This window comes from Pseudomonas graminis (assembly GCF_900111735.1).
Classification (GTDB): Bacteria; Pseudomonadota; Gammaproteobacteria; order Pseudomonadales; family Pseudomonadaceae; genus Aquipseudomonas; species Aquipseudomonas graminis.
On the sequence record NZ_FOHW01000002.1, the window covers coordinates 232124 to 289096 of the forward strand.

Below are 56973 nucleotides of genomic sequence, written 5' to 3' on the forward strand. Positions count from 1 at the left end.
TGGCGCTCTGCGCAAAGCTGGCTTCGTCACTCGCGATGCTCGCGAAGTTGAACGTAAGAAAGTCGGTCTGCGTAAAGCGCGTAAGCGTCCGCAGTACTCGAAGCGTTAATTCGCTTCCGTTCAAAAAGAACGCTCAGTTTCTATACGAAGCTGGGCGTTTTTTTATGGCTGTCTTTTATGGCTGTCGTTTATCGATTTCGAGGGCCTGGTCAAGGAGATCTCGGATGCTGACGGGAGAGGGCTCAATGGGCAATGACGGCGTTAACACGGGCCGGCGTCGCTTCCTTGTGACGGCCACGTCTGTGGTAGGCGCAGCTGGAGCGGTCGGCGCCGCCGTGCCGTTCGTGGGCTCATGGTTTCCGAGTGCCAAAGCCAGGGCGGCGGGAGCGCCGGTCAAAGTCAACATCAGCAAGATTGAGCCGGGCCAGCAGATGATTGCTGAATGGCGTGGTCAGCCGGTGTTCATTGTCCGTCGCACGCCTGAGATCCTTTCCAGTCTGGGCACGCTTACCGGCGAGCTCTCCGACCCTCAATCAAAGGATTCCACCCAGCCTGCCTATGTCGATCCGGTGGTCCGGTCGATCCGGCCTGAAATCCTGCTGTTGATCGGCATCTGCACCCATCTCGGCTGCTCCCCCACGTTTCGCCCCGAGGTCGCTCCCGCCGATTTGGGCAAGAACTGGGTCGGCGGATATTTCTGCCCCTGTCATGGCTCAAGGTACGACCTGGCCGGACGCGTCTACAAGTCTCAGCCTGCACCGCTGAATCTTCCAGTGCCGCCGCATTGCTACGAGTCGGACTCAATCATCGTCATCGGTGTCGATCAGGAGCAAGCGTGATGAGCAAGCTCATGGAATGGATCAATGCGCGCTTTCCGGCGACCTCAATGTGGGAAAACCACCTCAGCAAGTACTACGCGCCCAAGAATCTCAATTTCTTCTATATCTTCGGCGCCCTGGCGCTGCTGGTGCTGGTCAACCAGATCCTCACCGGCATCTGGCTGACCATGAGTTACACGCCCACGGCTGAGGGGGCCTTTGCATCGGTCGAGTACATCATGCGTGACGTCGCATACGGCTCGATTCTGCGGCTTTTGCATTCGACCGGCGCGTCGGCATTCTTCATCGTCATCTACCTGCACATGTTTCGCGGGCTGCTGTACGGCTCGTATCAGAAGCCCCGCGAGCTGGTCTGGATCTTCGGGATGCTGATTTATCTGGCGCTGATGGCCGAGGCGTTCACGGGCTACCTGCTGCCGTGGGGGCAGATGTCGTACTGGGGGGCTCAGGTGATCGTTTCGCTGTTCGGCGCGATTCCCATCATCGGCAACGACCTTGCCGAGTGGATTCGCGGGGATTATCTGGTCTCCGGCATCACCCTGAACCGGTTCTTTGCGCTGCACGTCGTGGCCTTGCCGATCATGATCATCGGGCTTGTGGTGCTGCATATTCTGGCGCTGCATGAAGTGGGCTCGAACAACCCCGACGGCGTCGACATCAAGAAATACAAGGACGAGAACGGCAACCCTTTGGACGGCATTCCTTTTCACCCGTACTACACGGTCAAGGATCTGCTCGGCGTCGTGGTGTTTCTGTTCATCTTCTGCTCGGTGGTGTTTTTCTTCCCGGAGATGGGCGGTTACTTCCTCGAAAAATCCAACTTCGAGCAGGCCAACGCTTTGAAGACCCCGGAGCACATTGCGCCGGTCTGGTACTTCACGCCGTTCTACGCGATCTTGCGCGCCATCCCGGACAAGCTTCTCGGCGTCATGGCCATGGGCGCCGCCATCGCCGTACTCTTCGTGCTGCCGTGGCTCGACCGCAGCCCGGTCAAGTCGATGCGCTACAAGGGGCGGCTGAGTCGCCTCTGGCTGCTGTTGTTTTGCCTGTCCTTCGTGACCCTTGGGGTGCTGGGCGTATTGCCGCCGAGCCCCGGGCGCGCACTGCTGTCACAGGTCTGCACGGTCCTGTATTTCGCCTACTTCATCCTGATGCCGTTCTACACACGCATGGAGCGGACGAAGCCGGTGCCGGACAGGGTGACAGGCTGATGAAAGCGCTCCTCGCCGTCTTGCTCATTGCCCTGTTGCCGGCGTTGTCATTCGCCGAAGAGCGGGGCGCTGATCTCGAAAGCGTCGACATTGACGTCTCGAACAAGGCAGCCCTGCAGGATGGCGCGGGGACGTTCGTCAATTACTGCATGGGTTGCCACAGCGCAAGGTTCCAGCGCTACGAGCGTGTGGCGGACGATCTCGGTATCCCCCACGACCTGATGCTGGAGAAGCTGGTGTTCACCGGGGCGAAGATCGGTGATCACATGACCATCGGGATGCAGCCTGCGGATGCGAAAAACTGGTTTGGTGCCGCACCGCCCGATCTGACCCTTGTCGCACGCGTTCGCGGAACTGACTGGCTCTATGGCTACCTGCGTTCGTTCTACGAGGACCCGACGCGGCCCTGGGGCGTGAACAACAGGATTTACCCTAACGTGGGCATGCCCAATGTGCTGGAAGGGCTTCAAGGGCGTCAGAGGCTCGGCTGCAAGGAGGTTCAGCGCGTAGAAGACAAAAAAACACACACCGACGCGATCCTGAGTCACGAAGCCTGCGATCAACTGGTCATCATCCCTGATACCGGCACGCTGACCGAAGCGCAGTTTAACGAGAAGGTGAAAAACCTCGTCACCTTCCTCGCTTACTCGGCCAACCCGAACACACTGCAGCACCGGCGCATCGGCACCTACGTGCTGCTTTACCTCGCCGTGCTGTTCATCCTGGCCTGGCTGCTCAAGCGCGAATTCTGGAAAGACGTCCACTGAGCAGGCGTCTGATTCGCGGGTCTGCGCCGCTTGCCGTTGCGCTGTTTCAGGTAATGAGGGGAGAGCAGGTATAGTGGCGGGCTGAAGATTGCAGAATCTACTTCGAGTAAATGAGCTATCTTGTCGCCCGCGTTGAACACCCGATCATCGTGGACGTCGCCGAAAGCGCCCTCGCGGCGCATCCGTATTTCTGCTTTTTGAATATCTACAAGCGAGGAGGACCGCCATGGGCGTGACCAATCGGTTGGCCTGTTACTCCGACCCCGCCGACCACTATTCCCATCGCGTGCGCATTGTGCTCGCCGAGAAAGGTGTCAGCGCCGAGATCATCGAAGTTGTTGCGGGCCGTCATCCGCCCAAATTGATCGAGGTGAATCCGTACGGCAGCGTTCCAACCCTGGTCGATCGTGACCTGGCGTTGTACGAGTCGACGGTGGTGATGGAATACCTGGACGAACGTTATCCCCATCCGCCGCTGCTCCCGGTCTATCCGGTGGCGCGTGCCAACAGCCGCCTGCTGATCCACCGGATTCAGCGCGATTGGTGCGGGCTGGTGGATCTGATTCTGGACCCGCGCAGCAAAGAAGCCGCACGTGTTCAGGCGCGCAAGGAACTGCGCGAAAGTCTGACCGGCGTGTCGCCGTTGTTCGCGGATAAGCCTTTTTTCCTGAGCGACGAGCAAAGTCTGGTCGACTGCTGTCTATTGCCCATACTCTGGCGCCTGCCGATTCTGGGTATCGAATTGCCGCGGCCCGCCAAGCCGCTGCTTGATTATATGGAGCGCCAATTTGCGCGTGAGGCATTTCAGGCAAGTCTGTCTGGTGTCGAACGCGATATGCGCTAAGGCCTTAGGAGCCGTTTGATGAACTCCAGTCGCCCTTATTTGATCCGCGCGTTGTATGAGTGGATCGTGGATAACGATTGCACACCCCACGTACTCGTCAATGCCGACTACCCGAAGGTTCAAGTCCCGCAAGGGTTTGCCAATGACGGGCAGATCGTCCTGAACATTTCGCCGAGCGCCGTTCGCCATCTGCACATGGACAACGACGCGGTGAGTTTCGAAGGCCGCTTCGGTGGCGTTCCCCACAGCCTGTACGTGCCGATTGCCGCAATCATGGGCATTTATGCTCGCGAGAACGGGCAGGGCATGGTCTTCGACCTGGAGCCTGCTGTGGATGAAGACGAAGATCTGGACGTCGAAGACGACATGCCGCCACCAAACGACGAGCCACCGCGCCCTACGGGCCGGCCAAGTCTGAAAGTGGTCAAGTAAGTCGCTTCTGCCGTAACGAAAAAGGCGATCCGGAGGGATCGCCTTTTTTGTAAGTGCTGATTGGCTCTTGCCACACCGTCAGTCGATGTACTCAAACAGCTTCACGATCTTCTGTACGCCGCCGACGCCTTGCACCAGGTTGGTGGCGCGGGTGGCTTCTGCCTGGGTCAGCAGGCCCAGCAGGTAGACGATGCCGTTTTCAGTCACGACCTTGATCCGCGAGCCCGGGATGGCGCTGTCGGTGAGCATCTCGGTTTTGATCTTGCTCGTCAGCCAGGCGTCATTGCTGCGCGCCAGCATCGAGGACGGACCGGTGACCTGGAGCTCGTTGTTGACCTTCTTGACCTTCTGCACCTGGCTGGCGGTTTGCTCGGCCAGTTGCTTGAGGTCCGCGCGCGGTGTCTGGCCCGCGAGCAGGACGATACCGTTGAAGCTGGTCACGACGATGTGTGAGGCGTTGTCCAGGTCAGGATTGGCTTTGGCGATGTTCACCGAGACCTTGGTCTCGATCAGCGAGTCGTCGATCTTGCTGCCAAAGGTGCGTGTACCGCGATCATCATCGATCGGCGCTTCGCGGCTGGCGTTGATCACCGAGCTGCATCCGCTGATGCCCAGGCAGAGCGTCAGGGCCAGCAGGCTAAGACGTTTGGATATCATTCTTCACTCCCGAACAGTTGGCTGTCGATCAAGTCGCAAAGGCAGTGGATCGCCAGCAGGTGGACTTCCTGGATACGTGCGGTGACTTTTGCCGGGACGCGGATCTCCACGTCCTCCGGCAACAGCAACGACGCAACGTCGCCGCCATCGCGACCGGTCAAGGCTACGACAATCATTTCACGATCATGTGCGGCCTGGATGGCCTGAATAATGTTCGCCGAATTGCCGCTGGTGGAAATCGCCAGCAGCACATCGCCCGGCTGACCCAGCGCACGAATCTGTTTGGAGAAGATTTCGTTGTAGCTGTAGTCGTTGGCGATGGAGGTGATGGTGGAGGTGTCGGTGGTCAGCGCGATAGCGGGCAGGCTAGGTCGCTCGCGTTCGAAACGGTTGAGCAGCTCAGAGGAAAAGTGCTGGGCATCGCCAGCCGAACCGCCGTTACCGCAGGCGAGCATCTTGCCCTCGTTGAGCAGGGCATTGACCATGACTTGGCTGGCTTGCTCGATGTGGGGTGCAACAACATCCATCGCCTGTTGCTTGGTGTCGATGCTGGCCTGGAAAAGCTGGCGAATTCGGGATTGCATGTCCATCTATGAAAACCTTAATAGGGGCGGCTGGTCGAGACGGCGTCCGATAAGTCATCGGCGTCCCGGCACAAAACTGTGCAGCCCGCAAAGCAAAGAGCAAAAGAGCCAGGGTGGTTCGTCGGGTGGTAAGGGATAAAGCGCAACACCAGAAGCTTCCCGGCTAAAGCCGGTCCTACAAAGCTGAAGCCGGTCCTGCAAAGCTAAAGCCGGCCCTGCAAAAGGGAAGGCGGCCGATCTTACGCTGCAATCCGACGGAATCATCGCGTTTTCAGCAATCGAACGCGTTCTTCAGCCAATTCAGCGCGGGTGATGTGCCGGGGTCGCCATTGATCGCGACGACGTCGAAGCGACACGGCGAATCGGCCCAGCGCACCTCGCTTTGCAGAAAGGATTGAGCTGCCAGGGTGAGCTTTTGCTGCTTGCGAAAATCGACGCTTTCCAGCGCGCCACCCCAACCGGCGTGGCGACGATACCGAACTTCGACGAATACTACTGTATCGCCGTCGAGCATGACCAGATCAAGCTCGCCGCGTTTGCATGACCAGTTGCGGGTAATCAGCTGCAATCCATGCTGTTGCAGGTGACGCAGGGCGTAGGCTTCGGCCTCGCGCCCTGCAGTTTGACGGGTGGTGCCTGAGGTCAAGGCGCGGTGTCCGGCAGGCGCTGGACCTTGCCATCCACAAACTCTGCCCATGGCAGCTGACGCTCGATGCGTTGACCCTGACCGATCGCCAGGCTGCCGGACAGGCCATCGATGCGGCTGTCAGGAAGGGTTTTCAGCTGAGTCAATCGTGGCGCCAGACGGTACGCGTCGATGCCCATGGCATACAGGCGGCCCAGGCTGCCGGCAGCTTGTGGCCACTGAGCGGTCACTTGCTGGCGCAGCGGGTCGTTTGCGTTCAGCAGCCAAGGGGTTTCGCAGAAGCGCACGCCGTTCAGGTCGTTGTACATCGCCGGGTCGCCGCTGTTGGTGAACAAGTGCGAAGTGGCGTAAACCGGAACATCGCCAGCGTACTGGAAGACCATGGTCGGCTTGATCTGCTGCGCCTGTTGAGGCGTTGCAGCCAGGAACATGAAGTCTACGTCCTGGCGACGGGAAGGCTGAGCGGCCATCTGCGTGCCAGTGGCGCTTTGCACGCGCTGGGCACGGCCTTCGCTGTTACGCAGCTGGAACAGATCGGCGACCTGCTGAGCGAGTGCGACCGGCTGATCGATGCGTTCAGCACCCAGCAAGGTGCCGCCTTTGGCCTGCCAGCTTTGGCGGAAGGCCTCCAGCACGCGATCACCCCATTCACCCTTCGGCACCATGGCAACGGCACTGCGTTTGCCATCGGCCCAGGCACGGCGCGCCACTTCGCGCGCTTCGTCTTCAGCGGCCAGACCGAACTGGAACAGCTCGGCAGGGCCCTGGGTGCCGGAATCGCTGTAGTTCAGCGCCAGGGTGGTAATTGGCAATTGAGGGCGAGCACTCAGCTGTTTAACCAGTGGTTTCTCCAGCGGACCGACCACCAGTTGTACGCCCGCCGCCTTGGCTTGCGCATAAAAGGCGTCCATAGAGGTCACGCGGGAGCTGTCGAACACTTCGATCGCAGGTGGCTTCTCGCCGGCCTGCTGGGCTTGATAGTTCGCGGCCATGAAGCCGTCACGCAGAGCGCGCGATACCGAGGCGAGCGGACCGTCTTGCGGCAGCAGCAATGCGATCTTGGTCAACGGCTGGCTCTTCAGATCACGCAACTGCGCGAGGGCGGTTGGCAGCTGACGTGCTGCCGGGTGTTGCGGGTTCTGCGCTGTCCAGTTGTCGATGGCCGCCTGTTGCTGTTCCAGCGTGCCGGCGCCCTTGACCGCGCGGGCCAGGCTCAGCCAGCCGCCCATGTCATCGTTTGCCGAGCTTTGCAGCTGCTCGGGTGGCAGCGCGGCAACCAGCGTCCAGATAGCGTCGTTGTTGGCATTCAAGGCATCGCCTTGCAGCAGCGGGCCCATGAACACGCGCTCGCTTGCAGCGGCGAGGGTCTGGCCGTCTGCTTCAAAAGCACGGGCGCGAACAGTGTGAGCACGGGTTTGCAGATCAACCGGCATTTCGCCCAGATGCTGCATGCTCGGGTGGTTGAGAGCGGTCAGCGCGGCTTTCGGCTGGCTGCGACCCAATGCCAGTTCGGCAGACAGGGTGTTGGCGTAGATTTGTTTGTCGGTCTTGAGCTGGTCCATCTGCACCTGCTCAAGGATGCTCGCGGCGCGGCTCGGGTTGTTCTGGCGTGCTGCAAGATCAGCCGCCGTCAGTTTCAGCAGCGCAGCCTGATCAGGCGACTTTGCCGCTGCAGCCTGTTCGAGCAGTTGTTCGATGCTGGCATCGGGGGAGCGAGGCAATTCGCCAAGGCTGGAGGAGGGCGAACCGGCACAGGCAGCCAGAAGGGCAGCGAGGCAGAGGGCAGAGAACAGCCGCAGGCAAGCGATCATGTGTATGTTCCTGATACTCGAGCAAATTAGCGTGGAAGTGTACCCAAGCACTGGCCGGGGCGCGACGTTGAAGGCGTTAAAGCGGCGATATGGGTCGTCTACGGGCGTGTCAGCCGAGCTGAAACGTCTTTCGCGGGGTCGCTGCCCTGATGCTGGCGTTCGAACTGCGTTTTCAGGTCTCACGGGGTGCAGCGTCCTGTTTTGTGCGCCGCAGCCTGTACAATGCAGGCTTTTACACAACATGAGGTGTGCGCTTTGACTGCTCCGGGTGTTTCGAATTCCACTACAGGTGCGCTTTATGTGGTGGCCACGCCGATCGGCAACCTGGATGACATCAGCGCCCGTGCCTTGAAGGTGCTGCGCGATGTTTCGCTGATTGCCGCCGAGGATACCCGCCACTCATTGCGGCTGATGCAGCACTTTGGCATTCCGACGCCGTTGGCCGCCTGCCACGAGCATAACGAACGCGAGGAGGGCAGCCGCTTCATTACACGGCTGCTGGCGGGCGATAACGTTGCGCTGATTTCCGATGCCGGCACGCCGCTCATTTCCGACCCTGGCTACCACTTGGTGCGCCAGGCTCGGGCAGCAGGTATTCAAGTGATCCCGGTTCCGGGCGCCTGCGCATTGATCGCGGCGCTCTCTGCGGCGGGGTTGCCGTCGGACCGCTTTATCTTCGAAGGCTTCTTGCCGGCCAAGTCGGTGGGCCGAAAGGCGCGTCTGGAACTTGTCAAAGAAGAACCGCGCACGCTTATCTTCTATGAGGCGCCCCACCGCATTCTCGAATGCCTTCAGGACATGGAAGACATCTTCGGCCCGGACCGTCCCGCCGTGCTCGGGCGCGAATTGACGAAAACCTTCGAAACCCTCAAGGGACTGCCGCTGTCCGAGTTGCGCGCTTTCGTTGAAGGCGACAGTAACCAGCAGCGCGGCGAATGCGTTGTGCTGGTGGCGGGCTGGAGTGAGCCCGAAGGCGAAGATGTGATTGGCGCCGAGGCGCGGCGTGTGCTGGATCTGCTGCTGGAAGAAATGCCCCTCAAGCGTGCCGCTGCACTGGCAGCAGAGATCACCGGCGTACGCAAGAACCTGCTTTATCAGGTGGCGCTGGATAAACAGAAAGGCGTGTGACGGGATGTCGCGGGCAGCTCTGCAAATGGCGGGAGAGCCGATTAAAGCTTGTTCTTGAGCCGTCCTCCCATTAACCTTGGCGGCGGAGAGTCGATTGGACAGTCGCTGCCTTTCATTGTTCTGCAATGAAGGGGGGAGGAAAGTCCGGGCTCCATAGGGCGGAGTGCCAGGTAACGCCTGGGGGGCGTGAGCCTACGGAAAGTGCCACAGAAAATAACCGCCTAAGCACTTCGGTGCCGGTAAGGGTGAAAAGGTGCGGTAAGAGCGCACCGCACGTCTGGCAACAGTTCGTGGCTAGGTAAACCCCACTCGGAGCAAGACCAAATAGGGTTCCAAGGCGTGGCCCGCGCTGGAACCGGGTAGGTTGCTAAAGATGTCCAGTGATGGCCATCGTAGAGGAATGACTGTCCTCGACAGAACCCGGCTTACAGATCGACTCTCCACCTCCTTTTATCCCCCTCGTTTGTACGATTTATCCCCTCCTGTAATACCAAAAAAATCTTAAACCTCACAAATCACTTTAACTTCGAACGCCATCCGTTTGTTCGTCCTGGGAAATATCCGTAGGACCGATCCGAAATCCGCCACATCTCCTTCGTAAGTGCTCCTAAATATCCGTCCTATAAGGGTTTTCCTCGTGAAGTCGCCTTGACGGTGTGGTGGGCGCATTCCTATAGTGTGCGCAAGTGGCGGAAAGTGGCGTGAAGTGGGTTTTTTGACCGCAAAAAGATAATATTTGGAGATCGCGCCTGTGTTCCGTGGTGCAAACGCAATCAATCTCGATGCAAAGGGCCGTCTCGCTATGCCGAGCCGGTACCGTGACGAGTTGGATTCGCGTAGCGCCGGCCAGATGATCGTCACCATTGATACCGTCGACCCGTGCTTGTGCATCTATCCGCTTCCCGAGTGGGAGCTGATTGAGGCCAAGTTGCGTGAGCTCGCCACATTCCGTGAAGAAAACCGTCGCCTGCAGCGGCTGTTGATCGGTAACGCAGTGGATCTGGAGCTGGACGGCAGCGGGCGTTTCCTGGTGCCGCCACGTTTGCGTGAATACGCCAACCTCGATAAGCGAGTGATGCTGGTAGGCCAGCTCAACAAGTTTCAACTGTGGGATGAGGACGCCTGGAACGCACTTGCTGATGCGGACCTGGCGGCCATTCAAAAACCGGGTGCGATGCCCGATGAACTGCGTGATTTGATCCTGTGACTACGAATAGCGGCTTTACCCACATCACCGTACTGCTCGAAGAAGCCGTCGAGGCTCTCGCGGTGCGCGCCGATGGCTGCTATCTGGATGGCACATTTGGTCGTGGCGGACATAGCCGCCTTATATTGCAGAACCTGGGTCCGGAGGGTCGGCTGCTCGGATTCGATAAAGATCCCCAAGCGATTGCCACCGGGCAAACGCTGGCGGCCGAAGACGGCCGCTTTGTCATTGTGCAGCGCAGCTTTGCTGAACTGGGCGCAGAGGCTCAAGAGCGTGGGTTGGCGGGCAAGGTCAGCGGCATTCTTCTGGATCTCGGTGTGTCGTCGCCACAACTGGACGACCCCGAGCGCGGTTTCAGCTTCATGAACGATGGCCCCCTCGACATGCGCATGGACCCGTTCCGCGGCGTCAGCGCAGCCGAGTTCGTCAATACCGCGCCCGCCGAAGAAATCGCCCGCGTTTTCAAAGAATACGGCGAAGAGCGTTTCTCCCGCCGGATGGCAGGTGCCGTCGTGGCCCGTCGCGAGACTCAACCGTTCGAGCGCACCGGTGATCTGGCCGAAGTGCTGAAAGTCGCCAACCCGGCGTGGGAGAAGGGCAAGAACCCTGCGACCCGCGCGTTCCAGGGCCTGCGCATTCACGTCAACAACGAACTGGGCGATCTGGAAGCGGGCCTCGACGCTGCACTGGAAGCGCTTGAAGTGGGCGGCCGTCTGGTGGTCATCAGCTTCCACTCCCTGGAAGACCGCATCGTCAAATTGTTCATGCGCAAGCTGGTCAAGGGCGAAGCCGATAACCTGCCGCGCAACCTGCCGATCCGTCATCAGGCGTTCGAGCCGCGTATCAAGCTGATCGGCAAGGCACAGTTCGCCTCCGATGATGAAACCCGCGCCAATCCCCGTTCGCGCAGCGCCGTCATGCGCGTTGCGGAGAAACTCCGATGAGCCGCGGTTTCTTCAAGCCCCTGCCGGGCGGCAGCTTCTTCATGCTGATGCTATTCATCGCCGTGCTGGTTTCGGCGATCGGTGTGGCGTACAGCGCGCACTGGAACCGTCAGTTGCTCAACTCCCTTTACGGTGAGCTCAGCGTGCGCGACAAGGCGCAGGCCGAGTGGGGTCGTCTGATTCTTGAGCAAAGCACCTGGACCGCCCACAGCCGTATCGAAGCTCTGGCCACCGATCAACTGAAAATGCGCATCCCGAACGCCGCCGATATCCGGATGGTGTCGCCATGATGAAGCTCGAAGGGGCACTCTACCCGTGGCGGTTCCGCGTCGTGGTCGGCCTGCTGTCGGTCATGGTCATCGCGATCTGCTACCGCATCGTCGACCTGCAAGTCATCGACCATCGGTTCCTGATCGAACAGGGCGATGCGCGCAGCCTGCGTACGGTTTCGATTCCCGCACACCGTGGTCTGATCACCGACCGCAACGGCGAGCCCCTTGCCGTCAGTACCCCGGTCACCACCATCTGGGCGAACCCGTCCGAAATGCAGGCCGACAAGACCAAGTGGGTCCAGCTGGCGCAGGCACTGGGACAGGATCCCAAGGCACTGACGGATCGCCTCAATGAACAGGCAAGCAAAGAATTCATCTATCTGGTCCGTGGCCTGACCCCGGAACAGGGTCAGTCAGTGCTCGATCTGAAAGTCCCGGGCGTTTACGGCAAGGAAGAATTCCGCCGTTTCTACCCGGCGGGTGACGTCACCGCGCACATGGTCGGCTTTACCGACCTGGATGACCACGGCCGTGAAGGCGTAGAGCTGGCCTATGAAGACTGGCTCGCCGGTGTGCCCGGCAAGCGGCAGGTCATCAAGGACCGGCGCGGCAGGATGATCAAAGACCTGCAAGTGAAGAAAAACGCCAAGGCCGGCAAGACCTTGGCTTTGTCTATTGATCTGCGCCTGCAATACCTGGCGACCCGCGAGCTGCGCAACGCCATTCAGGAAAACGACGCCAAGGCTGGCAGCCTGGTGATCATGGACGTGAAAACCGGCGAAGTATTGGCGATGGTCAACCAGCCGACTTACAACCCGAACAACCGCCGCACCATGGTGCCCGCTGCGATGCGTAACCGCGCGATCATCGACGTGTTCGAGCCGGGTTCGACCATGAAGCCGATTTCCATGACTGCTGCGCTGGAAAGCGGCCGCTGGAAACCGAGCGACAAGGTCGAGGTGTATCCGGGTACGTTGCAGATCGGTAAATACACCATCCGTGACGTAACCAAAACCGAAGGCCCGATCCTCGACCTGACCGGCATCCTGATCAACTCCAGTAACGTCGGCATGAGTAAAGTCGCGTTCGACGTTGGTGGTGAAGCAATTTTCCACGCCATGCAGCGTGTGGGCCTGGGCCAGTACACCGGCCTCGGCTTCCCGGGCGAGCGCGTTGGGAACCTGCCGAACTACCGCGAGTGGCGCAAGGCGGAAACCGCAACGCTGTCATACGGCTACGGCCTGTCGGTAACAGCGCTGCAGTTGGTGCACGCCTATGCGGCACTGGCCAACAACGGCAAGATCGTGCCGCTGACCATTCTCAAGACCGATAATCCAGCCGAGTCGGTTCAGGCCATTCCCGAGGCCACGGCCAAAACCGTGCAGGGCATGTTGCAGCAAGTGATCGAAGATCCGCGCGGCGTTTACCGTGCGCGCGTTCCGTCGTATCACGTGGCGGGCAAGTCCGGTACCGCGCGGAAGACTTCCGTGGGCACCAAGGGCTACGCGGAAAACTCCTACCGTTCTCTGTTCGCCGGTTTCGGCCCGATGAGCAACCCGCGTTACGCGGTCGTTGTGGTCATTGATGAGCCGAGCAAAGGCGGTTACTTCGGTGGTCTGGTTTCCGCTCCAGTATTCAGCAAGGTGATGTCGGGCACGCTGCGCTTGATGAACGTGCGCCCGGACAACCTCGCGCCGGTTCCGCCTGAACAACAAGCCAATGCCGTGCCCGCCGCCGCCCCAGTCAAGGGAGGACGTGGCTGATGTCTTTGAATTTGAGCAAGCTGTTTGCACAGTGCAATCGCGACCTGCTGATTCGCGAACTGACCCTGGACAGCCGCAAGGTGCGTCCGGGCGATCTGTTTCTGGCGATTCCGGGCCTCAAGGTCGATGGCCGTGAGCACATCACCGACGCCATCGCACACGGCGCGGCGGCCATTGCTTATGAAGCCGAAGGCGCCAAAGTACTGCCGATCACCGACATCCCGATGATGCCGGTCAAGGGTCTTGCAGCGCAGCTGTCCGACCTCGCCGGTCGCTTTTATGGCGACCCGAGCCGCAACCTGAATCTGATCGGCGTGACCGGCACCAACGGCAAAACCAGCGTGACTCAGTTGGTGGCGCAGGCGCTGGACAAGCTCGGTCAGCACTGCGGCATCATCGGCACGCTGGGCACCGGCTTCTATAGCGAGCTGAAGAGTGGCATTCACACCACGCCGGATCCGATCTCTGTGCAATCCACCCTGTATGACCTGAAAAGGGCCGGGGCCAAAGCGGTTGCCATGGAAGTCTCGTCCCACGGGCTGGATCAGAGCCGGGTTACCGCACTGGCCTTCGACGTGGCGGTGATGACCAATCTGTCCCGCGATCATCTCGATTACCACGGCACCATGGAGGCTTACGCTGCCGCCAAGGCCAAGCTGTTCGCCTGGAATGACCTGCGCTGCCGTGTGGTCAATCTTGACGACGCGTTTGGTCGCCAGCTGGCGGCTGCGCCCCACGCTTCGCGTCTGATTACCTACAGCCAGGAAGACAGCAGCGCTTATCTGTTCTGCCGCGATGCGCATTTCGATGACGACGGCGTACGCGCGACCCTGGTAACGCCCCAGGGCAGTCATGTGTTGCGCAGCAGCCTGTTGGGTCGTTTCAACTTGAGCAATGTGCTGGCTGCGGTCGGCGCTCTGCTGGGGCTCGACTACCCGCTGGACGACATTTTGAAAGTGCTGCCGTCGCTGGAAGGCCCTGCTGGCCGGATGCAGCGTCTGGGCGGTGGTTCGCGTCCGCTGGTGGTGGTCGATTACGCACACACCCCTGACGCCCTGGAAAAAGTGCTCGCGGCATTGCGCCCACATGCGAAAGGTCAGTTGTCCTGCCTGTTCGGCTGCGGCGGCGATCGCGATCGCGGCAAGCGTCCATTGATGGCCGAAGTGGTTGAGCGTTTGGCGGACAAGGTGCTGGTCACCGACGACAACCCGCGCAGCGAAGACCCGGCTCGTATTTTTGATGACATCCGTGGCGGGTTTAAAGCCGCAGGCGTGGTCGACTTCGTTGCCGGTCGCGGTCAGGCCATCGCCCGGATCATTTCTCAGGCGTCCGCTGCCGATGTGATCGTGCTGGCGGGGAAGGGCCACGAGGATTACCAGGAAATAAACGGACAGCGTCAGCCGTTTTCCGATCTCGAAGAAGCCACCAAAGCGCTCGACGCCTGGGAGGCCGCACATGCTTAAGCCGCTCTCGTTCAGCGAATTGCTCGTGCCGCTCGACGCGCGTCGTGTGGGCGATGACTGCAGTTTCTCCGGCGTCAGCATCGACAGCCGCGGGATCACTTCAGGCCAGTTGTTCGTGGCGCTGACCGGCCCGCGTTTTGACGGTCACGACTACCTTGAGCAGGTGGCCGCAATAGGCGCAGTCGGCGCGTTGGTTGAGCGCGAGATCCCGGGCAGTTCACTGCCGCAGTTGATCGTCACCGACACCCGGAAAGCCCTGGCGCAACTGGGCGCGTTGAACCGCAATGCGTTTATGGACAAGCCGGTCGCTGCAATCACCGGTTCCAGCGGCAAGACCACCGTGAAGGAAATGCTCGCGAGCATCCTGCGCACGCGCGGCCCTGTGTTGGCGACGCGCGGCAATCTGAACAATGAACTGGGTGTTCCGTTGACCCTGCTTGAGCTGGCACCGGAATTCGATGCTGCTGTCATCGAGCTGGGCGCGTCCCGTGTGGGCGAGATCGCTTTCACGGTCAGCCTGGCCAAGCCCCATGTCTGTGTCCTGACCAACGCCGGGACGGCCCACGTGGGCGAGTTCGGCGGTCCGGAAAAGATCGTCGAAGCCAAGGGCGAGATCATCGAAGGCCTGGACGGCCGCGGCGTGGCGGTATTGAACCTCGACGACAAAGCGTTCGATATCTGGGTGGCCCGCGCCGGCTCGCGCAAAGTCATGAGTTTTGCGCTCAAAAACAGCCGTGCTGACTTCTACGCCAGCGACCTGGGCATTGACGCGCGTGGCTGCCCGGCGTTCACGCTGAACACCCCGAACGGTTCCGCGCCGGTGCAATTGAACCTGCTGGGCATGCACAACGTCGCCAACGCCTTGGCCGCCGCTGCTGCTGCCCATGCGCTGGACGTGTCGCTGGCCGGCATCGTCACCGGGCTCAACGATGTCCAGCCGGTCAAAGGCCGCACCGTCGCGCAACTGGCGCCGAACGGCATGCGCGTCATTGATGACACCTACAACGCCAACCCCACTTCCGTGGCTGCCGCGACCGACATCCTCACCGGTTTCCCGGGCCGCAAGGTTCTGGTGCTGGGCGATATCGGCGAACTGGGTGACTGGGCGGAGCAGGGCCATCGCGACGTCGGCGCATACGCAGTCGGCAAGGTCGACGCGCTGTATGCCGTCGGTCCGTTGATGGCCCATGCGGTCAAGGCTTTCGGGCAGGATGCCCGCCATTTTGAAACTCAGGCCGAGCTGATCGAAGCGCTCGGCGCCGAGCACGATAAAAACACCACCATTTTGATTAAAGGTTCACGCAGCGCTGCGATGGAAAACGTCGTGGCGGCCTTATGCGGAACACGCCTGGAGAAACATTAATGCTGCTGCTGCTGGCCGAGTATCTGCAACAGTTCTACAAAGGCTTCGCGGTCTTTCAGTACCTGACCCTGCGCGGGATCCTTGGCGTGCTCACTGCACTGTCACTTTCCCTGTGTCTGGGCCCGTGGATGATCCGCGCCCTGCAGAGCAAGCAGATCGGTCAATCCGTGCGCAACGACGGACCCCAATCGCACCTGTCCAAGTCCGGCACGCCGACCATGGGTGGCGCACTGATTCTTTCTGCAATCGGCATCGCCACCTTGTTGTGGGCTGACCTGAGCAACCGTTATGTGTGGGTCGTGCTGATCGTCACGCTGCTGTTCGGCGCTATCGGTTGGGTCGACGACTACCGCAAGGTGATCGAGAAGAATTCGCGCGGGCTGCCGAGCCGCTGGAAGTACTTCTGGCAATCGGTGTTCGGCCTGGGCGCGGCGATCTTCCTTTATATGACTGCGCAATCGCCGGTGGAAACCACGCTGCTGATTCCGATGCTCAAGGACTTCAGCATCCCCCTGGGTATTGGCTTCGTGGTGCTGACCTACTTCGTGATCGTCGGCTCCAGCAATGCTGTGAACCTCACCGATGGCCTCGACGGCCTGGCGATCATGCCAACGGTAATGGTCGGCGGCGCGCTGGGGATCTTCTGCTACCTGTCGGGTAACGTGAAATTCGCAGAATACCTGCTGATTCCCTACGTGCCTGGCGCGGGCGAATTGATCGTGTTCTGCGGCGCGCTGATCGGGGCAGGCCTGGGCTTTCTCTGGTTCAACACCTATCCGGCTCAGGTCTTCATGGGCGACGTCGGTGCGCTGGCACTGGGCGCGGCATTGGGCACCATCGCTGTCATCGTCCGTCAGGAAATCGTCCTGTTCATCATGGGCGGCGTCTTCGTAATGGAGACCCTGTCAGTCGTCATTCAGGTCGCATCCTTTAAATTAACCGGCCGCCGCGTTTTCCGGATGGCGCCCATCCACCACCACTTTGAACTCAAGGGCTGGCCCGAGCCGCGCGTGATCGTCCGTTTCTGGATCATCACCGTGATCCTGGTGTTGGTCGGCCTTGCCACGTTGAAACTGAGGTAGAACGAGTGTCACTGATCGCTTCTGACCACTTCCGCATCGTTGTCGGCCTCGGCAAGAGCGGCATGTCCCTGGTTCGCTTTCTTGCGAACCGGGGTGTGTCGTTTGCTGTCGCCGATACGCGGGAGAATCCGCCAGAACTCGCGACCTTGCGCCGTGACTACCCGCAGGTCGACGTGCGCTGTGGTGAGCTGGACGTTGAATTCCTGTGCCGCGCCGATGAGTTGTATGTCAGCCCCGGTCTGGCCTTGGCGACCCCGGCTTTGCAGGAAGCGGCCATGCGCGGCGTGAAGCTGTCCGGCGATATCGAGCTGTTCGCTCGCAATGCCAAGGCGCCCATCGTTGCCATCAGCGGATCGAATGCGAAAAGCACGGTCACCACGCTGGTGGGTGAGATGGCTGCGGCAGCGGGCAAACGTGTCGCCGTCGGCGGCAATCTCGGCACGCCGGCGCTGGATCTGCTCAGCGATGACGTCGAGCTGTATGTCATGGAGCTGTCGAGCTTCCAGCTGGAAACCACCGATCAGCTCGGCGCTGAAGTGGCAACCGTGCTGAACATCAGTGAAGACCACATGGACCGCTACACAGGCCTGCCGGCTTATCACTTGGCCAAGCACCGGATCTTCCGCGGCGCGCGGCAGGTGGTGGTCAATCGTCAAGACACGCTGACCCGCCCGTTGATCGGCGAAGGCGTGCCGTGCTGGACCTTCGGTCTGAACAAGCCCGACAGGAACGGCTTCGGCTTGCGCGAAGAGAACGGCGAGAAATATCTGGCCTTCCAGTTCGACAACCTGATGCCGGTCCGCGAGCTGAAAATCCGTGGCGGCCACAATCAGGCCAACGCCCTGGCTGCGCTGGCACTGGGTCATGCGGCCGGTCTGCCGTTCGACGCCATGCTTGCCAGCCTCAAGACATTTGCCGGTCTGGTTCATCGCTGCCAATGGCTGCGTGAGCTCAACGGCGTGAACTACTACGACGACTCCAAAGCGACCAACGTCGGTGCCGCGCTGGCAGCGATTGAAGGCCTTGGCGCCGACATCGACGGCAAGCTGGTGCTGATTGCCGGCGGCGATGGCAAGGGCGCGGATTTCACCCCGCTCAAAGCCCCGGTTGCCGCCCATTGCCGCGCCGTCGTCCTGCTGGGCCGCGATGCGGATCTGCTTGCTGCGACCTTCGGCGATTCGGTGCCTCTGGTACGCGTCACTACATTGGAAGAAGCCGTGCAACGTGCTGCTGATATCGCACAGGAAGGGGACGCCGTTTTGCTGTCGCCCGCCTGCGCAAGCCTGGACATGTTCAAGAATTTCGAAGAGCGCGGACAACTGTTCGCCCGGGCCGTGGGGGACTTGTCATGATTTTTGGCGTGATCAAGCCGTACCCGTCGCCGATCATCAGCGGCCGTGGCGTTGACGTCGATTTCCCGATGCTCGCCGGCTGCCTCGCGTTGCTGGGCCTGGGCCTGGTGATGATCACGTCCGCGTCGTCGGAAGTGGCCGCCGTTCAGTCGGGCAATGCGCTGTACATGATGACCCGTCACCTGATCTATCTGGTGCTCGGCCTGATCGCCTGCGTCGCCACCATGATGGTGCCGGTCGCCACCTGGCAGCGTCTGGGCTGGCTGATGCTGATCGGCGCGTTCGGCCTGCTGATCGCGGTGATCGTGCCCGGTATCGGGCGTGAGGTGAACGGTTCGATGCGCTGGATCGGCTTCGGCATGTTCAACGTGCAGCCCTCGGAAATCGCCAAAGTCTTCGTGGTGATCTTCCTGGCCGGTTACCTGATTCGTCGCCAGCAGGAGGTGCGTGAGAGCTGGATGGGCTTCTTCAAGCCGTTCATCGTCTTGCTGCCCATGGCTGGCTTGCTGCTGATGGAGCCGGACTTTGGCGCCACCGTCGTGATGATGGGCGCGGCGGCTGCGATGCTGTTTCTCGGCGGCGTCGGTCTGTTTCGTTTCAGCTTGATGGTGGCCTTGGCCGTTGGCGCTGTGTTCGTGCTGGTCCAGGCGCAGCCGTACCGGATGGCGCGTCTGATTACCTTCACCGACCCGTGGTCCGATCAATTCGGTTCCGGCTACCAGCTGACCCAGGCGCTGATTGCCTTCGGTCGTGGCGAATGGTTCGGCGTCGGCCTCGGCAACAGCGTGCAGAAGCAGTTCTACCTGCCGGAAGCCCACACCGACTTCGTGTTCTCGGTACTGGCCGAAGAGCTGGGCGTGGTGGGTTCGCTCGCCACGGTCGGGCTGTTCGTCTTCGTCAGTATCCGTGCGATGTACATCGGCATGTGGGCCGAGCGCGCCAAGCAGTTCTTCGCTGCGTACACCGCGTACGGCCTGGCCTTCCTCTGGATTGGTCAATTCCTGATCAACATCGGCGTGAACGTGGGTTTGCTGCCGACCAAGGGTCTGACCCTGCCGTTCCTCAGCTACGGCGGCAGCTCGTTGATCATTTGCTGCGCCAGCCTGGGCCTGTTGCTGCGCATCGAGTGGGAATCGCGCAACAACATGGGCAGTGAAGAAGCCGAGTTTCAGGAAAGCGACTTTGCCGAGGAGCCGACCCATGGCCGCCGGTAACGTTTTGATCATGGCGGGCGGCACCGGCGGACACGTGTTCCCGGCGCTGGCGTGCGCCCGTGAGTTCCAGGCCCGCGGTTACACCGTGCATTGGCTGGGGACGCCCCGTGGGATTGAAAACGAGCTGGTGCCCGCGGCAGGTTTGAAGCTGCACCTGATCAACGTCACCGGTTTGCGTGGCAAGGGTCGGCTGTCGCTGCTGAAGGCGCCGTTCATGTTGATCAAGGCATTGTTGCAGGCGCGCAAGGTCGTGCGTGAGTTGAAGCCGGTCTGCGTTGTTGGCTTCGGCGGCTACGTGACAGGCCCTGGCGGTCTGGCGGCGAAACTCGCTGGCGTGCCGCTGATCATCCACGAACAAAACGCCGTCGCGGGCACGGCCAATCGCAGCCTGGCGTCGTTCGCTGCGCGGGTCTGCGAAGCGTTCCCGCAGACCTTCGCCGCATCGGCCAAGCGCCGTACCACCGGTAACCCGGTACGCGCCGAGCTGTTTTTCGAGACGCCGCGCCAGACGCTGATCGGTCGCCGGCCTCGTTTGCTGGTGCTGGGCGGAAGCCTGGGCGCCGAGCCGCTGAACAAATTGCTGCCGGAAGCCCTGGCGCAAGTGCCTGCCGACATTCGCCCTGAAGTCTTTCATCAGGCCGGCAAGCATCACGATGAAGTGACCGCCGAGCGTTATCGCGTCGCCGGTGTCGAGGCGCAGGTCGCCCCGTTCATCAAAGACATGGCCCAAGCCTATGGCTGGGCGGATCTGGTGGTCTGCCGCGCAGGTGCGTTGACCGTCAGTGAACTGGCTGCCGCCGGGCTGCCGTCGTTGCTGGTGCCTTTGCCCCACGCGATCGACGATCACCAGTCGCGCAACGCCGAATATCTGGCTCGCGAGGGCGCTGCCTTCGTCATGCCGCAAGCGACAACTGGCGCCGCCGAGATGGCCGCTCGCCTGAAAGAGGTTTTGATGCAACCCGAACAATTGAACCGCATGGCCGTCACGGCTCGCCAACTGGCCAAGCCTGATGCCACCAACACCGTCGTCGATATCTGCCTGGAGGTGGCCCATGGTTGAGAATCAACGCGCCATGCCCCAGCCGGAAATGCGCCGCATCCGTCGTATCCACTTCGTGGGCATCGGCGGCGTGGGGATGTGCGGTATTGCCGAAGTATTGCTGAACCTGGGCTATGACGTGTCCGGTTCAGACCTCAAGACCTCGGCAGTGACCGAGCGTCTGGAGTCCTTCGGTGCGCAGATTTTCATCGGCCATCGCGCAGAAAACGCGGCTGCCGCTGATGTGCTGGTCGTGTCCAGCGCCGTTAACACCTCTAACCCGGAAGTGGCGACTGCCCTTGAGCGTCGTATTCCAGTCGTGCCACGGGCTGAAATGCTGGCCGAGTTGATGCGCTATCGCCACGGCATCGCTGTCGCCGGTACTCACGGCAAAACCACGACCACCAGCCTGATCGCTTCGGTATTCGCGGCCGGCGGCCTTGATCCGACGTTCGTCATTGGCGGTCGTCTGAATGCAGCTGGCACCAATGCGCAGCTGGGCACCAGCCGTTACCTGATCGCCGAAGCCGATGAGAGTGACGCGAGCTTCCTGCACCTTCAGCCCATGGTGGCGGTCGTCACCAACATCGACGCCGACCATATGGCGACCTACGAAGGTGACTTCAACAAGTTGAAGAAAACCTTCGTGGAATTCCTGCACAACCTGCCGTTCTACGGGCTTGCAGTGGTGTGCATCGATGATCCGGTGGTGCGCGACATTCTGCCGTCGGTCAAGCGTCCGACCATGACTTATGGTTTCAACGAAGCTGCCGACGTGCGCGCGATTAACGTCCGTCAGGAAGGCATGCAAACGTACTTCACCGTGCTGCGTCGTGACCGCGAGCCGCTCGATGTGTCGGTGAACATGCCGGGCAACCACAACGTGCTCAATTCGCTGGCGACCATCGCTATCGCCACCGACGAAGGCATTACGGATGAGGCCATCGTGCAGGGGCTTTCGGGCTTCCAGGGCGTGGGTCGACGTTTCCAGGTCTACGGTGAACTGCCGGTTGAAGGCGGCACGGTGATGCTGGTCGACGATTACGGCCACCACCCGACCGAAGTCGCTGCCGTCATCAAAGCTGTGCGCGGCGGCTGGCCGCATCGCCGCCTGGTCATGGTTTACCAGCCGCACCGCTACAGCCGTACCCGCGATCTGTACGACGATTTCGTGCAGGTCTTGAACGACGCCAACGTGCTGCTGCTGATGGAAGTCTATCCGGCCGGTGAAGAACCGATTCCGGGCGCGGACAGCCGTCAGCTGGCCCACAGCATTCGTCAGCGCGGTCAGCTTGATCCGATCTACATCGAGCGTGGCGTCGAACTGGCCCCGCTGGTCAAACCGCTGCTGCGCGCCGGCGACATTCTGCTGTGCCAGGGCGCCGGCGACATCGGCGGGCTCGCACCGCAATTGCTGAAAAGCCCGCTGTTCACCGGCGCCATCGTGGCCTCAACCGAAGGTAAGCTGAAATGACAGCCGCCCTGCAGTCCGCCCTGTTCTCGACGCTGGAGCCGAAACGCTTCGGTCGCGTCGCCGTGCTGTTCGGCGGCAAGAGCGCGGAGCGGGAGGTTTCCCTGAAATCCGGCAGCGCAGTGCTTGAAGCCCTGCAAAGCGCAGGCGTCGACGCGTTCGGTATCGACGTGGGCGAGGATTTCCTGCAGCGGCTGGTCAGCGAAAAGATCGATCGCGCGTTCATCGTGCTGCACGGTCGCGGTGGCGAAGACGGCACCATGCAGGGTCTGCTGGAGTGCCTGGAAATCCCCTACACCGGCAGCGGCGTGCTCGCGTCGGCGCTGGCGATGGACAAGCTGCGCACCAAGCAGGTCTGGCAGAGTCTCGGCTTGCCGACGCCCCGCCATGCGGTGCTGAGCAGCGAAGCGGATTGTATTTCTGCGGCGACGGAACTGAGCTTTCCTTTGATCGTCAAACCCGCCCATGAAGGTTCCAGCATCGGTATGGCCAAGGTGACTGGCGTCGACGAATTGATCGCCGCCTGGAACGCCGCCCGTACCTACGATTCGCAAGTGTTGGTTGAACAATGGATCGAAGGTCCGGAGTTCACCATCGCCTCTCTGCGTGGGCAGGTATTGCCTCCCATCGGTCTGGGTACTCCCCACAGTTTTTACGACTACGACGCCAAATACCTGGCTTCCGATACTCAGTACCGGATCCCTTGCGGCCTCGATGCAGCCAAAGAAGATGAGCTCAAGGCACTCACGGCGCGGGCGTGTGAAGCGGTCGGCATTGCCGGCTGGGCACGCACCGACGTCATGCAGGACGCCAACGGCAAATTCTGGTTGCTGGAAGTGAACACCGTTCCCGGCATGACCGACCACAGCCTTGTACCGATGGCTGCGCGTGCGGCCGGGCTCGATTTCCAACAGTTGGTGTTAGCGATTCTGGCCGACAGCGTCCAGGTGGAAGGGTAGATCATGCACGGCGCAACGGTTCGTCATCAGCAATCCGCCACCGGCCGCAACAAGCCGGTGCCGCGGGGTGCCAGCCGCATGGTCGCCAAGGAGCCCATGTCGTCGCGCATGTCGCGACCGAACTTTGGTTTCCTGCGCAGCCTGATGTGGCCTGTGCTGTTGGTTGTGTTCGGTTTCGGTACGTATGAAGCCGCCCAGCGCTTGCTGCCTTACGCCGACCGGCCGATCTCGCGGATCAACGTGCAGGGCGACTTGAGTTACATCAGTCAGCAAGCCGTGCAGCAGCGAATCGCGCCGTTCGTGGCGACCAGTTTCTTCAACATTGATCTGGCCGGCATGCGCACCGAGCTTGAGCAAATGCCGTGGATTGCCCACGCCGAGGTCCGCCGCGTCTGGCCGGATCAGGTGGTGATCCGTCTGGAAGAACAATTACCGGTTGCGCGCTGGGGCGATCAATCCCTGCTGAACAACCAGGGTCAGGCATTCACCCCGCGTGAACTGGCCAACTACGAACACCTTCCGCAGTTGTTCGGGCCTCAACGGGCCCAACAGCAGGTGATGCAGCAGTACCAGGTACTGAGCCAGATGTTGCGCCCGTTGGGGTTCTCCATCGCTCGCCTGGAACTGCGTGAGCGAGGCAGCTGGTTTCTGACCACCGGCGCAGGCAATGCAGGCCCAGGCCTGGAGCTGCTGCTGGGACGAGGCAATCTGCTTGAGAAGATGCGCCGCTTTATCGCCATCTACGACAAGACACTGAAAGACCAGATCACGAACATTGCGCGAGTCGACCTTCGTTACAACAACGGCCTGGCCGTTGGTTGGCGCGAACAGGCAGCAGCGCCAACGACGGACAAACCCGCCGTCGCGAAGAATTGATAAGAGGCAGGACCCATGGCAAACGTGCAAAGCGGCAAAATGATCGTCGGATTGGATATCGGCACCTCCAAAGTGGTGGCGCTGGTAGGCGAAGTCGCGGCTGATGGCACGCTGGAAATCGTCGGTATCGGCACTCACCCGTCCCGCGGCCTGAAGAAGGGCGTGGTGGTGAATATCGAATCCACCGTGCAATCGATCCAGCGCGCTGTAGAAGAAGCGCAGCTGATGGCCGGTTGCCGCATTCACTCGGCGTTCGTTGGCGTCGCGGGCAATCACATCCGCAGCCTGAACTCCCACGGCATCGTGGCGATTCGCGACCGCGAAGTCAGCTCGGCCGACCTCGAACGCGTGCTCGACGCTGCCCAGGCTGTGGCGATCCCGGCTGACCAGCGCGTGCTGCACACGTTGCCGCAGGACTACGTCATCGATAACCAGGAAGGCGTTCGCGAGCCACTGGGCATGTCGGGCGTGCGTCTGGAAGCCAAGGTTCACGTGGTGACCTGCGCAGTGAACGCTGCACAGAACATCGAAAAATGCGTGCGCCGCTGTGGCCTCGAAGTCGACGACATCATTCTCGAGCAGCTGGCCTCGGCCTACTCGGTGCTGACCGACGACGAGAAAGAGCTGGGCGTGTGCCTGGTGGACATCGGCGGCGGTACCACCGACATCGCAATCTTCACCGAAGGCGCGATCCGCCACACCGCGGTGATCCCGATTGCCGGCGACCAGGTGACCAACGACATCGCCATGGCGCTGCGTACACCGACCCAGTACGCAGAAGAAATCAAGATCCGCTACGCCTGCGCCCTGGCCAAACTGGCTGGCGCCGGCGAAACCATCAAAGTGCCAAGCGTCGGCGACCGTCCACCCCGTGAGCTGTCCCGTCAGGCCCTCGCTGAAGTTGTCGAGCCGCGCTATGACGAGCTGTTCACCCTGATTCAGGCCGAACTGCGTCGCAGCGGCTACGAAGACTTGATCCCGGCCGGCATCGTGCTGACCGGTGGCACCTCGAAAATGGAAGGCGCGGTCGAACTGGCCGAAGAGATCTTCCACATGCCGGTCCGCCTTGGCGTACCGCACAGCGTCAAAGGGCTCGCGGACGTCGTTCGCAACCCGATTTACTCAACCGGCGTCGGCCTGTTGCTGTACGGACTGCAAAAGCAGTCTGACGGCATCTCGCTGTCCGGCCTTTCCGGCTCCGGTAGCAGTTATAGCGATGAACCGAAGGCTCCAGTGTTAGAGCGTCTCAAACGCTGGGTTCAGGGGAATTTCTAAGATTCAAAAAGTGGTAGGCAGGCAACAGGCGACATAAAACTAGAGAACTGAAGGAGAGGGAACATGTTCGAGCTCGTAGACAACATCCCACAAAGCCCGGTAATTAAAGTTATCGGCGTTGGTGGTGGCGGCGGCAACGCAGTCAATCACATGGTCAAAAGCAACATCGAAGGCGTCGAGTTCATCTGCGCCAACACCGATGCTCAGGCCCTGAAAAACATTGGCGCACGTACCATTCTGCAATTGGGTACCGGCGTGACCAAAGGCCTGGGCGCAGGTGCGAATCCTGAAGTCGGCCGTCAGGCTGCACTGGAAGACCGCGAGCGCATCGCTGAAGTGCTGCAAGGCACCAACATGGTCTTCATCACCACTGGCATGGGCGGCGGTACCGGTACCGGTGCTGCACCGATCATTGCCGAAGTGGCCAAGGAAATGGGCATTCTTACTGTTGCGGTCGTCACCCGTCCGTTCCCGTTCGAAGGCCGCAAGCGTATGCAGATCGCCGATGAAGGCATCCGCGCGCTGTCCGAAAGCGTCGACTCGTTGATCACCATCCCCAACGAGAAGCTGCTGACCATCCTCGGTAAGGACGCCAGCCTGCTGTCGGCTTTCGCCAAGGCTGACGATGTACTGGCCGGTGCCGTTCGCGGTATCTCCGACATCATCAAGCGTCCGGGCATGATCAACGTCGACTTCGCCGACGTACGCACCGTGATGTCCGAAATGGGCATGGCGATGATGGGCACTGGCTGCGCCAGCGGTCCGAACCGTGCGCGTGAAGCCACCGAAGCGGCCATCCGCAACCCGTTGCTCGAAGACGTGAACCTGCAAGGTGCTCGCGGCATTCTGGTCAACATCACCGCCGGTCCTGACCTGTCTCTGGGTGAGTACTCCGACGTGGGTAGCATCATCGAAGCGTTCGCCTCCGAGCACGCCATGGTCAAGGTCGGTACCGTTATCGATCCGGACATGCGCGACGAGCTGCACGTGACTGTGGTTGCCACCGGCCTGGGTGCAAAAATCGAGAAGCCTGTGAAGGTCATCGACAACACCATGCAGACCGCTCAAGCCGCACCTGCGCAGCAACATGCCGCACGCCAGGAGCTGCCTTCGGTCAACTACCGCGATCTGGACCGTCCAACCGTGATGCGTAATCAGGCACACGCAGGCGCAACAGCCGCCGCCAAGATGAATCCGCAAGACGATCTGGATTACCTGGACATTCCAGCGTTCCTGCGTCGTCAGGCTGATTAATGGGTTCTATCAGGGGTATAAGGGTGATTGGTGTTCAGCAAAGGCGGGGTCTGCTATCATCGCCAGCCTTTGTTGATACTAATTCGCGATACGCGCTGAAGCGGCCAATGCCATGATTAAACAACGCACCCTGAAAAATATTATCCGTGCCACAGGTATCGGCCTGCACTCGGGGGAGAAGGTTTACCTGACCCTCAAACCAGCACCTGTGAACGCTGGCATTGTGTTTTTCCGTACCGACCTTGAGCCGGTGGTCCAGATCAACGCTCACGCGTTGAATGTGGGTGACACCACGCTCTCCACGACGCTGTTCAATGGCGACGTGAAGGTCGATACGGTCGAGCACTTGCTGTCGGCCATGGCCGGCCTTGGCATCGATAACGCCTACGTTGAACTTTCTGCCTCCGAAGTTCCAATCATGGACGGCAGCGCAGGTCCCTTCGTATTCCTGATTCAATCGGCTGGCCTGGAAGAACAGGACGCACCGAAGAAATTCATCCGCATACTGAAAGAAGTGTGCGTAGAAGAAGACGGCAAGTCCGCCAAGTTCTTACCGTTTGAGGGTTTCAAGGTAGGGTTCGAGATCGACTTCGATCACCCTTATCTGAAGAACCGTACACAGACGGCTTGCGTGGATTTTTCCAGCACTTCGTTCGTTAAAGAAGTGAGCCGTGCGCGGACATTCGGTTTCATGAAAGACATCGAATACCTGCGTAAACATAACCTTGCTCTGGGCGGCAGCGTTGAAAACGCGATCGTCGTGGACAAGGACGGCGTGCTGAACGAGGACGGTCTTCGTTATGAAGACGAGTTCGTGAAGCACAAGATTCTGGATGCCATCGGTGACCTGTATCTGTTGGGCAACAGTCTGATCGGCGAGTATCAGGGCTTCAAGTCGGGACACGGTCTGAACAATCGTTTGCTTCGTGCGTTGATCGCTCAGGAAGACGCTTGGGAAGTTGTGACCTTCGAAGATGCCAGCACCGCACCGATCTCTTACATGCGCCCTGTTGCGGCGGTGTAGACAGTCTCTTCTTCCTAGTTTTTGATGTTTTCAGGCCACCTTCGGGTGGCCTTTTTTATTGATCGTCGATTGGATAGCGGGCATATCCGTTTTTTGTGTTTGCTGGAATTATGGTTCCGCCCTTACGGCGGGTCACTTTTTCCAACAGCCCGGATTGCCGGCCCAGAAAAAAGTAACCAAAAAGGCCGTGCTCCTGGTTGGGTTCCTCCTTCGTCGGAATACCTTCACTCCGGTCTCGCTCCGTGGGCCCGCGCCGAACGGGCATCCATGCCCTGACGGCGCTCTCGCCGCATCCATGCGGCTCGGCCCACTGCGCGAGACCTGCGTTCAGCCTGCACCCAAGTCGCGATCGGCGGTGTCTGGGCTGCATGTGGTTGAACATCAAGGTCAAAAGCTTCCCGGCTGAAGCCGGTCCTACGAGGGCGACGCCGGTCCCGCAGGTGTACGCGGTGCTTTTTAGTGGGACCGGCTTTAGCCGGGAAGGGGCCAGTAAGAGCGCTGGCATTTTTGGATTTGGTTAAAGAGGGCTGAGACTGATCTTGCCCACGCTCTGCGTGGGTATGCATCCCAGGACGCTCCGCGTCCGGTCTTTAGCCGAATGCTGCGAATCGGCGGGCCGGGGTAGTCAGCATCATGATTCCCCAGTTTCTTTCGTCACGGCATGCGCTGCCAGCCGTTCCAGCGCGGCACGCAGTTTCGGGTCGGTGATGCCTTCGGCCGTTGCGGAGATGGTTTCGGCCGCTGCAACGGAAAGATCGCGCGTATGACCCATCTCACTTCGGTGCGTTCTTGCGGGCTGTACCTTCAGGTGCAGGCGAGTGAGGTTGGCGAATTCCTTGAACGCGACCAGTTGCCGTTGCAGACGCTTCTGTTGATAGCGCAGTCGAGTGGCCCAGTGGCCGTCGGTGACGATGAGCAGCAGTGTGCCCTCGCGCCAGGACGCGACGTGGCAGTGCTCGCGGGCGGCGGGTTGTAGCTGGCTTTCCAGCAGACGCTGCAAATGGGCGAGGCGTTGGGCGTGGTTGAAGATGGCTTTAAGCGGCCGGGATTCGCGCAGAAGAACGGCCGGTACGCGAGCGGGGAGGGGACGAAATGCCATGATGGGGTGCCTTGTGTTGCCAGGGCGTGATCTTAGCAGAATCGGTTGGAGCACCTTTGCATCAGGCATTCCGGGCACAAATGCGCCAAGCGATCATGAAAAAACATTAATAAAACTTCTCGCCCGCATGGGTTGAAGTCACGGGAAATGACCCTATTGTACTTCTGCCCCGTAACATTGCTGTGCCAGCATCGTGGAATAACGCCACTTTCCTCACCACCATTTCCGGGTAGAATGCTCGTTCGCATGCGGCCATGAGGGCTGCTCGGGCGACTCACGGGGCCGCCCTCCATCCCTATGTGTGGAAGATCCTTTCGATATGTTTGCACCTTTGTTAAAAAAACTTTTCGGAAGCAAGAACGAGCGCGAAGTGAAGCGCATGCTCAAGACGGTCCAGGTCGTCAACAGCTTCGAAGAGCAAATGCTCGCCCTCTCGGACGAACAGCTGCGCGCCAAGACCGACGAGTTGAAGGCCCGCATAGCCAAAGGTGAGACCCTCGACCAGCTCTTGCCAGAAGCCTTCGCGGTCTGCCGCGAGGCGGGTAAACGCATCATGGGCATGCGTCACTTCGACGTACAGCTCATCGGTGGCATGACACTGCACGAAGGCATGATCGCCGAGATGCGGACCGGCGAAGGTAAAACCCTCGTCGCGACCCTCGCGGTCTACCTCAATGCACTGTCCGGCAAGGGTGTGCACGTGGTCACGGTGAACGACTACCTGGCCCGTCGTGACGCCAACTGGATGCGCCCGCTGTATGAATTCCTCGGTCTGAGCGTAGGCGTGGTCACGCCTTTCCAGCCGCCGGAAGAGAAGCGCGCCGCCTACGCCTCCGACATCACCTACGGTACCAACAACGAATTCGGTTTCGATTACCTGCGCGACAACATGGCGTTCAGTCTGGAAGATAAATTCCAGCGTGAACTGAATTTCGCCGTGATCGACGAAGTTGACTCTATTCTTATCGACGAAGCCCGTACCCCGCTGATCATCTCCGGCCAGGCCGAAGACAGCTCCAAGCTCTACACCGAAATCAACAAGCTGATTCCCAAGCTCGAGCAGCACATCGAGGAAGTGGAAGGCGTGGTCACCAAGCAGGGTCACTTCTCCATCGACGAGAAGTCCCGTCAGGTAGAGCTGAACGAGTCCGGTCACCAGTTCATCGAAGAGATGCTCACTGAAGTCGGTTTGCTGGCTGAAGGCGAGAGCCTGTATTCCGCGCATAACCTCGGTCTGCTGACCCACGTTTACGCCGGTCTGCGTGCCCACAAGCTGTTCCATCGCAACGTCGAATACATCGTTCAGGACGGCCAGATCCTGCTGGTCGACGAGCACACCGGCCGCACCATGCCGGGTCGTCGTCTGTCCGAAGGCCTGCACCAGGCTATCGAAGCGAAGGAAGTTCTGAACATTCAGGCCGAGAGCCAGACTCTGGCCTCGACCACCTTCCAGAACTACTTCCGTCTCTACAACAAGCTGTCCGGCATGACCGGTACGGCGGACACCGAAGCGTTCGAATTCCACCAGATCTACGCCTTGGCCGTGATGGTCATTCCGCCGAACAAGCCGTTGGCGCGGAAAGATTTCAACGACCTCGTGTACCTGACCGCCGAAGAGAAGTACGCGGCGATCATCACCGACATCAAGGCCTGTCTGGCCGAGCAACGTCCGGTGCTGGTGGGTACAGCGACGATCGAAACCTCTGAGCACATGTCCCGCCTGCTGGTGCAGGAAGGCATCGAGCACAAGGTTCTGAACGCCAAGTTCCACGAAAAAGAAGCTGAAATCATTGCCCAGGCCGGTCGTCCGGGTGCGCTGACCATCGCCACCAACATGGCCGGTCGCGGTACTGACATTCTGCTGGGCGGTAACTGGGAAGTTGAAGTTGCCAGCCTGGAAGACCCGACCCCTGAGCAGATCGCGCAGATCAAGGCCGACTGGCAGAAGCGCCATCAGCAAGTGATTGAAGCGGGTGGTCTGCACGTGATCGCTTCCGAGCGTCACGAATCCCGTCGTATCGACAACCAGCTGCGTGGTCGTGCCGGTCGTCAGGGTGACACCGGTTCGAGCCGTTTCTACCTGTCGCTGGAAGACAGCCTGATGCGCATCTTCGCCTCTGACCGGGTGAAGAACTTCATGAAAGCGCTGGGCATGCAGTCCGGCGAAGCGATCGAGCACCGCATGGTGACCAACGCGATCGAAAAGGCACAGCGCAAGGTCGAAGGCCGCAACTTCGACATCCGCAAGCAACTGCTGGAGTTTGACGACGTTTCCAACGAACAGCGCAAAGTGATCTACCACATGCGTAACAGCCTGCTGGCTGCGACCAACATTGGTGACACCATTGCCGAGTTCCGCGAAGAAGTCCTCGACGCCACCATCACCGCACACATCCCGCCGCAGTCGTTGCCTGAGCAGTGGAACGTCGCGGGTCTGGAAGCTGCGCTGAGCAGCGATTTCGGCGTGAAGCTGCCGGTTCAGCAGTGGCTCGACGAAGACGATCACCTGAACGAAGACACCCTGCGTCCGAAGTTGATGGAAGCCATTCTGGCCGCCTACAACGAGAAAGAAGACCAGGCCAGTGCCGAGGCACTGCGCACGTTCGAGAAGCAGATTCTCCTGCGCGTTCTGGACGACCTGTGGAAAGACCACTTGTCGACCATGGATCACCTGCGTCACGGTATCCACCTGCGCGGCTACGCTCAGAAGAACCCGAAGCAGGAATACAAGCGCGAGTCGTTTGCCCTGTTCCAGGAGCTGCTTGATTCGATCAAGCGCGATGCCATTCGTGTGCTGTCCCACGTTCAGGTTCGCCGTGAAGATCCAGCCGAGGAAGAGGCGCGTCTGCGCCGCGAAGCCGAGGAGTTGGCCCAGCGCATGCAGTTCCAGCACGCCGAAGCGCCGGGCCTGGATCAGCCTGACCTGCTCGCCGAAGAGGGTGAAGACGTCGCGGTAGCCGCCGCCGCCGCGCTGTCGCCGGTTCGCAACGACCAGAAGCTGGGTCGCAACGAATTGTGCTGGTGTGGTTCGGGCAAGAAATTCAAGCACTGTCACGGCCAGATCAACTGATTTGCAAGCTGCGACAAGCTTTGGCTGAACTGTAAAATCACGCCGCGACCGGCTCTGCCGTCGCGGCGTTTTTCAATCAATCGAGCCGTGTCGGCGGGGCCGCATGGCGTGACTGTCTTTCAAGGAGCGCACTTCATGGCTGTTGGTCTTGGTCCTTTGCCGACGCTGCACCCGGTTCCCGGTTTTGAACTTGGCATCGCTTCCGCCGGCATCAAGCGCCCGGGGCGCAAAGATATCGTGGTCATGCGCTGCGCCGAAGGCTCCAGCGTCGCAGGCGTGTTTACGCTGAACGCCTTTTGCGCGGCGCCAGTGATCCTCGCCAGGCAGCGCGTGCAAGGCACGGTGCGTTATTTGCTGACCAACACCGGCAACGCCAATGCCGGCACTGGCGAACCAGGCCTGGCCGCCGCCGAGCGCACCTGCGCGAAGCTGGCCGAGATCACCGGGGTCGATGCCAGCGCCGTGCTGCCGTTTTCCACCGGCGTGATCGGCGAGCCATTGCCCGTCGAGAAGATCGAAGGTGCGCTGCAGGCGGCGCTGGATGATTTGTCCGTAGACAACTGGGCGGCGGCGGCCACCGGGATCATGACCACCGACACATTGCCGAAGGGTGCGAGCCGTCAGTTCGTGCTTGATGGCGTGACCGTCACCGTGACCGGCATCAGCAAAGGTGCGGGCATGATTCGTCCGAACATGGCGACCATGCTGGGCTACATCGCCACCGACGCCAATGTCGCGCCGAACGTGCTGCAGGACCTGATTCGCGACGGCGCCAACAAGTCGTTCAACCGCATCACCATTGATGGCGACACGTCGACCAACGACTGCTGCATGCTGATCGCCACCGGCCAGGCCGACCTGCCCGCTGTCACCGAAGCCAAGGGCCCACTGTTCGAAGCGCTGAAAAAAGCCGTCTTCGAGGTGTGCATGGACGTCGCCCAGGCCATCGTCCGTGACGGCGAGGGCGCCACCAAGTTCGTGACCGTCGAAGTCAACGGCGGCGGCAATCATCAGGAATGCCTGGACGTGGGTTACACCGTTGCCCATTCGCCATTGATCAAAACCGCGCTGTTCGCCTCGGACCCGAACTGGGGCCGGATCCTGGCGGCCGTGGGTCGCGCGGGCGTGCCGAACCTCGATGTCAGCAAGATCGACGTGTTCCTGGGTGACGTGTGCATCGCCAGCAAAGGCGCCCGCGCCAGCACCTACACTGAAGAGCAAGGCTCGCTGGTGATGGCGCAGGAAGAGATCACTATCCGGATCGAGCTGGGCCGTGGCGATTGCAGCGAAACCATCTGGACCACCGACCTGTCGCACGAATACGTGAAAATCAACGCGGAATACCGCACCTGAGTCACGAGCGAGTCCACCGGTTTCAACGGAGCCAAGACATGAGCCTGCACCTGATCATCGGCGACAAACGTTATTCCTCCTGGTCGCTGCGTCCCTGGCTGGCGCTTGCGCTGACCGGCGAAGCGTTCACCGATCAGGTGATTCGCCTGAACCAGGCGGACACCACACGGCTGATTCTGGAGCATTCGCCAACCGGTAAAGTCCCTGCGCTGAAGTGCGAGCACGGCACCATCGTCGACTCACTGGCGATTTGTGAGTATCTGGCGGAGCGCTTTCCGAATGCCGGATTGTGGCCAGCGGACGTTGCAGCCCGCGCTCAGGCCCGGTCGGCGTGCGCGCAGATGCACAGCGGTTTTGTCGGACTGCGCTCGCGTTTGCCGATGGACTTGCGTCAGGACGAGGCGTTGGAAATTATTGCGGTCGAAGCTCAGGCAGATATCGAACGCATGGTTGCGCTGTGGCGTGAATGCCGCGCGGTGTCGGGCGTGAGCGAGGGTTTCCTGTTCGGTACGCCGGGCATCGTCGATGCGTTCTTCGCACCGGTCGCCGTGCGATTTCGTACCTATCACGTCGAGCTGCCGGCAGACGCGGCAGCCTACGTCGAAACGATTTATCAGTGGCCTGAGTTCAAGCGCTGGCAGCAGGCGGGTCTGGAGGAAGGTTGAACGTGAAACGCATCCATGTAGCGGCGGCGGTTATCCGTGGTACCGACGGCAAGATCCTCATCGCACGCCGCGCCGACAAACAGCATCAAGGCGGTTTGTGGGAGTTTCCCGGCGGCAAGGTCGAACCTGATGAGTCGGTCGACGCCGCGCTATCCCGCGAGCTGCAAGAAGAGCTTGGCATCTTGGTGACAGCGGCGCGTCCGCTGATCAAGATCAAGCACGACTACCCGGACAAACAGGTGTTGCTGGACGTCTGGGAGGTCTCGTCGTTCACCGGCGAGCCCCATGGTGCTGAGGGGCAACCCCTGGCCTGGGTATCGCAGCGGGAACTGGCCGAGTATGAATTCCCGGCAGCGAATCGGCCGATCGTGGCCGCTGCACGTCTGCCGGGCGAATACCTGATCACCCCGGACGATCTGGATACCCCGGAGCTGCTGCGCGGCATACGCACGGCAGTGGCTGGCGGCATCAAGCTGGTTCAGCTGCGGGCGCCGAACATGTACGACCCTAAATACCGTGACGTGGCGGTTGACGCGGTCGGGCTGTGTGCGGGCAAGGCGCAGTTGATGCTCAAAGGGCCGCGCGAATGGCTGGGAGACTTTCCGGCGGCGGGCTGGCACCTGACCAGCGAACAGCTGCGCAAATACGCCAGCAAGGGCCGTCCGTTCCCTGAGGACCGCTGGCTGGCGGCCTCATGTCATGACGTCGAAGAGTTGAGTCTGGCCGAGCAGATGGGCGTGGATTTTGTCACGCTCTCGCCCGTGCTGCCGACGCAGAGCCATCCAGATGCCCAGCCGCTGGGTTGGGAAAAGGCCCGCGAGTTGATCGAGGGCTTCAGCAAGCCCGTTTATCTGCTGGGCGGGGTAGGGCCTACGGACCGTCAGCACGCTTGGGAATGTGGCGCGCAGGGTGTGGCCGGAATTCGCGCGTTCTGGCGGCAGGGCTGAAGAGGATCACATGGTAGGAGCGCGCCACCCCGACGGCTCCTACAGAAGCGGCGTCCATCTTCAGTAGTGAATCCGACTGGCACCGTTCTGTGTGATCACTGCGGCTTTTTCGCAGGCTCCCACAAAATCTCTGCAACGCCCTCACGTCGGGCAATGATCCGTGCCGCGACAAACAGCAAATCCGACAGCCTATTGATGTACGCCAGCCCGACACCGGCCAGTGGCTCGACCGCGTTGAGGTGCTGACAACGCCGCTCTGCCGTGCGCGCCAGGCTTCGGCACACGTGGGCCTGTGCAATCAGCGTCGAGCCGCCCGGCAAGATGAAATTCTCCAGCGGCCCCAGCTCTTCATTCCAGTGATCGATGGCCGTTTCCAGGCGCTCGATCTCGGCCGCATTCAACGCCTGGTATTCCGGCATCGCCAGCTCGCCGCCCAGGTCGAATAACCGATGCTGACAGGGCGCCAATACGTCGATGACCTCCTGCAGCGCCGGCTGAGTCGCCACTGCTGCCGTAAGGCCGGCCAGCAACACGCCGACCTGACTGTTCAGCGAATCAACTTCCCCGATGGCCTCAACCCGCGGGTGATCTTTCGGCACCCGACGGCCGTCGCCCAAACCCGTCTCGCCGGTGTCACCCGTGCGCGTGTAAATTTTCGACAAGCGAAATCCCATGGCTCTACTCCCGGTCGTTCTGACCAATGACCTGTGGTGCAGGCATATCTATCGAATTGTCCACCAGCGGCAGACGCAAAGTGAAACAGGTTCCCTGGCCGAGGGTGGAATGCACTTCCATCTGGCCTTTGTGGTTGTTGGTGATGATGAAATACGACACTGACAAACCGAGGCCTGTGCCCTGGCCGATTTCCTTGGTGGTGAAGAACGGCTCGAAGGTGCGCTTGCGTACGCTTTCCGGCATGCCGATGCCGTTGTCCTCGACCTGAATCTCCGCCCATGGCGGGTTCAGGCGCGTGCGCAAAATGATGCGCCCCGGCTCGCTGGCGTTCTCGCGCTGGTGAATGGCCTGAGCGGCGTTCTTCAGCAGGTTGAGAAGCACTTGCTCCAGTTCGTTGGCCGTCGCAGGCACCGGACCCAGGCCAGGATCGAACTGGCGAATGATGTTCTGGCCCTTGAAGTCGAAGCCGATGGTGAGGTCGAAGTCGTTGCTGGCGATCTCCACCGCCTGATCGATCAGTGCCGGCAGATCACAGGGCGCCAACTGACGGTTGCTGCGTCGGCTGAAGCTGAGCATATGGCTGACGATCTTCGCCGCACGCGCTCCGGCTGACTGAATGCCGTCAAGCAACTGTGGCACTTCCCGGGCGATCAGGTATTGATTCACCGCCGCCAGCTGAATGCCTTCCTGCTCGGCCTGTTCCAGATTCTTCGGCAAATCGGGCGACAGCCGACGGCGGATGTTCTGCACGTTGTGCATGATCGCGCCGAGGGGGTTGTTGATCTCATGGGCCATGCCGGCGGCGAGCCCACCCACCGAGAGCATTTTCTCCGACTGGACCATCATTTCCTCCAGCGACAGGCGCTGGGTGATGTCATCGATGCGGATTACCGCGCCACGGCCGGCATCGCCGGTAAGGGGGTAGAAGGTGAGGGCGTAATGACGCGACTCCTCGCCCTTGACCCAGGTCACCCGCTCGATCTTGGTGACGGTATGCCGCTCGACGGTCTGTTTGATCTGCGGCAAAAACGCTCGCATCGGCGGGAACGCCGAGTAGATGGGCTGGTTGAGCGCTTCGTCCAGCGGCGTGCCGGACAGGGCGCCGGCTTCCTGATTCCACTGGGTGACGTACAGCTGCTCATCCAGAGCGATCAGCGCCGACGGCATGGAGTCGATGATGCTGTTGAGGTAGTTCTGAAACCCTGTGAGCTTCTTCTCGATCTTGCTGCGGACCTGGACTTCCAGCTCCAGCTTGCGGTTGGTGTGGCGAGTTTCTTCCGCCAGGCCCTGGGCCTGATCGTAGGCTTCCTGAGAGTCATCGCGGGCGCGTCTGAGTTGCTGCTCACGGGCTTCCATACGCGAGAGCATTGTGTTGAACGCCTCGGCCAGCGAGCCGATTTCGTCTTTGTTGCCGGGCGTCGCCCGCAGCGCGTAGTTCTCCTCGCGGGTGACCCGCCGCGACAGGTCTTCCAACTGATAGATGGGCTCGGTAATAAAACGCCGAATCTGCCGGGCAACACCGGCCCAGAGCAGGATGCTGAAAATCAGGATGCCGAGGCTGGCGGTCAGCGTGCCGGTGTAGAACGCCGTCGGCAATTCGCTGCTCGCCACCAGCAACAGATGCCCCGGCGCTTGCCCGGCTTTGGGAATGGGGATGACCTGAGTGTTGCGAAACTCGGTAATGCGCCAGCTCTCCAGATCCCGGTAGTGGTCAGGCATGCGCAGTTTGTCGCCTTGCTGCATCTGCGCCAGACGCGTACCGCTGCTTTCGTACACCGCCGCCGCTCGCAACGGGCCGTAGTTTTTCAGTTCATTGAGCAGCGCCTGGGCGTTATAGGTCGAGGACAGGGCTTGTTCGGAGAGCCCGGGATTGCTGATCAGCCGACCGATCGTTTGCAATGCCTGGGGCGCCATCGCTTCTTGAGAGATGTAATAGGCGGCGCTGATGAAGGTCAGGTTGGCGACTACCAGCACCGTGGTGAGCAACACGAGCAAGGCGGCCAGGAGTTTTTGACCGACCGGAAGGTTTTCGAGGCGCTGGCGCAATGGCATGGGGCGGGTCACCGGAGTAAGGAGCGGGCAGGTTAGCGCTGTTCCGCCCGTGAGCAAACCCGTCAGTCGCTGGGCAGGCCTCGGGCGTTGAGGTGTTCGATCAGCCGCGAGCGTAGCTGGTTCAGCTTTGGCGCAGCGCAACCGATGGCAGCCGCCGTGGCGCAGACATGCCCGAGCAGGTAGCGGATCTCGGTGCGACGGCCCTGAGCGACGTCCTGATACATCGAGGAATAATTCCCGGCGGTGGCGGCAATCACCTGCTGCACCTGATCCAGCAACCCTTCAGCAGCGCCGGACTGACCGCAGCGTTGCAGCACGTGGGCAAGCTCTGCACACAGCGCCGTCACTTCTTCAGCATGAGACTGCAGCCCTCCGTTGCGGCATTGATGCAACACGGTCAGCGGGTTGATGGCGCAGTTGAGCGCAAGTTTGCGCCAGAGGCGTTCGGCGATGTCAGCGGTCCACTGATGGGGGATGCCCGCCTGTTTGAGCTCATCCAGCCAGGCCGGCGCCGCGTCGTGCTGTGTGTCGCCCAGCCAGTTGGAGCCTTGCCCGGCGAACATCACGCTCCAGTCTTCATCGCGGTAAGCGCCTTCGGTGCTGGAGACAAAGATGCAGCGTGCCTCAGGAATCGTCGCGGCCACGGCGTCCTGGCTGCCGAGACCGTTTTGCAGGAGTAGAACGTCAGCGGTGGCGGTCAGGCGATGGGCGACGGCTGCAACCGCGCGCTCAGCGTCGTAGGCCTTGCACGCCACCAGCAGCCGCTGAATGGGCTCATCTGCGCTGACGGCCTGCGCGGGAATGGCAAACGTCTGGCGCTGACCCTTTTCGTGTAGAGCCAGGCCGGCGTGCGCGTCGTAGGCCGCCAGTCGGGCCTCGTCACGCAAGATCAGCCGCACCGGCAAGCCTGCCCGGGCCAGTCGCGTGGCCCAGAGACTGCCCAGACTGCCCGCGCCCAGAACGTGCCAGCACACGGAATTCAAAAGAAATGACGCCCGATGACGAAGATCTCGGTGCGCAGGGAAAACGAAATCAACATCGCAGGCTCACATGAACGTGGGAAAAGTCTCGTTATAATGATCGGGCTTTCATACCGTCAAGTCAGGCGTGCTCCATCCACATGTTGAGCCGCGCCGTATCAATTGGAGAATCTACATGCCCTCGTTCGACGTAGTGTCCGAACTGGATAAACACGAAGTCACGAATGCCGTCGACAACGCCATCAAAGAGCTGGACCGCCGCTACGACCTCAAAGGCAAAGGCAGCTTCGAGTTCACGGAAAAAGACCTGCTGATCAAGATGACGGCCGAAGAAGGTTTTCAGCTCGAAGCCATGATCGAGATCCTCAAGCTGGCCCTGGTCAAGCGCAAGATCGATGTGCAGTGCCTGGAACTGAAGGATCCCTTCGCGTCCGGCAAGGTCATGAAGCAGGAAGCCACCCTCAAGGAAGGCATCGACAAGGAGTTGGCGAAGAAGATTGTCGCCCACATCAAGGAGGCCAAGCTCAAGGTTCAGGCCGCGATTCAGGGCGAGCAAGTGCGCGTTACCGGCAAGAAGCGTGACGACCTGCAAGAAGCGATTGCTGCGCTGCGTGGTCACGAGTTCGGCATGCCACTGCAATTCAACAACTTCCGCGACTGATTCCCCCGCGATTTGCTCTGCAATTTCATGTCGGCACAGGAACCCGAGGGGTTCCTGTGCGTCCGAATGCAGGTCTCGCTGAAATAACGGGCCCACTCGGCACCGTTGCTTCAGCCTTCCATGTCGCGACCCCGAGGAGAAATAGATGGACTTGGATTTAAACGGCCAGGTAGACCATCTGGTGAAAGCGTCTCAGGCCTGGATCCCGATGGTCATGCAATACGGCAGCAAGGTGCTGCTCGCAGTGATCGTCCTGCTGGTCGGCTGGTGGCTGATCAATAGACTGACTTCCCGGGTGGGTGCGCTGTTGGCGCTGCGCCACGTTGACCTGGCGTTGCAGGGCTTCATCAGCAGCATCACCAACATCATCCTGAAAATCCTGCTGATCGTCAGCGTTGCGTCGATGATCGGGGTGGAAACCACTTCATTCGTTGCCGCGATCGGTGCGGCCGGTCTGGCCATTGGCCTGGCGTTGCAGGGCAGCCTGGCAAACTTTGCCGGCGGCGTGTTGATTCTGCTGTTCCGTCCGTTCCGCATTGGCGACTGGATCGAAGCCCAAGGCGTGTCCGGCACCGTGGACGGGATTCAGATCTTCCACACCGTGCTGCGCACCGGCGACAACAAGACGGTGATCCTGCCCAATGGCAACCTGTCCAACGGCATCATCACCAACACCAATCGCCAGCCGACGCGCAAGATCACCTTCGACGTGGGCATCGATTACGACGCCGACCTCAAGCAGGCGCTGCAAGTGTTGATGGACATGGCGGATGATCCGCGCATCTTGCAGGATCCGGCGCCACAGGCGGTGGTCGCGGCACTGGGTGACAGCTCGATTACCGTGTCGCTGCGTGTGTGGACCAAGACCGGTGACTTCGGTGACGTGTCGAACCGCTTCAACGCTGAAATCCGCGACCGTCTGCGCGCGGCCAACATCGACATCCCGTTCCCGCAGCGGGTGATTCGTGTGGTGCAGGACGAGCAGCCCGCAAAGGCATAACGCTCGATCGCAGAAAGCAAAAAGCCCCGACTCGTGAGAGTGCGGGGCTTTTTTTTGAGTGGGTGTTGGTGCCTTTGCATGATTGAGGCTTGCTTCTGCCCGAAGGGCGTAGGAGCGTGGCTTGTCCCGCGATTTGGCGCGCAGCGGCAGTCAATCCGGTGAGTGCGGTGCGTCAGCAACGAAGGCCGTTGCAAGCTTTACTACTGCTTCGCAGCCGATCGCGGGACAAGCCACGCTCCTACAGAGTCGGGTTCGCCTTACAGAGTTGAATCCGCAGGCTTGGCTGGCTCTTCGCCTTCTGCCGCTTCTTCCCGGGCTTCCCGGCGTGCTTCCTGCGCCCAGTGCAGCGCGATCATGAACAACGTCGGCACGCCCATCAGCGCGGTCGCCAGGAAGAAGTTGTGATACCCCAACTTCTCCACCATGACGCCGGAGTAGCCGCCGATCAGACGCGGCAACAGCAACATGATCGAGCTGAGCAGCGCGTATTGAGTGGCCGAAAACTTGAGGTTGGTCAGGCTCGACAGGTAGGCCACAAACGCCGACGTCGCAAGACCCGAGCTGAAGTTATCCAGCGAGATCGTGACGATCAGCATCTTCAGGTTCGGGCCCATGTCGGCCAGCATCAGGAACAGCAGGTTGGTGGCCGCCGACGTGATACCGCCGATGAACAGGATCGGCAGAATGCCGAAACGCACGATCGCCAGGCCGCCGAACGCCGCGCCGGCCAGCGTCATCACCAGACCGAAAATCTTGCTGACGCTGGCAATCTGATCCTTGGTGAAGCCCTGGTCGATGTAGAACACGTTCGCCATCACACCCATGACCGTGTCGGACATGCGATAGGTGGCAATCAGCCCCAGCAGCAGAAACGCCTGCCAGCGATAACGCAGGATGAAATCGTTGATCGGCGTCAGCACCGGCGCCAGGCCGCGGCGGCCCATGGACGACAGGCAGGCCACGGTCAGCAGCGTGTAGAGGATCGCGCGCAGAAAGGCGCGGTCTTCCATCAGCAGGTCTTTCCAGGTGGTGTCCTGAAACAGCACGCTGGCGAAATCGGTGTTGTACAGCTGAGTGAACATGGCTGGCACCGAGACCAGCAGAATGATCAGCACGAACACCGAGGCCAGTTGATGGGCAAAGCCGTAGCGCACGGCCGACAGCTGGGTGCGGATTGGCACGGACGGTTCGCGCATGATCAGGCTGGTGATCAGCGCGGGCACCATCAGCAGACCGAACAGCACATACGTGCCGGCCCAGGCCGAGTGTTTGTAGGCAAAGCCGGTGGAGCCGAACCCTTCAGCGAAGTACAACGCGCCGGCGGTGGCGAGCAGGGCGGCGACGCGGTAGCCGGCCATGTAGCTGGCCGCGAGGGTCGCTTGCTGGCTGTCGCTGGCGACTTCCAGGCGGTAGGCGTCGATAGCGATGTCCTGGGTCGCCGAAGAGAACGCCACCACCACTGCAATCGCGATCAGCCACGAGAGGTGCTGCTGCGGATCGCAGAACCCCATACCGATCAGGCCAAGGATGACCAGCGACTGCGAGAGCACCAGCCACGAGCGGCGGCGGCCAAGGCGGCCCAGGAACGGAAGGCTCCATTGATCGAGCAGCGGCGACCAGACCCATTTAAAGGCATAGGCCAGACCGATCAGGCTGGCGTAGCCAATGGTTTCACGCGCGACGCCGGCTTCACGCAGCCAGACCGACAGCGTTGAGAACACCAACATGTAAGGCATGCCCGCGGCAAAGCCGAGCAACAGGAGCACAAACGTAGAGGGGCTGGCATATGCGGCGAGCGCGGCGCGCCAGGTTTTGCGGGGCATGGGCTGGAATCTGCCTCAGGTTACGTAAACAAAGCGCGCACTCTAACCGTTGTGCTCTGTCGGGCGCCAGCCATGACGCTGCATATCCACACGATTGTTACGGATGGTCACGCCCTCGGCACGCAACCGTGCGCGTTGCTCCTCGCCCGACACGGTTCCGGGCGCCAGGCTGATGCGCCCGCCGGCGCCAATCACGCGATGCCACGGCAGGCTGCTGCCGTCCGGCAACTGGCTCAACGCCCTGCCCACGAAGCGCGCCGCTCGTCCCAAACCGGCCAGCTCGGCCAGTTGCCCATAACTGACCACTTTGCCTTCCGGTATTTGATGCAGCGTAAGGTATAACGCCGTACGCCGTGCCTCTGCAGGGGAGAGGCCGGCGGGGTCGTCGTGCGCGGCAGATTGTTCGATCACGCATTCGTTCCTGTAAAAGGGATGAACGGGAATTTTCAATAAGGAACTAGGGAAGCTTCCTACGGTCAGTGATACCTGTGTCGGCGGTCTGCCGATTGCCAAGACGTTATCCATCCGGATAATGCCCGATTTTCCGCGAACCAGAGCCTTGCCGTTGCTTATGTTGTCCAGAACCCTGTTGTGCGTTGCTATTGCCAGTGCTTCTACCCCATTGCTCGCCGACACCGTCTGGTTGAAAAACGGTGACAAGATGACGGGTACCATCAAGTTCTTCGACGGCGGCAAGCTGCTGATCAACACCAAATATGCAGGCGACGTCCCGCTCGACTGGAAGGAAATCAAGACGCTGGAAAGTGACCAGCACCTTTTGGTGAAGCAGGACGCCACCACCGGTGAGATCTCCAAATCGCTACAGCCGGCCGAAGACGGCAAGGTCACGCTGGCCAATGGCGACGCGCCGAAGACCGTGGAGCTGGCGAGCATCCAGCAGATCATGAAGCCCAAGCCGGTGGTCACCGATCTGGTCTGGAAAGGCAATATCGATGCAGCACTGGATTTCCAGCGCGCCGAGAACGACACCGACGATTACAACATCGCCTTCAAGACCTCCGCGACCCATGGCCAGTGGCGCCACAACGCCAAGGGCGAATACAACCGCGAGTCGCAGGACAGCCTGACCACCACCAATAACTGGGATGCCGAATACTCGGTCGACCGGTTCCTCACTGAAAAGTGGTTCTGGGACGGGCGCATCACCTACAAGCGCGACACCATTGAAGACCTGTCCCGTCAGCGCACCGTCGGTACCGGTCCGGGTTACCAGTTCTGGGACGATGAATTGGGTGCGTTCAAAGTGGGCGGCTTGCTGAACCGCACTGATTTTGAATATTCCAACGGCGAGAAGGACAACTTCTACTCCGTGTCCGGCACCTGGGACTACAACCGCTACCTGATTGGCAAGAAGGTCGAGTTCTTCACCAATGGTGAACTCGGCAAGCCGCTCAGCGGCGTGGCGGACTACAGCCTGGAGACGGAAGTGGGCCTGCGTTACAAAGTCACTGAATGGGCGTCGCTCAACCTCAAGGCCGAGAAAGACATCATCAGCGGCTCCGACAACGGCGACCTGGACAAGACCCGCTACACCGCCGGTTTCGGTGTTTCCTGGTAACAGCCGCATTATCCATGCCTGAGCGTGCGCAGATCACACCCTGATCTGCGCGCGTCGGCTGGTTTCTTTTTTAAGCGTTTTTTTACGCGAACTCTCCGCCCAATCGTCACCACCGCTCAATCTGGCACCTGCCGGCGATAACGATTATCGTGTGGCATGGGTCGCCGTCTGCTTTTTCGCGTCCCTCGATGCCTTCGTTTTACTGTTCAGGAGCCCCACATGAGCGCCAGCGCCAACCGGCAAGCACGAGCCTTGCTGCTCAAGGAATACCGTGGCGTGTTGTCGACCCATTCCAAGTCGATGCCCGGTTATCCGTTTGGCTCGGTGGTGCCTTATTGCCTGGATGAACAAGGCCGTCCGCTGATTCTCATCAGCCGTATCGCGCAGCACACCCATAACCTGCAGCTTGACGCGAAGTGCTCTTTATTGGTGGGCGAGCGCGGTGCCGAGGATGTGCAAGCGGTGGGGCGCGTGACGCTGATGGCCGAGGCCGAGAAGATCAGTGACGAGGCAGAGATTGAAGCAGCGGCTAAGCGTTACTACCGTTATTTCCCGGAATCCGAGAGTTACCACAGCGCCCACGATTTCGATTTCTGGGTGCTGAAGCCAGTGCGCTATCGCTTTATCGGTGGCTTCGGCGCGATCCACTGGCTGGACGACGCGGCGCTCGCCAATCCATTTGCCGGCGATGCGGAACTCAGCATGGTCGAGCACATGAATGCTGATCACGCCAAAGCCATCGCCCACTACGTTGAACTGGCCGGTTTGCCCAAGACCGAGCCCGCCGCGCTGGTTGGCATCGACAGCGAGGGCATGCATTTGCGCGTGGGGCAAAGTCTGTATTGGTTGGCGTTCCCACAGCCTTGTAATACGCCGACACACGTCCGCCAGGCCTTGGTTCAGCTGGCTCACGCTGAAAAATGGCCCACACTTGAACAGGCCGAGGCTTGAATTAACGACTTTGCGACTTCACGTAAGGTCTACTGGAAGCCTTCTTCCGTCTAGGAACTCACTTTGATGCGCGTTTTTCTTCTGCTTTTATTGCTTTTTCCGGTGCTCGAGCTGTTCGTGCTGGTGAAAGTCGGGATGTCGATCGGCTTTCTGCCGACCTTCCTGCTCGTCGTTGCCGGGTCGATGCTCGGTGTTTTTGTGGTGCGAGTGGCCGGGGTGGCGACCGCGCTGAGTGCCCGGCAAAGTCTGGCCCGTGGCGAACTCCCGGCGCAGCAGATGCTCGACGGTCTGATGATGACCATCGGCGGCGGTTTGCTGGTCCTGCCAGGCTTCATCAGTGACGTGCTGGGCCTGCTGTTCCTGATGCCGTTCTCCCGTCGCCTGATCGTTGGCAAGGTCCGTAACCGCGCCGAAGCCCAGGCCGCGCGCCAGCGTGCGTTTGCCGAGAACATGCACGCGGCAAATTCCGCAGGTCCCATGCACCCCGGCGCTGCCCGTCCTGAAGCACGTCGCCCTGAAGTCATCGAGGGTGAGGTGATCGAAGGCGAATTCGAGCCACTGGATAAAAAGTGATTCAACATCACCACGACAAGGCACCTGCGGGTGCCGTGTCGGTTTTCGCGACCACACTTCCTTCAAAAAATTTCTGGGATCAGCCTTGAATTCGGCTTGCTCGCCCTTATGTATGGGTCACCGCAAGGTTTCTGGCGCGTTTCGTCAGACCGTATTCTGCGGTTCGCTCGCGAACCGTAACCGGCAAGCCCGGATGTTTTAACCCGCCGGTGTCCGCACCGGGCGTTTAAAAACCATAATTAGGAGATCGACAATGAAGCTTCGTCCTCTGCATGACCGCGTCGTAATCCGTCGCAGCGAAGAAGAAACAAAAACTGCTGGCGGTATCGTGCTGCCTGGTTCGGCTGCTGAAAAACCTAACCGTGGCGAAATCCTCGCCGTCGGCAACGGTCGCATCCTGGACAACGGTGAAGTACGCGCGCTGGCCGTGAAAGTGGGTGACAAAGTGGTGTTCGGCCCTTACTCCGGCAGCAACACTGTGAAAGTAGACGGCGAAGACCTGCTGGTGATGAGCGAGAACGAAATTCTCGCGGTCGTCGAAGGCTGAGTTGATACCCCATTTCCCGTTACTACAAAGTATTTAAGGAATAACGATCATGGCTGCTAAAGAAGTTAAATTCGGCGATGCTGGCCGTAAAAAAATGCTGGCTGGTGTCAACGTCCTGGCCGACGCAGTAAAAGCAACGCTGGGCCCTAAAGGCCGTAACGTCATCATCGAAAAAAGCTTCGGCGCTCCGCTGATCACCAAAGACGGTGTGTCCGTAGCCAAAGAAATCGAGCTGAAAGACCGTTTCGAAAACATGGGCGCGCAGCTGGTCAAAGACGTTGCTTCCCGTGCGAACGATGACGCTGGCGACGGTACAACCACCGCCACCGTTCTGGCTCAAGCCATCGTCAACGAAGGCCTGAAAGCCGTCGCTGCCGGCATGAACCCGATGGACCTGAAGCGCGGCATCGACAAGGCGACCATCGCCATTGTTGCCGAGCTGAAGAAGCTGTCCAAGCCTTGCACCGACACCAAGGCAATTGCCCAGGTCGGTACCATCTCGGCCAACTCGGACAATTCCATCGGCGACATCATTGCCGAAGCCATGGAAAAAGTGACCAAAGACGGCGTTATCACCGTTGAAGAAGGTTCGGGTCTGGAAAACGAGCTGTCTGTTGTTGAAGGCATGCAGTTTGACCGTGGCTACCTGTCCCCGTACTTCATCAACAAGCCGGACACCATGGTTGCCGAGCTGGAAAGCCCGCTGCTGCTGCTGGTTGACAAGAAGATCTCCAACATCCGCGAAATGCTGCCAGTTCTGGAAGCCGTTGCGAAAGCTGGCCGTCCTCTGCTGATCGTGGCTGAAGACGTTGAAGGCGAAGCACTGGCGACTCTGGTCGTGAACAACATGCGCGGCATCGTGAAAGTTGCAGCGGTCAAGGCCCCTGGCTTCGGCGACCGTCGCAAGGCCATGCTGCAGGACATCGCTGTTCTGACTGGCGGTACCGTTATCTCGGAAGAGATCGGCCTGAGCCTGGAAACCGCTACCCTGGAACACCTGGGTAATGCCAAGCGCGTTATCTTGAACAAAGAAAACACCACGATCATCGACGGTGCTGGCGTTCGTGCCGACATCGACGGTCGTATCGCGCAGATCCGTCAGCAGATCGGCGACACGTCTTCGGACTACGACAAAGAGAAGCTGCAAGAGCGTCTGGCCAAGCTGTCGGGCGGCGTTGCAGTGATCAAGGTCGGTGCCGGTTCCGAAGTTGAAATGAAAGAGAAGAAAGCCCGCGTTGAAGACGCCCTGCACGCAACCCGTGCAGCCGTTGAAGAAGGCGTGGTGCCTGGCGGTGGTGTTGCACTGGTTCGTTCGCTGCAGGCGATCTCCGAACTGCGTGGCGACAACGCTGATCAGAACGTCGGTATCGCGCTGCTGCGTCGCGCGGTTGAAGCGCCTCTGCGTCAGATCGTGGCGAACTCGGGCGACGAGCCAAGTGTTGTGGTCGACAAGGTCAAGCAGGGTACTGGTAACTACGGTTACAACGCTGCGAGCGGCGAGTACGGCGATATGATCGAGATGGGTATTCTCGATCCGGCCAAGGTGACGCGTTCTGCTCTGCAGGCTGCTTCGTCGATCGCCAGTCTGATGATCACTACTGAGGCGATGATCGCTGATGTCGCTGATGAGAAGGCTGCTGGTGGTGGTATGCCTGATATGGGCGGCATGGGTGGTATGGGCGGCATGATGTAAGCCAGCCGTACCCCGATGTAGAAAAAACCCCGCTTCGGCGGGGTTTTTTTATGGGCGCGGTTTGGGTTTTGTGGACCTTTTCCTATCCATTATTTGTGGCGTGACTTATTCACCTTTCCGCCCTTACGGCGGGTCACTTTTGGCAAAGGCGCCCCAAAAGTAACCAAAAACGCTTTGCTCCTGGTTGGGCCCGACTTCGTCGGGTTCCTTCACTCCGGTCTCGCTCCGTGGGCCCGCGCCGAACGGACATCCATGCCCTGACGGCGCTCTCGCCGCATCCATGCGGCTCGGCCCACTGCGCGAGACCTGCGTTCAGCCTGCACCAAAGTCGCGTTTGGCGGTGACTGGACCTCCTGTGTACGAAGATCAAAAGCAGATCAAAAGCAGATCAAAAGCAGATCAAAAGCAGATCAAAAGCAGATGCAGATCAAAGGCTTCCCGGCTAAAGCCGGTCCCACAGGGTGTACGCGGTGCTTTCAGTGGGACCGGCTTTAGCCGGGAAGGGGCCAGCAGGAGCGCTGGCATTGTTGGACTTGATTGAAGGGGACTGAGCTGATCGTGCCCACGCTCTGCGTGGGCATGCATCCCGTGACGCTCCGCGTCACTCTCGATTTAAAGGGGACTTGCGATTTAAAGGGGACTGATTTATTTACAGCGGATTTCGATTTGATTTAAAGGGGACTGATTTATTTACAGCGCTTTTCCGTAAATTAATCTGTCCCCGGTCGAGCCATCACCCCGAAACCACTTCCCCTCTCAACGCCACATCCTTCTTCTTCGCCGGTCGGTACAGCACGAAGTAATAAGCCCCCAAACACAACAGCCAGCAAAACACAGCTGTCCAGATGTTGTGGGAGAAGAAGTGTGCGCCTTGAAGCATTCGGCCGATGGAGAAGACGGTGCCCAGTCCCGCCGCGAAGATCAGGCCGGCTTTGGCCAGGCGGGGTTTGCGGTCGCGGAAGACGAAGAACAGGGCGAACAAAGTGAAGCCCGTTGCCGCGTGACCGCCGGGCCAGCAGCGGCCGGGTTTGTCGGTTTGCGGGCGCGGGCTGAGGAGTTCGCTGTAGGTTTCCTGGCCGCCGAATTCTTTCAGGCTCCACGGGCACTGCACCGATGTCACGACTTTCACAGGCGTGACGAAGCTGGTGGATAACGCCATCGATAGCACCATGCAGCCCAGTTCACGTTTCCAGGGCTTCAGCGCACTGACGAAGAACGAGGCGATGAAGCTGACGAAGGACAACACGCCGATGGCAATGACGGCCTGTTTGGCGCGGTCATGCAGGATGTCTTCGAGAAAGAAGCTGTGCCGACCGATGAACTCGCCCGCTACCGGGTCGTAGGCCAGTTTGGCGATGTCCATGTCCAGCGAGGTCCATTCCAGCAATATCAGAACGAGGGCGGTCACGGCCGGGATGCCCAGATAAACCCAGAAGTTGATCGGACGTGAAGCGGGCCGTTCAAGTGCGTATGACATGGCAAATCCCGTGTAGTGGGCGAGGGGAGAGCGGTGGGTGCATAGACCCTGAGCGGCGCGTAGTCTGGGCAGGGCGCTGTCGCGGCGCCGTGAACCGCGAGTGAAAAAAACGTTATACACCGCGGTGCTGGCCCTTGAGCGCGCATCGCCGTAAGCTGCCGCCAACTCTGACCTTGTTGAGCGGCATTTCGAGCAGTGCCCCGGGTCTCGCCACGCCGCATAGGGAGAAACACGCCATGAGAATTCTGCTGGTTGAAGACAACCGCGACATTCTGGCAAACCTTGCCGATTACCTCGGTTTGAAGGGTTACACCGTCGATTGCGCGCAAGACGGTCTGTCCGGCCTGCACCTGGCAGCGACCGAGCACTATGACTTGATCGTGCTCGACATCATGCTGCCCGGCATCGACGGTTACACCCTGTGCAAGCGCCTGCGTGAAGACGCGCGTCGCGACACGCCAGTGATCATGCTCACGGCCCGCGACCAGCTTGACGACCGGCTTCAGGGATTTCGCTCCGGTGCGGACGACTACCTGCTCAAGCCCTTCGCGCTGTCGGAACTGGCGGCGCGCATCGAGGCGGTGTTGCGGCGAGCCCAGGGCGGCGGGCGGCGTACCCTGCAGGTCGCCGACCTGATCTACGACCTCGACACCCTTGAAGTGACCCGCGAAGCGCGTCTGCTCAAACTCAACCCGGTGGGCCTGAAATTGCTCGCGGTGTTGATGCAGAAGAGCCCTCACGTGCTGCGTCGCGAAGTCTTGGAAGAAGCCCTGTGGGGCGATGATTGCCCGGACAGCGATAGCCTGCGCAGCCACGTTCATCAGTTGCGTCAGGTGATCGACAAGCCGTTCGCCAAGCCGCTGCTGCAGACCGTACACGGTGTCGGATACCGCCTCGCCGAGGGGCGTGATGGAGTTTAAGCAGAGCCTTGCCCAACGGATCATCATCGCCTTCGCCTTGATGAGTGCGTTGGTCGCCGGGTGCTTCGCGATGGGCATCGTCGCGACGGTGCACCTGGTTGAAGAAAAGCTGATTTCGGCGGGCCTGGGCGGCGACCTGACGCGCCTGCTGCTGATGGACAGCGTTAACGACTGGAACCATCGCCCTGAGCCGGATCAGCTGTTTTACTTCAGCGGCGGCCCGGGGGATTTCGAGTTGCCGAAGGATTTGCGTCATCTGGAGTCCGGCTTTCACGAAGTCTTCCGCGGACCGTTGTCCTACCACGCCATGGTTGAGATCGTCGACGGTCGCCACTATGTCTTGCTACAGGATCAAAGCGATTTCGAAGAGCGTGAGCGGGTGCTGTTCGCCGTCGTGCTGGTGGGCTTTGTGCTGGCGTTGGCGCTGGCGATTTTCCTCGGCTGGATACTGGCGCGTCGGGTGATGGCGCCGGTGGTGCGGCTGGCGCGGCAGGTTCGTCACCGCGATCAGTTGCTCGGCCTTGCGCCGCCGCTGGCCCCTGATTACGCCGCCGACGAAGTGGGTGAGTTGGCAGTGGCCTTCGACGCCACGCTTGGCCGTCTGCGGGATGCGCTGACCCGCGAGCGGATGTTCACCAGTGACGTCAGCCACGAACTGCGCACGCCCTTGATGGTACTGGCGAGCTCCTGTGAGCTGCTGCTGGAAAACCCGGCACTGGACCAGCGCGCACGGGCCCAGGTCGAACGCGTGGCACGGGCGTGTGAGGAGATGCGCGATCTGGTGCAGACCTTCCTGATGCTGGCCCGCACTCAACGCGATGACCTCGCCCTGCATCCACAACTGACCCTGGAAGGTGCCGCCCAGCAACTGATCAGCCTGTGGCGCGAACCGATCGAAAGCAAAGGGCTGGCCCTGGAATACCTGCCGGGCGAGCCTTCCCAGACCGCCTACAACGCCACCTTTCTCTATGCCGTGATGGGCAACTTGCTACGCAACGCGTTGCACTACACCGACACCGGCTTTATCCGCCTCACGCTGCGTGAAAGCGGGTTCATGGTTGAGGATTCCGGTGTAGGCATCCCGGAGGAAAAGCGTGAGGCGATGTTTCAGCCGTTCGTGCGCGGCACCGAGCAGCGCGGGGAAGGTTTGGGCCTGGGACTGTCGTTGGTGCAGCGAATCTGCGAAAACCAGGGGTGGTCGGTAAGCCTGGACACCATGGAGCCTAACGGCTGCAGGTTCAGCGTGGACATGGGTTTGCGCCCTGCGAAAGACCCGATACGTTTGCCTTCGACACATGTAAAGCCGGTGTAAAAGTGCTGAAGGACACTGGCGTATGGCCGTATGCTGGCCCCAAGTCCTTGAATGATCTCGTAACATATCGTCACTTTTTCGGACGTTTTTTTCACATTCATCTGACCTGAACACGACGTAACGCTGCTTAGTTTGGCCCTCTCACTTAAAAGAGAAACGGCCATGAGCAAGCGCATCGAGCTGGATTTTTCACGCAAATACGACGACGAACACGCTAAAAGGTATCTGCGCAAACACAACGATGGACTGGCAAGACGCCTGTCTGATCGCCGCGATAAACAACTGGCGCGCCGTGCCCTTGCATTGGCGGGCGAACCGGGGCTGGTGCTGGACCTGCCCTGTGGCGCCGGACGTTTCTGGCCGGTGCTGGCCGAGAAGGCCAACCGGGTGATTATCGGTGCGGACAACTCGGCGTCGATGGTCAAGATTGCCTGCGAGTCGCAACCCGTTGAGATCGTCAAACGCGTTCAGCCGTTGCAGACATCGGCATTTGCCATCGAGATGCCGGACAACGCCGTCGACAGTATTTTCTGCATGCGCCTGATGCACCACATCGGCAAGGCCGAAGACCGCGCGGTGCTGCTGAAGGAGTTTCACCGGGTGACCCGCGACAGCGTGATTGTGTCGTTGTGGGTGGATGGCAATTTCAAGGCCTGGAAGCGACGCCGCGCCGAAGGGTCGCGGTCGAAACGTGATTACCAGAATCGCTTCGTGCTGCCGGTGGCCACCGTAGAGGCCGAATTTGAAGAGGCAGGGTTTCGGATTCAGGAGCGCCTGGATTTCCTGCCGATGTACGCCATGTGGCGTGTGTATCTATTACGTAAGAGGTAAGAACAGGATGGCCGTGGATTTCGCAACAGAGTTAGCCGTTCCCGCCAAGGACCGCTTCGCCTATTTCTGGAGCACGCGGGGCGAGTGGGTGGAAGAACCCAACGTGCGCCGTGGTGGTGAAAGTGGCGTGCAGCGTGTCGTCTCGGAAAACGGTCGGCTGCTGTATGTGAAGCGCCAGACAGGCCATATCTACCGCAGTTGGTTGCACCCGTTCGGGCGTCCGACCGTGCTGCGCGAGCGCGATGCCCTCGAAGGCCTTCGCCAGCTCGACGTCAACGTACCGCGCATGGTCTTCTGCGGCGCAGAGCGCGATGAGAACAACGAGTGGCGTGCATTGTTGGTTACCGCCTCGCTGGATGGCTTTGACGAATTTGAAAACTGGCTGCGCGCCGGTGGCCGCGAGCAGCACGGCGAAGTGGTGTACGAGCAGATGCTTCAGGAGATCGCCGGCAACCTGGCCCGTATGCACAAGGGGCGCTGGCAGCACAGCTGCATTTACATCAAGCATGTCTTCGTTCGCGTCGTGGGCGAAGGCGCCCACGCCAAGGCGGAAGTCGCGCTGCTGGATCTTGAGAAGTGCCGCCAGCGGCTGACGTCCTATGCCGCCGCTCAGCACGACATGAAACAGTTGCGTCGCCACTCGTCGTTTCAGCCTGCGGACTGGAGCAAGTTGGTCTATTTTTACGAGACCGCGTTTGGCAAGCCCATCAAAGGTTTACAGCGATGAAGTTAGAAATGGCGCGAGGTTTGTTTTTGGTCGGGGCGTTGGGGGTGACTTCCATCGCTTTGGCTGCCTGGGATCAGCCCGGGCCAAAGATCTTGAGCGCAGTGCATGGCGAAGGCTATTGCCCTCTGCCTCGGGTGGCCAAGATGTCTGACACGGCCCGGCCCGATCACGATCTGCTCCTGTTGATGTTCGGCCTGGCCCAAGGGAGCGGACCTCAGGGCTGATTCCTTTCCGTTGCGTTGACCAAAAGGCCCCGAAGACCGGGGCCTTTTTTGTTGCAGACGGGATTGTCAGTGCTAGGCGTGCCTCTTGTACTCAGGGCATCGGCTTGATGGGATCTATCGGCCTGATGTGATCGGTAGGAGCCGGCTTGCTGGCGAACCGGTTACGACAAACGCCGACGATGTATCTGGACGGTCGCGTTCGCCAGCAAGCCGGCTCCTGCAGAATTGCGTCAGGCACCGCTACTCGTATGGGTATCCGCATCGCCAATGGCACTGCTATCGGGCTGCGCATCATCCGGCCGCGCCAGCAGCGTATACACGCACGGCAGCACAAACAGCGTGAACAATGTTCCCACCGACATGCCCGTGGCAATCACCAGGCCGATGTCGAACCTGCTGACCGCTCCCGCGCCGGTCGCGAGGATCAGTGGCACCATGCCGAACACCATGGCTGCGGTGGTCATCAAGACGGGACGCAAGCGTATCGCCGCCGCTTCCTCGACGGCTTCCCGCGCGGTCAGGCCCTTGTCACGGCGCAGCTGGTTGGCGAATTCGACGATCAGAATGCCGTGCTTGCTGATCAGGCCGATCAGCGTGACCAGTCCCACCTGGGTATAGATATTCAGCGACGAGATGCCGAGGAACAGCGGAATCAGCGCGCCGCAGATCGAAAGCGGCACGGTCACCAGAATCACCAGCGGATCGCGGAAGCTCTCGAACTGCGCGGCCAGCACCAGAAAGATGATCGCCAGGGCCAGGCCGAACGTGACCCACAGCGCATTGCCTTCCTGAACGTACTGACGAGAGGCGCCAGCGTAGTCGTAGGCAAAACCCGGCGGCGATTCTTCGATCGCGATCTGTCTCACCAACTCAATCGCCTCAGCCTGACTCACCAAGGGGAACCCGGAGATGATTGCCGAGTTGAGCTGCTGGAACTGATTGAGCTGCCGGGGCCTGGCCCGGTCGCTTACGGTGATCAGCGTCGACAACGGCAGAGTCTTGCCGTCGGCGTTCTTGACGTAGTAATTCGCCAGCCACGCCGGGTTGTCGCGGTAAGCGCGCTCGACCTGGGCGATGACTTTGTAGCTGCGCCCGTCGATGGTGAAGCGGTTGATTTCCGCCTCCCCGAGCAGTGTCGCCAGACTGCCGCCCAGGTCCTGCATCGACACGCCCATCTGCGCGGCTTTGGCGCGGTCGATGTCGACCACCACTTCCGGCTTGTCGAACGCCAGGTCAACGTCCAGAAACGCAAATTTGCCCGAGTCGGCGGCGCGTTTCTTGATGCGATCCGTCACCTCCAGCAGCGCGGCGTAGTCACCCGGTGTATTGATCACGAACTGAAACGGCAGGCCCTCACCCGTGCCGGGCAACGACGGCAGGTTGAAGCCGAAAACCTGCAGCCCGGTGATGCCGTTGAGCTTGGCCTGCACCTCCGGCAGCAGCTCCATCTGCGTGCGGCTGCGCTCATCCCATGGTTTGAGCAGGAACCCGCCGACGCCGGTCTGCACGCCATTGAATCCGTTGATCTGGAACGAGGAGTAGTACTCCGGGAACGCTTTGAAAATGCTGATGAACTGGTCGGTGTACTTGTTCATGTAATCGAGGTTGGTCGGCTGCGGCGCCGTCGCCATCATGAAGATGATGCCCTGGTCCTCGTCCGGCGCCAGTTGCGATTGGCTGAGCTTGAGAAACACCGGAATCAGGCACAGCACCAGCACCGCGAACACGATGACCACCGGCCGCGTATTCAGCGTGCCATGGAGGACGCGCTGGTAGCGGCCCTTCAGGCTTTCGAAGGCGTGATCGAGCTTGTGCGCCAGGCCGCTGGGGTTCTCTTCCCGGCGCAGGAGCACGGCGCACATCATCGGCGACAGGGTCAGCGCGACGATCCCGGAGATGACCACCGCGCCGGCCAGCGTCAGCGCGAACTCCTTGAACAGCGCACCGGTCAGTCCCTCCAGAAAACCGATGGGCGCATACACCGCGGCCAGGGTGATGGTCATCGACACCACCGGCATGGCGATCTCGCGAGCGCCCTCGATTGCCGCATCGAACGGCGTCTTGCCTTCCTCGATGTGCCGGTGAATGTTCTCCACCACCACAATGGCGTCGTCCACCACCAGCCCGATGGCCAGCACCATCGCCAACAGCGTCAGCAAATTGATCGAATAGCCCATCAACTGCATGAAGAACAGCACGCCGATCATCGACAGCGGGATGGTGATCACCGGGATGAGTACCGAGCGCAGGGCGCCCAGGAACAGGAACACCACGACGATGACGATGAGCACCGCTTCGATCAGGGTTTTCACCACTTCATGGATCGAGGCCTGAATGAACAGCGTGGCGTCGTAGGCGATGGACGCTTTGAGGCTCGGCGGCAGTTGGGCTTCGAGCTGTGGCAGGATGCGCCGCACTTCCTTGATCACGTCCAGCGGGTTCGAGCTGGGCGTGCCCTTGATGCCGATGTACACCGACGGCGTGCCGTCGAACGAGCTGACCGTGTCGTAGTTCTCGGCGCCCATTTCCACCCGCGCCACATCGCCCAGCAGCACGCGGCTGTCGCCCACGGTCTTGAGGGGGATGGCCGCGAAGGTCTCGGGGGATTTCAGGTCGGTGCTGGCGTTGACGCTGGTGACCACGTACTCGCCTTTCACCTCGCCTGCTGCGGACAGGAAGTTGTACTTGCGCACGGCCTCGGTGACGTCGCTGGCGGTCAGGCCGAAACCGGCGAGCTTTACCGGGTCGAGCCACAAGCGCATGGCGAACACCTGATTGCCCAGGATCTCGGCCTCGGCCATGCCCGGAAGCGTCGCCAGCTTCGGCTGAATGACCCGGGACAGGTAGTCGGTGATCTGCGGGTTGCTCAGCTCGGCGCTGTAGAAGCTGATGTACATCAGTGCCGAGGCGTCGGCGGCTTCCTTGCTGAGCACAGGGTCTTCGGCGTCCTGGGGCAGTTTGTTCTTGACCTCGTTGGCCTTGGCCAGCAGCTCCGTATAGAGGCGGTCGCTGTTGGAGCCGATGCGCGCATAGATGGAAATGACCGAGAAGTTCTGCCGACTGACCGAGGTCATGTAGTCGATGCCTTCGGCGCTCGCCAGACTCTGCTGCAGCGGTTGAGTGATATAGCCCTGGATGGTTTCGGCGTTGGCGCCGGGGTAAGCCGTGGTCACGGTGATCAGTGCGTTTTCCATCTGCGGGTACTGGCGGATGGTGAGCTTGCTGAACGCCTGAAAACCCAGCAGCACGATCAACAGGCTGATCACGCTGGCGAGTACCGGGCGGCGGATGAACGGGTCTGTAAAGGCCATGATCGATTCCTTGATCAGTCAGCTTTGGGCTGGCTGGTCTGCGCCGCCGGAGTGGTTTTAGCCGCTGTCGCCGGGTCAGCTGCGATAGCCACGGCAGCGCCGTTATCCAGTTTCAGCTGGCCGCCGGTGACCACTTGCTCACCGATTTTCAATCCTTTGCTGATGATCACCAGCCCGCCGCGCCTTTCGCCGGTCTCGACGAAGCGCCGCTCGACCACGAGCTGAGGCTCGCCTTTGCTGTCGTTTTCCGGCTGGCCGTTGGCGTTCTTCTTCGGCACGACGACGTAGACCGAGTTGCCGTACAGCGTGTAGGTGATCGTGCTTTCCGGCAGCACCAGCTGCGGCGTGTCCTGCCCGAGCAGCACCTGCAGGCTGGTGAACATCCCGGGCAGCAGTTGGCTGTCGGGGTTGGGCAGGGTGGCGCGAATCAGCACATTCCGGGTGGTGTCTTCGACCTTGGGGTTGATGGCGCTGATGCGCGCAGTGAACACCCGGTCAGGGTAGGCCGCGACGCTCACCTGCACCTGTTGGTCGAGGGCCAGTTTCGGCAGCATCTGCTCTGGTACGAAGAAGTCCGCGTACAGGCTGGTCAGGTCTTGAAGGGTGGCGATCACCGTGCCGCTGGCGAGGTAATCGCCGACATCCACCTGACGAATGCCGATGGTGCCGCTGAAGGGCGCCAGGATGCGCTTCTTCGCCAGAGAGGCGTTCAGTTGTGCGACGGTGGCCGCGGCTTTCTTCTGGGTGGCGGCGAGCTTGTCGAAGTCGCCACGGGAAATGGCCGACTCACCGACCAGTTTGCTGCCGCGTCCGTACTCCACTTGCGCCAGACCGAGGTCCGCTTCGGCAGTGCCGAGCTGGGCCTTTTCCACATCGCTGTCGAGCTGGACCAGCGGCTGACCGATCTTGACCTTCTGGCCGGACTCGAACTGCACGGCCTTGACCGTGCCCGCGATTTCCAGCGAAAGATCCACGCCTTGGGATGCCTTGAGCGTGCCGATGGCCGGCAGACGATTCTGCCACGGG

52 protein-coding genes and 1 other RNA gene (2 of these 53 only partly in view) are annotated in these 56973 nt (G+C 60.5%); 40 read left to right on the forward strand and 13 right to left on the reverse strand.

The window, feature by feature from the left end; all coding sequences use genetic code 11:
• From rpsI to BMY98_RS02920, 6 genes are all read left to right on the forward strand, one after another.
• Positions 1–109, forward strand: the 3' end of a protein-coding gene (gene rpsI / locus BMY98_RS02895) for a 30S ribosomal protein S9 (protein ID WP_065992123.1). The gene continues 284 nt to the left of window position 1, outside the view; 109 of the gene's 393 nt are visible here — the last part of the coding sequence; its start codon lies off the left edge, out of view; it ends in the stop codon at positions 107–109.
• 136 nt (positions 110–245) lie between these two features.
• Entirely contained in the window at positions 246–839 is a 594-nt protein-coding gene (gene petA, locus BMY98_RS02900; protein ID WP_074884757.1) for a ubiquinol-cytochrome c reductase iron-sulfur subunit, read from the forward strand.
• Positions 839–2050: a cytochrome b gene (locus BMY98_RS02905; protein WP_074884428.1), complete on the forward strand. Its 1212-nt coding sequence runs from the start codon at positions 839–841 to the stop codon at positions 2048–2050. The genes petA and BMY98_RS02905 overlap by 1 nt, the downstream gene beginning before the upstream one ends.
• Positions 2050–2817: a cytochrome c1 gene (locus BMY98_RS02910; protein WP_074884430.1), complete on the forward strand. Its 768-nt coding sequence runs from the start codon at positions 2050–2052 to the stop codon at positions 2815–2817. Before BMY98_RS02905 ends, BMY98_RS02910 begins: the two co-directional genes overlap by 1 nt.
• A 226-nt stretch (positions 2818–3043) precedes the next feature.
• Positions 3044–3661: a glutathione S-transferase N-terminal domain-containing protein gene (locus BMY98_RS02915; RefSeq protein ID WP_074884434.1), complete on the forward strand. Its 618-nt coding sequence runs from the start codon at positions 3044–3046 to the stop codon at positions 3659–3661.
• 18 nt (positions 3662–3679) lie between these two features.
• A complete protein-coding gene (locus BMY98_RS02920) occupies positions 3680–4093 on the forward strand; it encodes a ClpXP protease specificity-enhancing factor (RefSeq protein ID WP_074884437.1) in 414 nt (137 codons plus the stop codon).
• 78 nt (positions 4094–4171) lie between these two features.
• Here the strand turns inward: BMY98_RS02920 and BMY98_RS02925 are convergent, their stop codons facing one another.
• The 4 genes from BMY98_RS02925 to BMY98_RS02940 all read right to left on the reverse strand — a co-directional run bounded on the left by BMY98_RS02925 (position 4172) and on the right by BMY98_RS02940 (position 7791).
• On the reverse strand, positions 4172–4750 hold the full coding sequence (locus BMY98_RS02925; RefSeq protein ID WP_065992133.1) for a BON domain-containing protein: 579 nt from the start codon (positions 4748–4750) through the stop codon (positions 4172–4174).
• Complete coding sequence (locus tag BMY98_RS02930; protein ID WP_065992135.1) at positions 4747–5340, reverse strand: phosphoheptose isomerase; 594 nt, start codon at positions 5338–5340, stop codon at positions 4747–4749. Before BMY98_RS02930 ends, BMY98_RS02925 begins: the two co-directional genes overlap by 4 nt.
• 265 nt (positions 5341–5605) lie before the next feature.
• Positions 5606–5980 carry a YraN family protein gene (locus BMY98_RS02935; protein ID WP_074884443.1) on the reverse strand — a complete coding sequence of 125 codons (375 nt, stop codon included), beginning with the start codon at positions 5978–5980 and terminating at the stop codon, positions 5606–5608.
• Entirely contained in the window at positions 5977–7791 is a 1815-nt protein-coding gene (locus BMY98_RS02940) for a penicillin-binding protein activator (protein ID WP_074884446.1), read from the reverse strand. The genes BMY98_RS02935 and BMY98_RS02940 overlap by 4 nt, the downstream gene beginning before the upstream one ends.
• 222 nt (positions 7792–8013) lie before the next feature.
• Between BMY98_RS02940 and rsmI the strand changes: the two genes are divergently transcribed.
• The 18 genes from rsmI (at position 8014) to lpxC (ending at position 27477) form a co-directional block, all read left to right on the forward strand.
• The gene (gene rsmI, locus BMY98_RS02945; protein ID WP_074884450.1) at positions 8014–8919 is read left to right on the forward strand and encodes a 16S rRNA (cytidine(1402)-2'-O)-methyltransferase; all 906 of its coding nucleotides are present in this window, start codon (positions 8014–8016) and stop codon (positions 8917–8919) included.
• A gap of 86 nt (positions 8920–9005) precedes the next feature.
• Positions 9006–9363, forward strand: an RNA gene (gene rnpB, locus BMY98_RS02950) — RNase P RNA component class A.
• Between the two features lie 307 nt (positions 9364–9670).
• Positions 9671–10126: a division/cell wall cluster transcriptional repressor MraZ gene (mraZ, locus tag BMY98_RS02955; protein WP_074884760.1), complete on the forward strand. Its 456-nt coding sequence runs from the start codon at positions 9671–9673 to the stop codon at positions 10124–10126.
• Positions 10123–11070 (forward strand): 16S rRNA (cytosine(1402)-N(4))-methyltransferase RsmH, encoded by a 948-nt coding sequence (rsmH, locus tag BMY98_RS02960; RefSeq protein ID WP_074884451.1) that lies wholly within the window; start codon positions 10123–10125, stop codon positions 11068–11070. Before mraZ ends, rsmH begins: the two co-directional genes overlap by 4 nt.
• Positions 11067–11360 carry a cell division protein FtsL gene (ftsL, locus tag BMY98_RS02965; protein ID WP_037014701.1) on the forward strand — a complete coding sequence of 98 codons (294 nt, stop codon included), beginning with the start codon at positions 11067–11069 and terminating at the stop codon, positions 11358–11360. Before rsmH ends, ftsL begins: the two co-directional genes overlap by 4 nt.
• The gene (locus BMY98_RS02970; protein ID WP_217648302.1) at positions 11360–13105 is read left to right on the forward strand and encodes a peptidoglycan D,D-transpeptidase FtsI family protein; all 1746 of its coding nucleotides are present in this window, start codon (positions 11360–11362) and stop codon (positions 13103–13105) included. Before ftsL ends, BMY98_RS02970 begins: the two co-directional genes overlap by 1 nt.
• Positions 13105–14568, forward strand: coding sequence for a UDP-N-acetylmuramoyl-L-alanyl-D-glutamate--2,6-diaminopimelate ligase (locus BMY98_RS02975; protein WP_074884457.1), 1464 nt, complete (start codon positions 13105–13107; stop codon positions 14566–14568). Before BMY98_RS02970 ends, BMY98_RS02975 begins: the two co-directional genes overlap by 1 nt.
• Complete coding sequence (locus BMY98_RS02980; protein ID WP_074884459.1) at positions 14561–15931, forward strand: UDP-N-acetylmuramoyl-tripeptide--D-alanyl-D-alanine ligase; 1371 nt, start codon at positions 14561–14563, stop codon at positions 15929–15931. Before BMY98_RS02975 ends, BMY98_RS02980 begins: the two co-directional genes overlap by 8 nt.
• Positions 15931–17013 carry a phospho-N-acetylmuramoyl-pentapeptide-transferase gene (mraY, locus tag BMY98_RS02985; RefSeq protein ID WP_037014691.1) on the forward strand — a complete coding sequence of 361 codons (1083 nt, stop codon included), beginning with the start codon at positions 15931–15933 and terminating at the stop codon, positions 17011–17013. Before BMY98_RS02980 ends, mraY begins: the two co-directional genes overlap by 1 nt.
• Before the next feature lie 5 nt (positions 17014–17018).
• Positions 17019–18365 (forward strand): UDP-N-acetylmuramoyl-L-alanine--D-glutamate ligase, encoded by a 1347-nt coding sequence (gene murD / locus BMY98_RS02990; protein ID WP_074884462.1) that lies wholly within the window; start codon positions 17019–17021, stop codon positions 18363–18365.
• Positions 18362–19579 carry a putative lipid II flippase FtsW gene (ftsW, locus tag BMY98_RS02995; protein ID WP_037014687.1) on the forward strand — a complete coding sequence of 406 codons (1218 nt, stop codon included), beginning with the start codon at positions 18362–18364 and terminating at the stop codon, positions 19577–19579. Before murD ends, ftsW begins: the two co-directional genes overlap by 4 nt.
• The gene (gene murG / locus BMY98_RS03000) at positions 19566–20639 is read left to right on the forward strand and encodes an undecaprenyldiphospho-muramoylpentapeptide beta-N-acetylglucosaminyltransferase (protein WP_074884467.1); all 1074 of its coding nucleotides are present in this window, start codon (positions 19566–19568) and stop codon (positions 20637–20639) included. Before ftsW ends, murG begins: the two co-directional genes overlap by 14 nt.
• Positions 20632–22092 carry a UDP-N-acetylmuramate--L-alanine ligase gene (murC, locus tag BMY98_RS03005; protein ID WP_074884470.1) on the forward strand — a complete coding sequence of 487 codons (1461 nt, stop codon included), beginning with the start codon at positions 20632–20634 and terminating at the stop codon, positions 22090–22092. Before murG ends, murC begins: the two co-directional genes overlap by 8 nt.
• Positions 22089–23048: a D-alanine--D-alanine ligase gene (locus BMY98_RS03010; protein WP_074884472.1), complete on the forward strand. Its 960-nt coding sequence runs from the start codon at positions 22089–22091 to the stop codon at positions 23046–23048. Before murC ends, BMY98_RS03010 begins: the two co-directional genes overlap by 4 nt.
• Positions 23049–23051: 3 nt before the next feature.
• Positions 23052–23924, forward strand: a complete 873-nt coding sequence (locus BMY98_RS03015; RefSeq protein WP_065992154.1) for a cell division protein FtsQ/DivIB — start codon at positions 23052–23054, stop codon at positions 23922–23924.
• Between the two features lie 15 nt (positions 23925–23939).
• Positions 23940–25199 (forward strand): cell division protein FtsA, encoded by a 1260-nt coding sequence (gene ftsA / locus BMY98_RS03020; protein WP_037014678.1) that lies wholly within the window; start codon positions 23940–23942, stop codon positions 25197–25199.
• 63 nt (positions 25200–25262) lie between these two features.
• Positions 25263–26453 (forward strand): cell division protein FtsZ, encoded by a 1191-nt coding sequence (ftsZ, locus tag BMY98_RS03025; protein WP_074884474.1) that lies wholly within the window; start codon positions 25263–25265, stop codon positions 26451–26453.
• A gap of 112 nt (positions 26454–26565) precedes the next feature.
• The gene (gene lpxC / locus BMY98_RS03030; RefSeq protein WP_065992158.1) at positions 26566–27477 is read left to right on the forward strand and encodes a UDP-3-O-acyl-N-acetylglucosamine deacetylase; all 912 of its coding nucleotides are present in this window, start codon (positions 26566–26568) and stop codon (positions 27475–27477) included.
• Between the two features lie 631 nt (positions 27478–28108).
• Here the strand turns inward: lpxC and BMY98_RS03040 are convergent.
• Positions 28109–28576, reverse strand: a complete 468-nt coding sequence (locus BMY98_RS03040) for a DUF721 domain-containing protein (RefSeq protein ID WP_074884479.1) — start codon at positions 28574–28576, stop codon at positions 28109–28111.
• 319 nt (positions 28577–28895) lie between these two features.
• Here BMY98_RS03040 and secA point away from each other — a divergent pair, with 319 nt between their 5' ends.
• The 4 genes from secA to BMY98_RS03060 all read left to right on the forward strand — a co-directional run bounded on the left by secA (position 28896) and on the right by BMY98_RS03060 (position 34611).
• A complete protein-coding gene (gene secA / locus BMY98_RS03045) occupies positions 28896–31646 on the forward strand; it encodes a preprotein translocase subunit SecA (RefSeq protein WP_074884482.1) in 2751 nt (916 codons plus the stop codon).
• A 135-nt stretch (positions 31647–31781) separates the two neighbouring features.
• Positions 31782–32999, forward strand: coding sequence for a bifunctional glutamate N-acetyltransferase/amino-acid acetyltransferase ArgJ (gene argJ, locus BMY98_RS03050; protein ID WP_074884486.1), 1218 nt, complete (start codon positions 31782–31784; stop codon positions 32997–32999).
• Positions 33000–33037: 38 nt separating this feature from the next.
• Positions 33038–33664, forward strand: coding sequence for a glutathione S-transferase family protein (locus BMY98_RS03055; protein ID WP_074884490.1), 627 nt, complete (start codon positions 33038–33040; stop codon positions 33662–33664).
• Positions 33665–33666: 2 nt separating this feature from the next.
• Positions 33667–34611 carry a Nudix family hydrolase gene (locus BMY98_RS03060; RefSeq protein ID WP_074884763.1) on the forward strand — a complete coding sequence of 315 codons (945 nt, stop codon included), beginning with the start codon at positions 33667–33669 and terminating at the stop codon, positions 34609–34611.
• Between the two features lie 95 nt (positions 34612–34706).
• On the opposite strand, the gene BMY98_RS03065 is transcribed toward BMY98_RS03060, so the two are convergent.
• The 3 genes from BMY98_RS03065 to BMY98_RS03075 all read right to left on the reverse strand — a co-directional run bounded on the left by BMY98_RS03065 (position 34707) and on the right by BMY98_RS03075 (position 38321).
• Positions 34707–35285: a cob(I)yrinic acid a,c-diamide adenosyltransferase gene (locus BMY98_RS03065; RefSeq protein ID WP_074884494.1), complete on the reverse strand. Its 579-nt coding sequence runs from the start codon at positions 35283–35285 to the stop codon at positions 34707–34709.
• A gap of 4 nt (positions 35286–35289) precedes the next feature.
• Positions 35290–37338, reverse strand: a complete 2049-nt coding sequence (locus BMY98_RS03070; RefSeq protein WP_074884498.1) for a sensor histidine kinase — start codon at positions 37336–37338, stop codon at positions 35290–35292.
• A gap of 62 nt (positions 37339–37400) precedes the next feature.
• Positions 37401–38321: a putative 2-dehydropantoate 2-reductase gene (locus BMY98_RS03075; RefSeq protein WP_425438841.1), complete on the reverse strand. Its 921-nt coding sequence runs from the start codon at positions 38319–38321 to the stop codon at positions 37401–37403.
• A 172-nt stretch (positions 38322–38493) separates the two neighbouring features.
• Here BMY98_RS03075 and BMY98_RS03080 point away from each other — a divergent pair, with 172 nt between their 5' ends.
• Entirely contained in the window at positions 38494–38979 is a 486-nt protein-coding gene (locus tag BMY98_RS03080) for a YajQ family cyclic di-GMP-binding protein (protein WP_065992166.1), read from the forward strand.
• 151 nt (positions 38980–39130) lie between these two features.
• Positions 39131–39979 (forward strand): mechanosensitive ion channel family protein, encoded by an 849-nt coding sequence (locus BMY98_RS03085; protein ID WP_074884769.1) that lies wholly within the window; start codon positions 39131–39133, stop codon positions 39977–39979.
• A 257-nt stretch (positions 39980–40236) separates the two neighbouring features.
• On the opposite strand, the gene BMY98_RS03090 is transcribed toward BMY98_RS03085, so the two are convergent.
• Positions 40237–41802 carry an AmpG family muropeptide MFS transporter gene (locus tag BMY98_RS03090; protein WP_074884500.1) on the reverse strand — a complete coding sequence of 522 codons (1566 nt, stop codon included), beginning with the start codon at positions 41800–41802 and terminating at the stop codon, positions 40237–40239.
• 42 nt (positions 41803–41844) lie between these two features.
• Positions 41845–42213, reverse strand: a complete 369-nt coding sequence (locus BMY98_RS03095; protein ID WP_245760009.1) for an MGMT family protein — start codon at positions 42211–42213, stop codon at positions 41845–41847.
• Between the two features lie 160 nt (positions 42214–42373).
• On the opposite strand from BMY98_RS03095, the gene BMY98_RS03100 reads away from it, so the two are divergent.
• The 5 genes from BMY98_RS03100 to groL all read left to right on the forward strand — a co-directional run bounded on the left by BMY98_RS03100 (position 42374) and on the right by groL (position 47145).
• Positions 42374–43381 (forward strand): DUF481 domain-containing protein, encoded by a 1008-nt coding sequence (locus BMY98_RS03100; protein ID WP_074884503.1) that lies wholly within the window; start codon positions 42374–42376, stop codon positions 43379–43381.
• 219 nt (positions 43382–43600) lie between these two features.
• On the forward strand, positions 43601–44332 hold the full coding sequence (locus tag BMY98_RS03105; RefSeq protein WP_074884508.1) for a HugZ family pyridoxamine 5'-phosphate oxidase: 732 nt from the start codon (positions 43601–43603) through the stop codon (positions 44330–44332).
• Between the two features lie 66 nt (positions 44333–44398).
• Positions 44399–44905, forward strand: a complete 507-nt coding sequence (locus BMY98_RS03110) for an FxsA family protein (RefSeq protein ID WP_074884511.1) — start codon at positions 44399–44401, stop codon at positions 44903–44905.
• Between the two features lie 253 nt (positions 44906–45158).
• A complete protein-coding gene (locus BMY98_RS03115; protein ID WP_037014630.1) occupies positions 45159–45452 on the forward strand; it encodes a co-chaperone GroES in 294 nt (97 codons plus the stop codon).
• A gap of 49 nt (positions 45453–45501) precedes the next feature.
• A complete protein-coding gene (gene groL / locus BMY98_RS03120; RefSeq protein WP_065992179.1) occupies positions 45502–47145 on the forward strand; it encodes a chaperonin GroEL in 1644 nt (547 codons plus the stop codon).
• A 733-nt stretch (positions 47146–47878) separates the two neighbouring features.
• Here groL and BMY98_RS03125 read toward each other — a convergent pair.
• Positions 47879–48622, reverse strand: a complete 744-nt coding sequence (locus BMY98_RS03125; protein ID WP_074884512.1) for a phosphatase PAP2 family protein — start codon at positions 48620–48622, stop codon at positions 47879–47881.
• Positions 48623–48858: 236 nt separating this feature from the next.
• On the opposite strand from BMY98_RS03125, the gene colR reads away from it, so the two are divergent.
• The 5 genes from colR (at position 48859) to BMY98_RS27545 (ending at position 52636) form a co-directional block, all read left to right on the forward strand.
• Positions 48859–49542, forward strand: a complete 684-nt coding sequence (colR, locus tag BMY98_RS03130; protein ID WP_074884515.1) for a two-component system response regulator ColR — start codon at positions 48859–48861, stop codon at positions 49540–49542.
• Positions 49532–50854: a sensor histidine kinase gene (locus BMY98_RS03135; RefSeq protein ID WP_074884518.1), complete on the forward strand. Its 1323-nt coding sequence runs from the start codon at positions 49532–49534 to the stop codon at positions 50852–50854. Before colR ends, BMY98_RS03135 begins: the two co-directional genes overlap by 11 nt.
• Before the next feature lie 162 nt (positions 50855–51016).
• Entirely contained in the window at positions 51017–51685 is a 669-nt protein-coding gene (locus BMY98_RS03140; protein WP_074884521.1) for a class I SAM-dependent methyltransferase, read from the forward strand.
• 7 nt (positions 51686–51692) lie between these two features.
• Positions 51693–52412: a lipopolysaccharide kinase InaA family protein gene (locus BMY98_RS03145; protein WP_074884525.1), complete on the forward strand. Its 720-nt coding sequence runs from the start codon at positions 51693–51695 to the stop codon at positions 52410–52412.
• Positions 52409–52636: a hypothetical protein gene (locus BMY98_RS27545; RefSeq protein WP_074884528.1), complete on the forward strand. Its 228-nt coding sequence runs from the start codon at positions 52409–52411 to the stop codon at positions 52634–52636. Before BMY98_RS03145 ends, BMY98_RS27545 begins: the two co-directional genes overlap by 4 nt.
• Positions 52637–52866: 230 nt before the next feature.
• On the opposite strand, the gene BMY98_RS03155 is transcribed toward BMY98_RS27545, so the two are convergent.
• Both BMY98_RS03155 and BMY98_RS03160 read right to left on the reverse strand, forming a co-directional pair.
• Positions 52867–55947 (reverse strand): multidrug efflux RND transporter permease subunit, encoded by a 3081-nt coding sequence (locus BMY98_RS03155; RefSeq protein ID WP_074884531.1) that lies wholly within the window; start codon positions 55945–55947, stop codon positions 52867–52869.
• Positions 55948–55961: 14 nt separating this feature from the next.
• A protein-coding gene (locus BMY98_RS03160) for an efflux RND transporter periplasmic adaptor subunit (RefSeq protein ID WP_074884534.1) crosses the window boundary here: on the reverse strand, positions 55962–56973 show its 3' portion. The gene runs 155 nt beyond the window's last position; 1012 of the gene's 1167 nt are visible here — the last part of the coding sequence; its start codon lies off the right edge, out of view; it ends in the stop codon at positions 55962–55964.

Excerpts from the sequence above, each read along its gene's own strand:
- petA (WP_074884757.1), top strand. The coding sequence starts at position 246 with ATGGGCAATGACGGCGTTAACACGGGCCGGCGTCGCTTCCTTGTGACG.
- BMY98_RS02905 (WP_074884428.1), top strand. The coding sequence starts at position 839 with ATGAGCAAGCTCATGGAATGGATCAATGCGCGCTTTCCGGCGACCTCA.
- BMY98_RS02910 (WP_074884430.1), top strand. The coding sequence starts at position 2,050 with ATGAAAGCGCTCCTCGCCGTCTTGCTCATTGCCCTGTTGCCGGCGTTG.
- BMY98_RS02915 (WP_074884434.1), top strand. The coding sequence starts at position 3,044 with ATGGGCGTGACCAATCGGTTGGCCTGTTACTCCGACCCCGCCGACCAC.
- BMY98_RS02920 (WP_074884437.1), top strand. The coding sequence starts at position 3,680 with ATGAACTCCAGTCGCCCTTATTTGATCCGCGCGTTGTATGAGTGGATC.
- BMY98_RS02925 (WP_065992133.1), bottom strand. The coding sequence starts at position 4,750 with ATGATATCCAAACGTCTTAGCCTGCTGGCCCTGACGCTCTGCCTGGGC.
- BMY98_RS02930 (WP_065992135.1), bottom strand. The coding sequence starts at position 5,340 with ATGGACATGCAATCCCGAATTCGCCAGCTTTTCCAGGCCAGCATCGAC.
- BMY98_RS02940 (WP_074884446.1), bottom strand. The coding sequence starts at position 7,791 with ATGATCGCTTGCCTGCGGCTGTTCTCTGCCCTCTGCCTCGCTGCCCTT.
- rsmI (WP_074884450.1), top strand. The coding sequence starts at position 8,014 with ATGCAGGCTTTTACACAACATGAGGTGTGCGCTTTGACTGCTCCGGGT.
- ftsL (WP_037014701.1), top strand. The coding sequence starts at position 11,067 with ATGAGCCGCGGTTTCTTCAAGCCCCTGCCGGGCGGCAGCTTCTTCATG.
- BMY98_RS02970 (WP_217648302.1), top strand. The coding sequence starts at position 11,360 with ATGAAGCTCGAAGGGGCACTCTACCCGTGGCGGTTCCGCGTCGTGGTC.
- BMY98_RS02975 (WP_074884457.1), top strand. The coding sequence starts at position 13,105 with ATGTCTTTGAATTTGAGCAAGCTGTTTGCACAGTGCAATCGCGACCTG.
- BMY98_RS02980 (WP_074884459.1), top strand. The coding sequence starts at position 14,561 with ATGCTTAAGCCGCTCTCGTTCAGCGAATTGCTCGTGCCGCTCGACGCG.
- mraY (WP_037014691.1), top strand. The coding sequence starts at position 15,931 with ATGCTGCTGCTGCTGGCCGAGTATCTGCAACAGTTCTACAAAGGCTTC.
- ftsW (WP_037014687.1), top strand. The coding sequence starts at position 18,362 with ATGATTTTTGGCGTGATCAAGCCGTACCCGTCGCCGATCATCAGCGGC.
- murG (WP_074884467.1), top strand. The coding sequence starts at position 19,566 with ATGGCCGCCGGTAACGTTTTGATCATGGCGGGCGGCACCGGCGGACAC.
- murC (WP_074884470.1), top strand. The coding sequence starts at position 20,632 with ATGGTTGAGAATCAACGCGCCATGCCCCAGCCGGAAATGCGCCGCATC.
- BMY98_RS03010 (WP_074884472.1), top strand. The coding sequence starts at position 22,089 with ATGACAGCCGCCCTGCAGTCCGCCCTGTTCTCGACGCTGGAGCCGAAA.
- BMY98_RS03015 (WP_065992154.1), top strand. The coding sequence starts at position 23,052 with ATGCACGGCGCAACGGTTCGTCATCAGCAATCCGCCACCGGCCGCAAC.
- ftsA (WP_037014678.1), top strand. The coding sequence starts at position 23,940 with ATGGCAAACGTGCAAAGCGGCAAAATGATCGTCGGATTGGATATCGGC.
- ftsZ (WP_074884474.1), top strand. The coding sequence starts at position 25,263 with ATGTTCGAGCTCGTAGACAACATCCCACAAAGCCCGGTAATTAAAGTT.
- lpxC (WP_065992158.1), top strand. The coding sequence starts at position 26,566 with ATGATTAAACAACGCACCCTGAAAAATATTATCCGTGCCACAGGTATC.
- BMY98_RS03040 (WP_074884479.1), bottom strand. The coding sequence starts at position 28,576 with ATGGCATTTCGTCCCCTCCCCGCTCGCGTACCGGCCGTTCTTCTGCGC.
- secA (WP_074884482.1), top strand. The coding sequence starts at position 28,896 with ATGTTTGCACCTTTGTTAAAAAAACTTTTCGGAAGCAAGAACGAGCGC.
- argJ (WP_074884486.1), top strand. The coding sequence starts at position 31,782 with ATGGCTGTTGGTCTTGGTCCTTTGCCGACGCTGCACCCGGTTCCCGGT.
- BMY98_RS03055 (WP_074884490.1), top strand. The coding sequence starts at position 33,038 with ATGAGCCTGCACCTGATCATCGGCGACAAACGTTATTCCTCCTGGTCG.
- BMY98_RS03065 (WP_074884494.1), bottom strand. The coding sequence starts at position 35,285 with ATGGGATTTCGCTTGTCGAAAATTTACACGCGCACGGGTGACACCGGC.
- BMY98_RS03070 (WP_074884498.1), bottom strand. The coding sequence starts at position 37,338 with ATGCCATTGCGCCAGCGCCTCGAAAACCTTCCGGTCGGTCAAAAACTC.
- BMY98_RS03080 (WP_065992166.1), top strand. The coding sequence starts at position 38,494 with ATGCCCTCGTTCGACGTAGTGTCCGAACTGGATAAACACGAAGTCACG.
- BMY98_RS03090 (WP_074884500.1), bottom strand. The coding sequence starts at position 41,802 with ATGCCCCGCAAAACCTGGCGCGCCGCGCTCGCCGCATATGCCAGCCCC.
- BMY98_RS03100 (WP_074884503.1), top strand. The coding sequence starts at position 42,374 with ATGTTGTCCAGAACCCTGTTGTGCGTTGCTATTGCCAGTGCTTCTACC.
- BMY98_RS03105 (WP_074884508.1), top strand. The coding sequence starts at position 43,601 with ATGAGCGCCAGCGCCAACCGGCAAGCACGAGCCTTGCTGCTCAAGGAA.
- BMY98_RS03110 (WP_074884511.1), top strand. The coding sequence starts at position 44,399 with ATGCGCGTTTTTCTTCTGCTTTTATTGCTTTTTCCGGTGCTCGAGCTG.
- BMY98_RS03115 (WP_037014630.1), top strand. The coding sequence starts at position 45,159 with ATGAAGCTTCGTCCTCTGCATGACCGCGTCGTAATCCGTCGCAGCGAA.
- groL (WP_065992179.1), top strand. The coding sequence starts at position 45,502 with ATGGCTGCTAAAGAAGTTAAATTCGGCGATGCTGGCCGTAAAAAAATG.
- BMY98_RS03125 (WP_074884512.1), bottom strand. The coding sequence starts at position 48,622 with ATGTCATACGCACTTGAACGGCCCGCTTCACGTCCGATCAACTTCTGG.
- colR (WP_074884515.1), top strand. The coding sequence starts at position 48,859 with ATGAGAATTCTGCTGGTTGAAGACAACCGCGACATTCTGGCAAACCTT.
- BMY98_RS03135 (WP_074884518.1), top strand. The coding sequence starts at position 49,532 with ATGGAGTTTAAGCAGAGCCTTGCCCAACGGATCATCATCGCCTTCGCC.
- BMY98_RS03140 (WP_074884521.1), top strand. The coding sequence starts at position 51,017 with ATGAGCAAGCGCATCGAGCTGGATTTTTCACGCAAATACGACGACGAA.
- BMY98_RS03145 (WP_074884525.1), top strand. The coding sequence starts at position 51,693 with ATGGCCGTGGATTTCGCAACAGAGTTAGCCGTTCCCGCCAAGGACCGC.
- BMY98_RS27545 (WP_074884528.1), top strand. The coding sequence starts at position 52,409 with ATGAAGTTAGAAATGGCGCGAGGTTTGTTTTTGGTCGGGGCGTTGGGG.
- BMY98_RS03155 (WP_074884531.1), bottom strand. The coding sequence starts at position 55,947 with ATGGCCTTTACAGACCCGTTCATCCGCCGCCCGGTACTCGCCAGCGTG.